Below are 57671 nucleotides of genomic sequence, written 5' to 3' on the forward strand. Positions count from 1 at the left end.
CTAATTCTCGTCTTGCTTTGACTGTTTCGCAAGTAAATAAGGAAATGGAAAACTTCCAGCTGACAAATGCTGCAAGGCATATCGGCAATTTGCTTGAGGATGTCAGCAACTGGTATATCCGTCGAAACAGAGAACGGTTTTGGAGTGAAGGAATGACCGCAGACAAAATCTGCGCTTACCATACCCTTTATAATTTGCTTGTACAAATAACAAAGCTGCTTGCACCATTTACGCCTTTTACAGCTGAAGATATACATTTTAAACTGACAGGAAGAAGTGTTCATTTGGAGGATTTTCCAAAAAGCGCTGAATCGGCCATTGATTTAGAGCTTGAGCAGGAAATGAACGCAGTCAGAGAAATTGTAGAGCTTGGCAGAAGTATTCGCCATCAGACTCAAGTCAAAACAAAACAGCCTTTGGCCATGATGGCAATCATTTCAAACGATCTAGCCTCTGATGTACTGCGAAGCTTTAGTGAAATCATCAAGAGTGAACTGAATGTGAAACAGATAGATTGGGCCGAATCGAGCAAAGGATATATACAGCATAGCCTTAAGCTTCACTTTAAAAATGCCGGCAAGCGCCTCGGCAAGCTGGCAAATCCCGCTAATCATGCCCTCTCCAATCTCACACAGAAAGAGATTGAGTATTTTCTTAACAATGGGCACTTGAGTTTAAATGTGGATGGACAGCAAGTAGAGCTTCAAAAAGAAGATGTGCTTGTTTATAAGTCTGCTTCTATGTCAGGCTATAGTGAGGCATCAAATAGGAACTTTACTGTTATAATAGATACGAGCATCACCGCTGAGTTGGCACAGGAAGGTCTCATAAGAGATTTTATTCGCTCTGTTCAAGACTTACGAAAGCAGAAAAACCTACCTGTGGAAAAGCGTATTGATCTTAAGCTTGGCGGGTCTGAGGAATTTCTTTCACTAGTAAGAGAACACGAGAGCCTTATCAGCAGTGGAATTCTTATGAATAACATCTATTATCAGATGTCAGATTATATGGTTGAAATGCAAGTAGGCGACTATCAGGTTTTTGTTTCTTTTGATTAATTAATGAAAAGACCTAAGTATCATCCTTAGGTCTTCTCTTTTTTATGTTCTAATAAGAAGAATTATTCGCGATAGTTGTTCTATTTTTTCCATATTAGATTATACTATTGGGCAGAGGTGAAAAAAATGTATAAATTATTATCGCATAACGACTTGGATGGCGTTGGCTGTGGAATCATCGCAAAGCTTGCCTTTGGAGAAAGCGTCGAGGTCCGCTATAATTCCGTTTCCAGCCTAAATCTAGAAGTGGAAAGATTCCTTGATCACAAACCTGAGGATACCTTCCTAATTGTGACAGACCTGTCTGTAAGTGAGGAAAATGCTATCAGGCTTGATGATTATTATAAGAAGGGTGGCAAGGTTCAACTTATTGATCATCATAAAACAGCCTTGCACCTTAATGATTTTGAATGGGGACATGTTTTAGTAGAAGATGCAGACGGTGTATCTACCTGTGCAACTTCTTTATTGTATGAATACCTTGTAAAAAACGGGCATCTAACAGCTTCTGACAGCATGGCAGAGTTTGTTGAGCTTGTCAGACAATACGATACTTGGGATTGGGAGAAGAATGAAAACTTTGACGCCCAAAGGCTTAATGCACTATTTTATTTAATTTCTTTTGACGAATTTGTAGAAAAAATGGTGGATAGACTGGCAAACAGTGATCACTTCTACTTTGATGAAGTGGAAAAACAGATTCTCGATTTAGAAGAAAAGAAAATTGAACGCTATATCCGCCGAAAAAGGCGCGAGCTAGTTCAAGCACAGATTGACGGTTATTTTGCTGGAGTTGTTTATGCTGAATCCTATCATTCAGAGCTAGGCAATGAGTTAGGCAAGGATTATCCTCATCTGGATTATATCGCAATACTTAACATTGGCGGAAAAAGGGTCGGCTTCCGCACCATTCATGATCATGTCGATGTTTCCAAGATTGCTGGTACATATGGTGGAGGCGGACATGTTAAGGCTTCCGGCTGCACAATGACAAATGAAGCATATAAAAGCTTTGTGACAGATACATTCCCACTGGAACCATTAAGGGAAGATCCAAGAAAGAACGATTATAACAAGAAAAATTCTCCATTAGGTACACTCTATGAAAACAAACACGATGAGTTGTTTTATTTGTATCCAGCCGGCAAGCAGCAATGGGTCATCAACAAAAAGAAGACCAAGCTGCCTGAAACGTTTTCCTCCTTCCAAGAAGGCGAAAACTTCTTAAAGAGAAATCACGGTGCATGGATGTGCAAGGATGACAAATATGTCCGTTATGTAATGGAATTTGTAAAATCTAAATAATAAAGTAAAGCCTGCCGCTAGCATATCGGCAGGCTTTAATCGTAAGAAAAGCAAAAAACCTCTAACATCCTCGCTTGTTAGAAGTTTTGGAAAAGCCTATGAAAGTCCTTTCTTAACAAAGAGGACTGTCTATATTTATTATCCGTAATTTCCTCTAGCAATCCTTTTTTATCTGCAGGAGTAAGATTGGCCTTTTTAATCATTTCCCGGGCATTAAACAGAAAATCCAAATATTCCTCCATGTCCTCATCATACTCTTGTGCCCAGCTCTCTTTAATTTTTTTTGCCAATATCGGGCTTGCCCCCATTGTGGAGACACTTAATGTTAGCTTGCCCCTTTGAAGGCTAGCTGGTATATGGCAATTTCCACTTGCTGTTGCTGAAGCATCATTTACCAACATTGTGTCACTCAGCTTACTTGCAATAGTATGATTTGTTTGCGGATTATTTGTTGCTGCGACAACAAAAAAGGCTCCTTCAAAATCAACATCTGCCACTTTTCTTTTTACTGCTGCAATTATTCCCTTTCGCTCAAGCTCCTCAAGCTCTGGGCAGATTTCAGGGCTGATGACTGTAATTCTTGCATCTGCTTTCAGGAGTGCGCGCACCTTCCTTAGCGCAATACTGCCTCCTCCGGCAACGACACATTTTTTATCCTTCATATCAACCATTAAGGGGAACATACTTATCAGCCTCTGTCGCTTCTTTAATTCTGTCTTTCAAAATGCTTGAGATAGATGGGTGATAGCCTAAATAGCTGCAAAGCTCATACTGTTTTTCTGCATTCGAAAGTGAATTTATTGTTTTTTTCATCGTATTCATCAAGATTCCAGTGAACAATAAATAGGGAATTACGATGATATTTTCGTAAGAAGATTGGTTTGCAGCCAAAAGCGCATCCTCAAAGCTTGGAGAAGCTGCTGTTAAATAGCAATCCTCGACTTTTATTCCAGCAAGTGAACTCTCCACCATATCTCCTATTTCTCTTAAATCACGTTTCACATCTGGATCACTGCTCCCCCTGCCAACTAAAAGAACAAGAGCATCCTTTGCTTTATATGATTGTGACTGCTTAATTTTATGGGCCACAATCTCTGCCATTTTCTCATGCACACCTATCGGACGCCCATAATGCAATTTAACATCTGGAAATTCCTTCACAAGCTCGTCAAGAACTTCAGGAATATCAGCCTTCGCATGAGCAGCTGTCAGTAAAAGGACGGGCACAGCATAAATAGACGACGCACCTTTAGCTACACATGCCTTGAAGCCTTCCTCAATACTAGGTTCAGACAACTCAAGAAAAGAATATTCCTGAATAGGGTAATTGCTTTCCTTCATACATTCCTTTATGAAGGCTATTGCCTGATCGCTTGCTTCCTTTACCCTGCTGCCATGGCATATATATAAAACAGCTTCCATTATAAAACCACTTCTTTCGCTAATGAATCTTCAAATGAATTTTCAAACCACTGGATTTTTTCTCGCATCCGAACAACCTCACCAATAATAATCATACACGGGTTCTCAATCTTTCCTTTTTCCGCATCCTCTACAGCCTTGTCTAAAGTTGTAACAATTGTTTTTTGGCTGCTTGTTGTACCCCAATTAATTAATGCAACAGGTGTATCTCCGCTTTTTTGGAAGGAAAGCAGCTTTTCTCTTATATTAGGCAGGTTTCTCACACCCATATAAATAGCAAGTGTATCAATATGACATAGCGCTTCCCATTTAATGCTGTCCTCTTCCCCGTTTTTCATATGTCCTGTAACAAACGCAAAGGAAGAACCATAGTTTCTATGTGTGACAGGTATGCCTGCATAGCTCGGTGCAGCAATACCTGCAGTAATGCCTGGCACAATTTCAAATGGTATTTGGTTTTTAGCTAATTCTTCCGCTTCTTCTCCGCCTCTGCCAAAAACAAATGGGTCTCCCCCTTTGAGCCTTGTTACGATTTTCCCTCTTTTTGCATGCTTCACAAGTGTCTGATTGATTAATTCCTGTTTCATGACATGATGATGCGGCAGCTTCCCGCAGTAAATTAGCTCAGCTTTCGGTTTTGCATAGTGCAGTAGCTCCTCATTGACAAGACGGTCATAAACAATGACATCAGCATTCTTAATGCAATTCAGCCCTTTAACTGTAATTAAATCTGGATCTCCAGGTCCAGCTCCTACTAAATATACTTTCCCCACTATTTCACCTTCCCTCTGTTACTGCAGCAAAGCCCTTAAAACAGGCGATATTAACAGAAAGGAATTATAGGATTCTCACAAACGAGATACTATAATTCCTTTTTTCTATCATCTATATGTTTCTATAATAGCCTTTTTCTTGCAAAAATTGAACAATTTGTTCTACACAATCTTCAATGGAAGATTTTTCTGTATCAATCACGATCTCCGGATTTGCTGGTTCCTCATATGGAGAACTGATTCCAGTGAAATCTTTAATTATTCCTTGTCTCGCCTTTTCATAAAGACCTTTAGGATCTCTTGCCTCACAAGCCTCAAGCGAGCACTTTACATATACTTCAACGAACTCATCATCTTCAAGCAATGCTCTTACTTCTTCGCGATCATTTCGGAAAGGAGAAATAAATGCTGTCAGCACCACTTGGCCGCTGTCTACAAACAGCTTGCTGACCTCACCGATTCTGCGAATGTTTTCCTTTCTGTCCTCTTCCGAGAAACCAAGGTCCTTATTGATTCCGAACCGGATATTATCACCATCCAGCACATATGTGTTTGTTTCATCCTGAAACAATCGCTCTGCAACTGCATTTGCTACAGATGATTTTCCTGAACCAGATAGCCCAGTGAACCATAATACATAGCTGTGATGCTTGCTTTTCTCTCTTCTGCGTCCTTTTGTTACTGTCTGGTCATGCCAAGTAATATTTGTACTTTTGCCGCTCATTTCCATATCCCCCTGTATTATGAATGGATCTCTTGGTTCTTTAAGCCTTTTATCAGCACTTCCACTACCTCTTTGCGGCTGAATGTGCTTGGCGGAATTTCACCATTTCTTAGAAGCTCGCGCACCTTTGTTCCAGATAAAATTTCGTGATGCTCCTTGTCATGAGGGCATGTTTTCGTTGATGCCATATTTTCACACTTTCTGCAATAGAAGCTATGTTCAAAGAACAGCAGGTTAATGCCTAATTCTTCTGATGTAAATTGGTCGAAGATTCTTTGGGCATCATATGTGCCATAATAATTGCCAACACCAGCATGATCACGTCCAACGATAAAATGAGTGCAGCCGTAGTTTTTTCTTACAAGCGCATGGAATACCGCTTCTCTTGGCCCAGCATAACGCATTGCAGCAGGGAATACAGCAAGGAATACACGATCCTCAGGATAGTAGTTTTTCAATAAAACCTGATAGCTTTCCATACGTACATCTGCTGGAATATCGTCTGATTTTGTTTCGCCTACTAGCGGGTTCAAGAATAAACCATCAACTGTTTCCAGAGCAGTTTTTTGAATGTATTCGTGTGCACGGTGCACAGGATTTCTTGTTTGGAAGCCGACAACTGTGCTCCAGCCTTTATTTTGAAACACTTCTCGCGTATCCTTTGGCTCTAAATAAAAGCTTTCAAATTTAGTGCGTTTTAGTTTTTTCAACAATTTGATAGCTCCACCAATATACACATCGCCTCTATCAAATACTTTCTTCACACCAGGATGAGCCAAATCTGCAGTGCGGTAGACAGCCTCTGCCTCTTGTGTTTTGTTTGGTGTATATTTGTCTTCCACTGTAAGTACACCGTATACCTCTCCATTATGAACAAGCTTAACTGTTTCGTTTAGTTCAAGATTACTTGCTTGCTCCTCTGAAACAGGAAGTGTAATCGGAATACTCCAAATTTTTCCTGAAGCAAGCCTCATATTTTGGACAACAGATTCATAGTCCTTTTGAGACAAAAATCCAGTCAATGGACTGAAAGCACCATTGCCGATCAATTCAAGATCACTTAATGCAACCCCGTCGATTTCAAGCTCCTTTGTTAATCCACTGATATCATAATTAGGTTCCCATAAATTGATTAGTGTTCCTCCATGAGGTTTGCTTAATGACATAATGTTTGCACCTATCCTTCCAATTACTAGTTAGTTATATTAGTATTATATTTTAATAGAAACGGCTTTGACCCTATCAAATGCCGCCACCATCCTCATATACAGAGCGACTGTCTTCCTTTATCGATTTAACAAGACTTAATGTCCCTAATGTAGCGATACATACACTTGTCAAAACAAGTACATTGTAAAAATCATTTTTGATGAAAAGCTGTACAAGGCAATAGGATATGACGAGCGACAAAACAGGTGAAACAATCCATACTTTTATAATGCGATGAATCATTTGCTTTTTGAATAGCCCCATGCCATTCTTCGCAACGCCAATGCCAATTATTGCTGTGCTCGTAACTTGAGTCAAAGGCACAGGCAATCCAAAAACAGATGCGATTGTTACTAAGCTCGCTCCTATGCTGGAAATAACTCCACCCTCAAGCTTGCTGAATTGGACAATTTTTTTTCCATTTGTCTGCAGTACTCTGCCACCAAGCAGCATAGCACCAACACTAATTGCCAAGCCTCCTAATAAAATCCCGCTGTTCATCGAGATAAGGTTGGCTCCTACCATTGGTCCAACAGCATTAGCGACATTATTCATCCCTGCCGAAAATGCTTCAAAAAAGCCAACAATAATAACAAAAACAGATAAGTACCGCTGCGATTTGCTCGCTTTCAGCCACGTGTATTTCCTTTCAGCTCTTATAATCAATTTCCCTGCTGTAAGTGCAATTCCAAAAGAAATGAAGGGAATAAGAACCCAAAAGAAAACAATCCATAAAATATGTCCTATAAAAATACTTTTATAGGCAACTCCGACACCAACAACACTGCCGACAGTGATTTCACTTGTTGATAAGGGTATTCCCATTAGATTTGCGATAAACAGGGAAAGGGCAGCAGAGGACAAAATAATCAAAACAATATTTGCATTTAATAAGCTGCTTGGGATAAGGCCCTCCCCGATTGTCTTGACTACTTCACTTCCTCCTAATACTGCTCCTAGAAAAATTGCCACACCACATACAAGAAGGGCATGCCTTTTTTTCGGGATAGCACCTGAACCATATGCAACCCCAAGGCTTGCTGCTGCTCCACTTGCTCCGATGTTCATTGCAAAAAATAGCGACATTAAACCGGCAAGAATAATCATCATAATATTTGTTTCCTTCTAGTTATTGTAAATGCAGCCCACATTCGGTTTTCCCTTTTCCTGTCCATCTTCCTGAGCGTAAATCATCCATAGAGAACGCAGGCTGTGTGCATGTTCTGCAGCCGATGCTCGGATAGCCATTATCATGAAGAACATTATAATCAAGCTGATTTTTATGAGCGTATCTCCATACATCCTTCCAAGTCCAGTGAATTAGCGGACATACTTTAATACTTTTAAATTTTTTGTCTGTATTAATATACTCTGTGTTAGCCCTCGCACCGCCCTGTTCTCTTCTCAAGCCTGAAATCCAAGCTGTAGAACCCGAGAGAACAGAATTCAACGGAATAATTTTTCTAATTTCACAGCATTTATTTGGATTCGTTGTCCAAAGCTCATCACCGTACTGCTCTGCTTGCTCGTCCAAGGTCAATTCTGGTTTTTTCATTTCAATTTGCAATTGCGGATATTTCTGTTTCACTTTTGCGATTAATTCATATGTTTCCTTAAAGTGCACGTCAGTATCTAAAAACACAATCTTAGCATTTTCTTTTACCTTCGATATTAAATCAATCAGAACAATTCCTTCTATTCCAAAACTGCAGGCATAAACAATTTCTTCTTCATACGTATCATAGGCCCATTCCAAAACTTCCAAAGCACCTTTTGTTTCCGTGTCGCTTGGAAAGGCCGGCAGTCTATAACTATCGATATTTTCATAAGTTAATAGTCCACTCAAGTCGCATACTCCCTTTCGCTTTGTGTGCATTGCACCGTTTTACGCGCGCAAAAAAGACAGCTTTAACACGATACATATGTGCCAAAACTGCCTCTAGTTTCTCTAGTCAGCATTTTATTTACCAAGTCGGATTTTTTCACTTTTTTCAATTTGAATGACTTTTCCATCCTGAACAATTAAAGTAATGGAGCCGAACTTCATATTCTTTAACATTTCCTCCAACTGATCTTTAATTTTATCCAGTTGATTTGTTTCCCCCATTAACAAATCCCTCCTACAAACAAAAAACTATACTGTTATTCATGGAATAAAAAAATCTTTCCATCTCCGGAAAGAAACAAGGTAATATAACTACCTTATCTTTCAAAATGGAGACCATTTTGTTGGACTTAGCACCTTGCTCTTCTTTCAATTGCAGGTTGCTGGACATCATCGGGCCAATTCCCTCTGTCACTCTTGATAAGCATTGTTTTTTCTAAATTTTATCACAATTGATTATATTGTCAACAAGTTTTACTAGTTGTTTAGTCGGAATTAAATCATTAAACATTTATAATTTTCCAATAACCATATACTAGCATATGCTTAAATAAAAAATAAGCAGCATGTCTTAAAAACCTTATGCCAAAAAAACCCACCTTTTATGGTGGGTCGTTTTTTAAAGCAATCAATGAAGTGGGTCAGATCTGCCGCTTAAGGCTTGTCCTGCTTCATCAATGTGTATATTAACTCTTGCAAGGCCCAATTGCACAAATACCGACAAGCTCACCATTCAATGCTAATTATTAACAGCACAAAAAAAAGCAGCCAAGGCGGCTACTTTCTTAATCTTAATAACGGTTTTGAAATAATGGGCGCAAGTATACCGGAAAGGATTGCTTCTGTTACACCATTAGTACCTACAATCGTTAAAAGTGCAGGCAAAAGCTTATCCATGTCCATCTCTAAAAAGTTCGCATATGGCTCACGATAAAATAAATAAATGAGTCCAAGTACTAATACAGTGTTTGTTAAAGAACCGAGCACACCAGCAATACTCATTCTTACTGTATCACTGAGCTTTTCACTAAGGATTCGATGAAACACATATGCAGCAACAACACCAATTAAAACCCGAGGCAGCACAGATATGAGCGGATTTGTGAAAACAATTGGCGCAATTGGGCTGGTCGGGGCGACAAATGCTCTGATAAATGTAATCAGTCCCCAAATACCGCCAACAATGGCCCCTTCCTTTGGTCCAAGGACAATAGCTGCGATAATGACCGTCACCTGAATAATCGTCAAACTAAGCGGTCCAATCGGGATATATCCTAAAAACGGGATTGTCGTTTGAATAATAATAATGGCAGAAAGCATCCCTAATAGGACAATTCGGAATGTCTTATTTTTCTTGTTCATAACTTAACTCCTTTTAACGAAAAAAATCTTCTTCGTTATCATACTACAAAATACAAAAGAGACAATAGGTGACAGACTAAAAAAAGCCTTATTTCTAGCTATTTGCGGTTTATCGTTTCTTATGCATTTTTTTATATAAAAGCATGTCTATTTATCCTGCTCTTCATGAAACGGATATTTCTTATTCAATGCTTGAATGAATGTTTTTACATTTTGCTTTTCCTTCATAATTGGCGAGTACACATAGGAGAGTGTCCTTTTGAATACTTCCTTCTCAAGAGTGATTGCAGAAAGATTTCCTGCCTGAATATCCCTTTCGATCACACATTTCGATAAAAGCGTTAAACCCATACCATTAATGACCGTTTCTTTAATCGCCTGGTTGCTGCTTATAGAAAGAAGTGCCCCTACCTTCAATGCGTTGGAACGAATCACATGGTCCAAATATTCCCTTGTGCCTGAACCTATCTCACGAGTTATCCATGCTTGGTTTTGCAGATCCTTCATAGGTACCTTTTCCTTATTAGCAAGGGGATGCTTAGCAGAAGAAACAACAAACAGCTCGTCCTCCATAAAGGGATGGACAGAAATTTCCTTGTCATTTGTTTGACCCTCAATCAAACCAATATCAACCTGGTAGCGTCTCACCGATTCTACTACCTCTTCTGTGTTACCAATTGTTACTTGCAAGGCCAAATCTGGATGAGTTGTTTGAAGCTCAAGCAAAAGTGGCGGTAATATATACTCACCAATCGTAAAGCTCGCACCTATCTTTAAATCTCCTTTAATGGCATGATGGTGCTCTAATATATGCTGCCTTGTTTGTTCATATAAAGTGATCATCTGAACTGCACAGTCATAAAGAATTTCTCCAGTAGGAGTCACCTTTAAATATTTTGGCGACCTTTCAAATAATTTTGTTTGAAATTCCTTTTCCAAATTTTTAATATGAAGACTGACACTTGGCTGAGACATTAAGAGGATTTCAGCTGTTTTAGTAAAATTCTTTACTTCTACGAGTGTGACAAATGTTTTTAACGCATCATATTGCAACAAAAACACTCCCTTTCATCAGATGAATCCATTTTTTTGTTTATAAAAATTATGAAAGCTATTATTAAGATTCTTAATAGCTCCTATAAGTTAAATGTATTTTACTAATTCTTTAACATCCAGTAAAGTACAATTATATATGCATTAAGAATATACCTTTTTTTAATTAACAAATGATTCTACCTAAAATCCGATTTGTCTTATTGGATTAATAAATTTAGAATCTATATCTTAGTTACAAATGAAAAATATGACTAAATAACAATGTTGAACAAATGGAATCGATTTTTTTAAAGAGGTGAATATGTTGCAATTACTAGTAACGAACAGTCCTTTTAACCAGGAACAAACAGAGCTGTTGAACCGTCTTTTACCAACCTTATCCGAAAGTCAAAAAATATGGCTGAATGGCTATCTTTCTGCATCATTATCTGTCAGCGCAAATGCGGCCGTTTCAACTGCTGCAGCAGTTGCACCAGTTGCTGCTGAACCAGCTTCTAAGGAGGTTACGATCCTTTTCGGATCACAAACAGGAAATGCGCAAAACCTTGCCAAAAAAAGTGCGAAAATACTGACAGATAAAGGTTTTCAAGTCATTACATTATCAATGAGCGACTTTAAGCCAAATAATATTAAGAAACTCCATAATTTACTTATTATTGTCAGCACACATGGAGAAGGAGACCCGCCAGATACAGCCTTAACATTCCATGAATTCCTGCATGGCAAAAGAGCGCCAAAATTAGAGAACTTAAACTTCTCCGTTTTGTCTCTCGGCGATAGTTCTTATGAATTCTTCTGTCAAACTGGTAAGGAATTTGATGAACGCTTAGAGGAAATCGGCGGCAAGCGCCTGTTACCACGCGTTGACTGTGATTTGGATTTTGAAGAACCGGCAAATGAATGGCTTGAAGGTGTTTTAAACGAGCTTGGTAACACAAGCACAGCCGCTCCAAGCGCAGAAACACAAGAATTAGCAACGCTCTCAGAAACAGAATATTCAAGATCACACCCTTTCCTTGCAGAAGTACTGGACATCCAGAACCTTAATGGCAGAGGCTCAATTAAAGAAACACTTCATATTGAGCTTTCGCTTGAAAACTCTGGTCTAACATACAAACCTGGAGACAGTCTTGGAATTTATCCAAAAAATGAGCCAGAGCTTGTTGACCTGCTGCTTTCGGAGCTTTCCCTTCATGCAGAGGAGACTGTGTCTATAAATAAAAAAGGCGAGATACGCTCTATTAAGGAAGCTCTTCTTTCCGAATTTGAAATAACTGTTCTTACAAAGCCTTTAATAGAAAAATTCACAGCGTACTCGACAAACGAATCGTTGCAGAATCTTCTTAAAAAGGAAAACCAGGATAAATTGAAAGCGTATATTGATGGACGAGACTTGCTCGATTTAATTAAGGACTTCGGACCTTGGAACTTTACCGCGCAAACCTTTGTTGCACAATTACGTAAATTACCTGCCCGCCTGTACTCCATTGCGAGCAGCTATACTGCAAATCCTGAAGAAGTTCACCTGACGATCGGAGCTGTCCGCTACAATGCACATGACCGTGACCGGAAAGGTGTTTGCTCCATTCTTTGTGCGGAGCGTCTAAGCCCAGGTGATAAAATTCCTGTATTTATTCAGCAAAACGAAAACTTTAAGCTGCCTGAAAATCCCGAAACTCCTATCATTATGGTAGGACCAGGCACAGGAATTGCTCCATTCCGCTCCTTCCTGCAAGAGCGTGAGGAAGCAGGAGTTGAAGGAAAATCATGGCTGTTCTTTGGAGATCAGCATTTTGTCACAGACTTCCTTTACCAAACAGAATGGCAAAACTATATTAAAGATGGGGTATTAACAAAAATGAACGTCGCATTCTCCCGCGACACTGCCGAAAAAGTTTATGTTCAGCATCGTATGCTTGAGCACAGCAAGGAATTATTCGAGTGGTTGCAGGAAGGTGCCGCAGTTTATATTTGTGGCGATGAAAAGCATATGGCCCATGATGTGCACCAGACATTAATTAGTATCATTGAAAAAGAAGGCAATCTCAACCGTGAAGATGCCGAAAAATATCTTGCAGCGATGCAGCAGGACAAACGCTACCAGCGTGATGTTTATTAAGAATAATTGAAAGGAGTTTTTCTAATGGCTAGACCAATACTAACAGCACCAGAAGGACCGCCTTCACCAAATGAACAATTAAAAATAGACAGTAATTATTTGCGCGGAAGCTTGAAGGATACGATGCAGGAGCAGCTCACATCAGGCATCCCACACGATGATAATGTGTTAATGAAATTTCACGGAAGCTATCTGCAGGATGACCGTGACCTTCGTAACGAACGTCAAAAGCAAAAATTAGAGCCTGCCTATCAATTCATGCTTCGTGTTCGAACTCCCGGAGGTGTCGCAACACCTGAGCAATGGCTGAAAATGGATGACCTTGCCCAACGTTTTGGAAACGAAACGTTAAAGCTTACAACACGCCAAGCATTTCAAATGCACGGTATTTTAAAATGGAATATGAAAAGTACTATTCAGGAAATTCATCAATCTATGCTTGATACCATTGCAGCTTGCGGTGACGTTAACCGGAATGTGATGTGTAATCCTAATCCATATCAGTCTGAAGTACACGGCGAGGTATTCAGCTGGTCTAAAAGATTAAGTGATTACCTGCTTCCGCGTACACGCGCATATCATGAAATTTGGCTGGATGAGGAAAAGGTAGCTTCTTCTCCAACAGTAGAGGAAGAAATAGAGCCAATGTACGGCCCTGTTTACTTGCCGAGAAAGTTTAAAATTGGAGTAGCTGTTCCACCTTCCAATGATGTGGACGTTTACTCACAAGATCTTGGTTTTATCGCGATCGTTGAAAGTGGAAAATTGGTTGGTTTCAACATTTCCATCGGTGGTGGTATGGGTATGACTCATGGTGATACAGAAACATACCCGCAGCTTGGGAAAGTTATTGGCTTCTGTGAACCTGAGCAAGTGTTAGAGGTAGCAGAAAAAGTAATTACAATCCAGCGCGACTACGGAAACCGCTCTGTGCGTAAAAATGCCCGTTTCAAATACACAGTCGATCGCCTCGGCGTAGAAAATGTCAAAGCAGAGTTAGAATACCGACTTGGCTGGGATTTGCAGGAAACAAGAGAATTCCACTTTGATCATAATGGCGACAGGTATGGCTGGGAAAAAGGCGTCAAAGGAAAATGGCATTTCACATTATTTGTCGAAGGCGGCCGTATTAAAGACTTTGATGACTACAAGCTGATGACAGGCTTACGTGAAATCGCCAAAATCCATACAGGCGATTTCCGCCTAACTGCTAATCAGAATTTAATTATTGCTAATATATCAACGAAAAATAAGAAAAAAATCACAGAGCTGATTGAACAATACGGTTTATTAGATGGCAAGCGCTTCTCTGCGCTGCGCAGAAGCTCTCTTGCTTGTGTTTCATTGCCGACATGTGGTCTTGCAATGGCAGAGGCTGAGCGCTACCTGCCTCGTTTAATCGATAAATTGGAAGAAATCGTTGATGCAAACGGCTTGCGTGATAAAGAAATCACTATTCGCATGACAGGCTGCCCTAACGGGTGTGCTCGACACACAATAGCTGAAATCGCCTTTATCGGAAAAGGCCCTGGCAAATACAATATGTATCTTGGCGCAGCCTTTAACGGCAGCAGATTGAGCAAGCTGTATCGTGAAAACGTTGGTGAAGAGGAAATCCTGAGCGAGCTTGGTGTCCTTCTGCCCCGCTACGCAAAAGAAAGATTGGAAGGCGAACACTTTGGTGACTTCGTCATTCGTGCTGGCGTTGTTAAAGCAGTGACAGACGGAACTAACTTCCACGCTGTATAACAAACAAAACGAGATAGGAAAAATCCTATCTCGTTTTGTTATGTCAATTCATTAAAAGCTTCTGGTAGTAGTTCTTCCCCTGAAACTAAATCAAAGGAACGCTTATACGTTCTTGAATCATCAAGAGATGTGACTATCACTTTTGCTACATCTGCTCTCGGAACAAATCCCCTTGTGAGGTTTTCTCCAACTTGTACCAGCCCTGTACCTGGTTCATCAGTAAGTCCGCCTGGTCTGATAATTGTATAATTAAGCTTGCTAGCGAGCAACATGCGGTCAGCATAATGTTTAGCAACATAGTAAGGTAAAATATGCTCATTCCAGTTTTCTCTTGTTTGTGCCTGTAAAGCACTAACCATAACAAAGCGTTCGATTCCCGCCTTTTCAGCTGCCTCCATCGTTTTCACAGCACCGTCTAAATCAATTAATAACGTCTTATCAGCACCAGTGCTTCCACCAGAACCAGCAGTAAACACAATCGCATCACAACCTGACATTGCTTTGCTCAACTCATCAACACTTCCTTCTAAGTCTGCAAGCACAGCTTCCACCCCTTGGCTTGTGTAAGCTTCCTTTTGCTCTGCTGAACGAACCATTGCCCTGACAGTATGCTTATTCTCTTCCTTAAGCAAATCTACAAGGATTTTTCCTATCTTCCCGTTTGCACCTACGACTAAAGTTTTCATTCATATAACCTCCTTCTCTTCTATTTAGATTGTCTCATTCGACCTATAATAACTTCAAATAGTTTGATTCTATAAAAAAAAAGGCCATCTGCAATAGATGGCTCAAATATTAAACAGTTTCTGTTTTCCTTGTAACTTCTAAAATATGGTAAAGCTCATCCAAGCTCTTCACTTCATAGGTAGGTTGCCATTCTGTTGTGTTTTCAATACCATTAGGGTTCACCCAACAAGTATCAATACCTGCTAAAATGCCTCCTTTAATATCTGCAGTTAGTGAGTCTCCGATAATCAGTGTTTCACTTAATTCGCAATTAGGAATTCTCGCAAAAACAAAGTCAAAAAAACCCTTCATTGGTTTCTGGAAACCTGTATCCTCTGAAACAAAAACAGCTTTAAAGGAAGGAAACAGTCCTGATAGCTTTAAACGTCTATCCTGTGTTTGTGAAATACCATTTGTCACTATATACAAATTAAATTGATCCTTCAGTTCTGTAATAACTTCCAACGCACCACTCATGAGATAATGTCCCTCTCCAAGTCCCCTGCGATAATGCCTTTCTAATTCCTGGCCATCAACCGACTTTCCAAGCTCCTTAAACAGCAGGGCAAAACGCGTGTTGAACAATTCATCACTTGAAATCAGCCCTTCTTCAAAGGACTTCCAAAGTCGTTTGTTAATTTGCGAATAAGTTTTATGGTTATCAGCATTATAAAGAACACCTTGGCTTTCCAGCAGCATACTCAGTGACGCTCGCTCAGCTGCAGCAAAATCCAATAAAGTATCATCTACATCAAACAGCAATGTTTTGTATTTTCTCATGAAGTATTCCCCCTTAGCGCTAGAAAATTGCCTCTTTTACCTGTGCGCAATTCTACCTTCTAACTATATCGAAAGGGAAAACAAAAATAAAGTCCACAGCCCTTAAAAGATATTTTCTGCATTTATAGGCATGCTTCTGAGCCGCTGTAAATATTTCGTCATTTTCGAATCATCATTAGCTGGATAATTTAGATTGTGCTGCTTTGCTACCTCTTCCCCCAGAAGCCTGAATAAGTCATTCATCATGAATAAGGACTGCCACATATTTTCTTCGCTGCTGTCCCCATAGGTGTGTTCATACATATACCAATATTCCTCTGGTAAATATTCGCGGAAATATTTACCCATTTTACCTGAGCTCACTTGGAAATTATGATTCATGCCAATCCACCATGAAACCATTTCATCAAGCATAGGTCTGACAATTGTTTCTGCCATATTTTTGGCATACGGAATCTCCTTGCGCCATATTCCTTTTGCGACATTTTGCTGACACCACCAAAACTCATTGCAAACATGGGAATACCGTATGGCAGTTGGTTCTTTCACATGATAGCTGCAATCAGAGGCAAACGGTATTTCTGGAAGAATTCCGTCCTTATCAAGCAAAGGTACTGTCAGTGAATCCTTACCATACTGCTCAAGCATTTCTTCCTTTGTCTCAATATGAAGGTCAATCCGGTTGCCGTCTGAAAACAGCATTAAATAACTATATGAACGGCTGACGTCCACCTCACGACCTGCAGCCAAATCCATTCTATCAGGCTCCTGTAGCATGATAAGCTCGCCGAACACCTTAATCCAAGCTTCATCCTTTATAAAGAGTCCTGTTTCTGTGACAACATAAACGATATCATAGTCCTGCAGAATATCTCTTTTAACCTGCGGGTTTGCTCTTGATCCATTCATATACACCGCTCTAATTCTGTCATCGCTTTTAGCTATCATGTAGATAAGCTCAAGCATTTCTTGTTCTGATCTAATGACGCACACCCCTTTACTTTACGGTTAAATAACTGCATTCCTCCACAGGCTTAATAGCATGTCCATTTTCATCTGTGCACCATGATTGTGATTGGAACGCAAGGAAAATACCTACCCAGCGATTTTCCTCCTCAAAGTGAATAAGAATGCCGCCATCCTGCCAAACACCATTATCCTTTTTCCATCTGCCCACATTACCTTGATTCATATGAATATCATGAATGCCATTACCAGGCTTAAAGTGGAAATAACGATCAGCCAAATTATTCTCTGGCCCCCATCTTTCCCCAAAGGCGTAAACAACAGCATCCCTTTCAAGCGCCTCTTTCACATAAAACTGCAGCTTCTCATTCAGGTCATTGTCCTCCCCATCGATATCTGCTGGAAGAGGAACCATTTTTTGAGGATTAAAGAGATTGCCTCTAACATAATCAAGTCCAATGTCAGGGTTATTATCTTTTATTAGCGTAAATCCTTGTTTTAACGCAGGCAGCTTAGAAATGTCCTCTGAATTAAAATCCTCTCCCACATAGAAAAGAACCTCAGACGGATACGACTGTGACTCAATATTGACTGCAATTCGGTAATCGACGCCTTCATCGTCCCGGATATGGATTTGATAATGAGGATTTTCTCCGCTTCCCATCATCACATCAACTGCTTTACCCTTTAGCACACCGTATTTGTTTAAAGACATTCTAACTCCTCCTCTTTTTTAACTTACACTTACTACCAAACCTTTTCGAGAGGCATTACGAATATCCTTTTTAAAAGTTACAATATAGCTAAAATAAGCATCAAGACCTAAACCAGCTAAAAAAAACCTCCAGTCTTTTAAACTGGAGGGATTACTATTAGGGCTTAACATGATATCTGCCTTTAGGCACAACTAAAGGTGTAGCTGAAACAGGGTCATTGATAACCGTACAATTCAGTCCAAATATCTCTTTTACTAATGTACTTGTAATTAGCTCGGATGGCTTTCCTTCTCCTACAAGCTTTCCTTTTTCAAGGGCAAAAATATAATCAGCATAACGAGCTGACAAATTGATATCATGGAGAACCATTACAATTGTCGTGCCGTATTTTCGATTAAGATCTGTTAACAAATCTAATATCTCCACTTGATAAGTAATATCTAAAAAGGTTGTCGGCTCATCGAGAAATAAAATATCTGTTTGCTGTGCGAGTGCCATAGCAATCCAAACACGTTGTCTTTGACCACCTGACAGTTCATCAATGTCATGATTAGCAAACTCTGTAATCTTCATGATTTCCATTGCCTCTGCAACTGCATCATAATCCTTTTTCGACCAGCCACTTAACAATGATTGATGCGGAAATCTTCCACGACCAATTAAATCGGCTACTGTTATACCTTCTGGAACAACAGGCGATTGCGGTAAAATACCTAAAACCCGTGCCAATTGCTTTGGTGGAATTTTGCTGATTGCTTTACCATCAAGGGTAACCTCACCAGATGATGGCTTAATTAATTTAGCCAAGGTTTTTAGCAGCGTCGATTTCCCGCAGCCGTTTGCTCCGATAATAACACTGATTTTATTGCTGGGAATTTTCAGTTCGATATCATTTAATATCATTTTATTATCGTAGCCTGCTATTAATTTATTCGCTCGAAAATCATGTATCGTCGTTTCCATTATAATTCTCCCTTCCGATTCATCCGAATTAATAGCAAGATTAAGTATGGTGCACCAAGCAAGCCTGTTATGACACCGACTGGAAATCTGTATACAAATGCAAATTGTCCAACTAAATCTGCTACTAAAACTAAGCTGGCACCTACAAGACCTGCCGGCAAAATATTAGAGAACCCAGTTCCTACTAATCTATTAGCAATCGGACCTGCAAGGAAGGAAACAAACGCAATGGGACCAGTTGTTGCTGTTGCAATAGCAATCATAAAGACAGAACTGACAATAAGTAACACTCTTGTTTTATCTGTAGAAACACCAAGGGAAGATGCCATTTGCTCACCAAGCTCCAAAATATTCAATTGTTTTCCTAACAAGAGAACAACTGGAGTAAATATAATAACTGTAATAATAAGTGGCGGCAATTCTTCTATTTTTGAGCCATTAAGACTGCCATTAAGCCATCTAAGTGCTGCTGGAATATCCTGCTGTGAACCAATTAGCAAAAGGTAGGATATGACTGCGTCAAGTATGGCCTGTATCCCTATGCCAATAAGAATTAATCGACCAATTGAAAAGGATTTTCCCCGAGAAAGCAAATACATAAAAACAACCGTAATAAGACCTGCTATAACAGAAGCAAAAGAAACAACCGCATTGCTTGTATGGAACATTGTAATACATAAAACAGCCGCAGCACTTGAGCCAGATGTTATACCTAATACGTTGGGGTTTGCAAGGGGATTACGCAGCATTGTTTGAAAGATGTAGCCTGCAACGCCGAAGGCAAACCCAGCAAAAAGACCAGCTAGCATTCTTGGTAAACGTATCGTATTTACAGCAAAAGTAACACCTGCAATCTGCTCTCCTGAAAGTGAACGAATCACTTCCTGTATTGGATAAATAGTGTTTCCAAGCAATAGCATCGCACAGCAAAGGATACAAGTTAGCACAAACAGAAAGCTAGTAACTTGTATCCAGCGCCGCCGTCTTTTCCTGATGCCTGTCATAATAAAGTTTATTTCACCAAATTGATTTTTCATAATGACCGCACTTTCGATTTCTTTGCTAATATTATCAGGATCGGTGCACCTATAAATGCCGTAACTACACCAACCTCAAGTTCTCCAGGACTGGCAATAAGCCTTCCAATAACATCAGAAAACGTTAAAATAATGGCCCCTGTAATAGCTGACATAGGTATTACAAAACGTACATCCGGGCCTAGAATCAGTCTCATCACATGTGTACTCATCAGACCAATAAAGCCAATAGGACCTGCTAACGCTGTTGCTGCCCCGCACAGCACAACTCCGCCTATTGCCCCGCAAAGACGCAAAAATCCAGGCCTCACACCGAGTCCTGTTGCAACATCATCCCCTAACGCAAGAGCGTTCAATGCAGGGGCTGAAATAAAGGCAATAAGAATGCCAATAGCCAAAAAAGGAAGGAAGGTTGTAATGGAATTCCACGTACCAGAGCCTACACTGCCTACCTGCCAAAACCTAAATTGATCCATAGCATATGAATTTGGAATTAAAATAGCGGTAACAAGGGAAGAGAGAGCTGCAGTTGTTGCAGCTCCCGCCAATACAAGCTTTATTGGTGTTGCTCCGCCCCGGCCCATTGAACCAATTCCAAAAACAAATGCTGCCGTTAATGCTGCTCCCAGTAAAGCGAACCAGATATATTGATTTGCTGTACTAATATTAAAGAATGCTAGTCCACAAACTACAAATAATGATGCCCCAGTATTCACACCAAGTATGCTGGGATCTGCCAGTGGATTTCGCGTGATAGCTTGCATCAGTGCGCCAGACACGCCAAGTGCTGCTCCGCATAACAAACTGAAAACCGTTCTGGACAAACGTTTACGTACTATGTTTGCCCCAAACGAATCTTCATTTTTGCCAGTCAAACCGTCTAATATGTCTTGAAAACTGACTACACGAGCACCGAAGGCTAGTGAAGCTACAATACAAGCAAGCAACAATATAATGGAGAGAATTATTGTCAGCTTAAAGTTTTTTGGAACATGCAGGTCCATCTGTTTACCTTTTGGAACTAAGAAACTATTCATTTATTTTATCAATAGCTCCGCCAATTAGCTCAAGATAATCATCAATAGTATATTCGATTGAAAGCGGAGTTGGTGTTCCCGCAGCAACCAATGGTGTGTCACTTGCAATAAATGCTACTGAACCTCTTTTAATTGCAGGAATATTTCCTAGCAACGGATCAGCTTTAATTGTGTTATATAATTCATCATTACCATAACCAACAATGACGTCAGCATCATTAAGAGCCTCTACGTTTTCAGCACTCAATTCTAGAGAATAACTGTTAGGGTCTGTAATTAAATCCTTAACACTGTCTGGATAGTCTAGACCAAGTTCTTTTAAGAATGCAACACGTGAATCAACTGGTGTGTAAAGATGCAATTTAGACAAATCATCTGCTGAGAAGTTAACCCAAACAACTTTTTTACCTTCAATTTGAGGGTATTTAGCTGCTTTCTCTTTTAGCATATCTTCAATATCTGTGATAAGCTGTTCGCCCTCTTTTTTCATTCCCATACCAGTTGCATTTAATTCAACCTGTTCACGCCAAGTTGTTGCCCAAGCTGCAGTTGGATAAGCAACTACTGGAGCAATTTCAGAAAGAGTATCGTAATCTTCCTGTGTAATACCAGAGTATGCAGCAAGAATTACATCAGGCTTTGCATCTGAAATAGCCTCAAAATCAAGTCCGTCTGTGTCTTGGAATACGTTAGGGTCTTTCACACCAAGCTCGTCCAGCTTTTCTGCTGTCCAAGGCAATAAACCACTGTCATCCTGCACTCCAAAGTTTGCTGCTGAGAATCCTACAGGAGTCACTCCAAGAGCTAAAGCTACATCTTGATTTCCCCATTGAATTGTAACAACACGTTCTGGTTTCTTATCAATAACCGCTTCGCCTAAAGCGTGTTTAATTGTAATTGGATATTCAAAATCTGAATTGGAAGAAGCAGATTCCTTTTTATCTGAATCATTTGATGAAGAATTTGAGCAACCTGCTAAAACCAGGATTGCCACAATTGAAAATAACAATAGCTGAAGAAATGGCTTTCTACGTTTTGTATGCATGTCTTAGTCCCCTCTTATATCTATTTATAGTTTTATTAGTGCAAAAGTGATAAAGATACTTGCCTTTTATAATTTTATGTTAAGCACAGCTCGATTCACCACATTTTACAATGATTATCATTCTCAACTATAATAATTGTTTTTTACTTTTCTGTCAATTGTTTGTTTAAAAGGCAAGTACCTGCTTTTTTTGGTTAACACTTACTTTTCATGCAAAGAACCCCTGCAGTCCGGAGACTGAGGGGCTCTTAAATACATTATTATTCAACAGTAACAGATTTAGCCAAATTACGCGGCTTATCAACGTCACAGTCTCTATGAAGTGCAGCATAATAAGAGATAAGCTGCAACGGTAATACAGAGATAAGGGGTGTCAGTAACTCATGCACAGCTGGAACGATAAAGCGGTCACCGTCCATTTCTAAGCCTTTCATAGAAATGATACACGGATTTGCACCACGCGCAACTACCTCTTTAACGTTTCCACGAATGCTCAAGTTGACACTTTCCTGTGTTGCTAGGGCAATGATTGGTGTTCCATCTTCGATTAAAGCGATTGTGCCGTGCTTTAATTCACCGCCTGCAAAACCTTCTGCCTGGATGTAAGAGATTTCTTTTAGCTTAAGTGCACCTTCTAGACCAACATAATAATCAATTCCGCGGCCAATGAAAAATGCATTTCTTGTTGTAGATAGATATTCTCTGGCAATCGTTTCAAGTTCTTCTTTTTGTTCAAAAACAACTTCCATTGCGTTAGCGATAATGCCTAGCTCATGCACTAGGTCAAAGCTGAATGCATAGCCTTTGCTTCTGCCTGTCACTTCTGCAAGGATGGACAATACTGCCATCTGTGCAGTGTAAGCCTTCGTAGAAGCAACAGCAATTTCAGGGCCTGCATGCAGAAGCAATGTATAATCTGCTTCACGAGAAAGTGTAGAACCAGGAACATTTGTTATCGTGATCGCAGGATATCCAAGCTCCTTCACTTGCACAAGCACAGCTCTGCTGTCAGCAGTTTCTCCACTTTGAGTGATAAAGATAAACAATGGCTTTTCAGAAAGTAACGGCATGTTATAGCTAAATTCACTCGCAACATGAACCTCTACTGGAATCTTCGCTAAGCTTTCGATGAATTGTTTACCAAGCAATCCTGCATGATAGGAAGTACCTGCAGCAATAATATACAAACGATCTGCTGCTTTAACAGCATCAATGATAGCCGGATCAATTGTCAGCGTCCCATCTTCAGCTCTATATTGTTGAATAATTTTGCGAATAGCAAGCGGCTGCTCGTCAATTTCCTTCAACATATAGTGTGGGTAAGTTCCTTTTTCAATATCACTAGCATCCAATTCTGCCGTATAAGCTTCCCGGGAAATAACTTCTCCATCTAAAGTCTCAATAACTACTTTGTCTTTTGATACAAGTACAATTTCTTTATCAACAAGCTCAACATATTGGTCTGTCACTTGCAGCATAGCCATCGCATCGCTCGCCACTACATTGAAGTCTTCACCAAGGCCGACAAGAAGCGGGCTTTTGTTTTTGGCAACATATATTACATCTTTGTTTTGTTCATCTAATAATGCAAAAGCATAAGAGCCCTTTAGCATTTTTAATGTTTGCACAAACGCTGCTTTAACATCTTTGCCGCTTTCAACTAAATGTTCAATCAACTGAATGACAACTTCTGTATCCGTATCGCTTTTCATTTCAACATCTGCCAAGTATTCCTTTTTTAACAGATCATAGTTTTCAATGACACCGTTGTGAACAATTGTGAAACGATTAGAAGCACTTTTATGCGGATGTGCATTTAATCTGCTTGGTACACCATGTGTAGCCCAACGAGTATGGCCAATTCCTATTTCAGCAGTGACTGTTTCATCCACAATGCTGCGCAAATCTGCAATTCTGCCTTTTTCCTTAAAGACCGTCACTCCAGCCTCATTGCTAAGAGCAATACCTGCAGAATCATATCCTCTATATTCAAGCTTTTCTAGTCCCTTTAATAAAATCTCTTTCGCATCCGGGTTTCCGATAATACCAACAATACCACACATACTTCTTTTCCTCCGTTCTAAGGGAGCAAGAAGCCTAACTAGGGGACAACTTGCTCCCCTATCTCTGTAATTTTTTATAAACATTTATATTAGCATGCCCTATTCTTTGTGCATTAAGTTGCCTTAATGTTTTAAAATAAAGCTCTCGATCTGCTACATAACCGGGAGGCATCCGCCGAAATATCGATAAACCTCCTCCTCGTCAACTAGCACACGCTTCGTCCACTGCTAGTTCAGGCGCTTTTAAATAGCTATTCTTCTTAATTCTCCCCCTTTTTCTTTCATTTGCTTTTTTCACAAAAGCAGATTAATCATACCTTACTTACAAATAATTCGTCAAATACTAATACATAAGACAAGTTACTTTTATGAAAAAAAGAGGATAAAGAAGATTCAATCAGCGAACTTCCTTACCCTCTATCCTATTCATTCTATATATTAATGTGACTGACTTTACTTACTATTCCTTCAATCCCATTTCCTTTTCTACTACTTCAGCAATAATATTGACATATGCATCACATAATTCACTAGTAGGAGCCTCTGCCATTACACGAACAAGCGGTTCTGTTCCTGATGGTCTGACTAAAATTCTGCCATTTCCATTCATGTCCTCTTCCACTTTACTGATGACTTCTTTTACTTGTTCATTATCTGTAACATGATACTTGTCCGTTACCCTTATGTTCACAAGTTTTTGCGGGAATTTTTTCATTTCTCCAGCAAGCTCAGATAAAGGCTTCTTCGTTGCTTTCATAATATTTACAAGTTGTAGACCTGTCAATAGTCCGTCACCAGTAGTATTGAAATCAAGGAAAATAATATGACCTGATTGCTCTCCGCCAAGATTAAAACCATTCTTGCGCATTTCCTCCACTACATAACGATCTCCTACTGCAGTTGGAATGCTTTTAATACTATGCTGTTCCAAAGCCTTATAAAAGCCTAAATTACTCATTACAGTGGAAACAACGGTATCTTGCTTCAGTCGGCCAGTCTCTTTCATGTACTTAGCACATATATACATGATTTGGTCACCATCAACAATATCACCTTTTTCATCGACAGCAATTAAACGGTCACCGTCGCCGTCAAATGCTAATCCAACGTCTGCTTGCTTATCCTTCACAAATTCGGCTAATGTTTCCGGATGTGTAGAACCTACGCCATCATTGATATTTAACCCATTTGGAGATGCTCCCATTGTTGAAATATCCGCATCTAAATCCGCAAATAAGTGCATGGCAAGAGCGGATGTTGCACCATGTGCACAGTCAAGCGCCACATGAATTCCTTCAAACTCTTCATCCACAGTCTGCTTTAAGAACTGAAGATACTTCTGACCACCTTCGAAATAATCATTAACTTGTCCAAGGTCAGCTCCAGTTGGTCTTGGCAGTGAGTCAACATCCTGATCAATTAATGCTTCAATTTCTAATTCCTGTTCATCTGAAAGCTTAAAGCCATCTGGACCGAAGAACTTAATGCCATTATCGGCAACAGGGTTATGGGATGCAGAAATCATTACTCCAGCCTGTGCTCCCAAAACTTTTGTTAAATAGGATACACCTGGTGTAGATATGACACCTAAACGCATTACCTCTGCACCAATGGAAAGCAATCCTGCTACGAGGGCTCCCTCCAGCATATGGCCTGAAATACGAGTGTCACGTCCAATTAACACTTTAGGTCGATCTTGATCTTTTGTTAGGACGAAGCCACCGAACCTTCCAAGCTTAAATGCTATTTCAGGTGTCAGTTCGCTATTTGCTACTCCTCGTACTCCATCCGTACCGAAATATTTACCCATTCCTAAATCGCTCCTTCTAACTAATATGAATCTTTATCAATTTTTAAGCATCTTTTTCCGTTATCGAAACACTTGCTGTCTCTTTTGCCAGTTCCCAGCTAATATCATCTGGACCTTCGACCATAATCTGGACCTCATGCTCCCCAGCAGACATTCCTGTCAGATCTAGAAACAGAGAAAAATCTGATGCAGCTAAGCCTTTTACAATGTCGTTTGCTCCTGTTACATCAAGGCTTGCGCTTTTATCAACCGGGTCTGTTATCTCAGCCTCAAACTCATTTCCCAAACCTTGTATACTTATTGGTATTCCACTTATTGTTCTCGTGCTCGTTTTTTCTATAGATGCTGTCTCATCTGAATCCTCTTCCTCACTTGCAGATTCATTTGAACTTGTATCTTCCTTCCCTACCGTCACCTTAACAGTAGCAGTTACCAACTCTGGTTCTACAGCTGTTACTCCGTTTGAGATGATTACAGGAAGCTCTATATTTTGATCTTTGTCTATATCACTCAGGTCAACTTCAACTCTTGTACTGTCCACTTCTTTTAGTATATCTTCTGGACCTGAAATTGTCGCTTCTGTTTTGTTCAATGTTATAGAATCAATTGTAACATTAGCTGGCGGATCGCCCTTTTCCACAATATTAATTGGAACTGTTTTACTTGTTCTTGTTACAGGGATATTCACTTCCACCGTTTCTGGTTCCACTTCTACATCTAATTTATTTAAACTGCTGTCTAGCGCAGATATTTTAGCCCTTTTGCTTATATCCTTGCTAGTCCCTTCTTCAAGCTCAACGTTTGCTTTCACATAAGCTATTTTGTCTATTTCATCTTTTGCACCTGTCACTGTAACAGTGGAAGGACTGATTGTTGCCGTTCCAGTCGAATAACCTTTTGCAATTAAGCTGCTATTATACTCAGCTTCCACACTCACTTCTTTTGACACTTTTTCTTTCAATGTAACCTCGATAGTGGCCGGATCAATGACTGCTTCCAGTTTATCAGACAAATCCTTGACTTGAAGAGCAACTTCTTTCGTGCCAATTTCCGCATCAGTCAAATCAACATACACTTCAAAATTCTTTTGGAGTCTTGCTGATTGAACATGGACAGTCGGACCTGTAAGTTTCACATCCACTGTTTCCGGAACTCCAGAAACAATAAGGTTATCTGTATCGTAATACACTTTTACAGGCATATCCTCTACCAGTCCAGAGTCTTCTGAACTAGGAACATTCACATCATTAGATTTGTCACTGCCGTCATATACATACAAAAACAGCAACAACGCCAAGGCAAAGGCAATTACCTTCATAAACCAATTACTTTCTCCGATTCTGTCAAATAACTTATTCATTTATTCTTCCCCTTCCAGCCCCACTTAACAGAAGAAGCATGCCTGGCAGAAGGTGCAATTAATGCACTGGACAGTAGTTCTTTAAATGCTTCCAATTTAAGCTCCCGATGGAGATCACCATTTTTAGTAATAGATATGGACCCTGTTTCTTCAGAAACAACAATCGTTATGCTATCTGTTACCTCACTGATGCCTAAGGCTGCTCTGTGCCTTGTTCCCAGTTCCTTTGATATAAACGGACTTTCTGATAATGGAAGATAACAGGCAGCTGCAGCAATATTGTTTTTCTGCAATATAACGGCACCATCATGCAAAGGAGTATTTGGAATAAAGATATTTATTAGTAATTCAGAAGATATTTTTGAGTCTAAGGATATTCCGGTTTCAATATAATCATTCATGCCCGTCTCCCTTTCAATGGAGATAAGCGCACCAATCCTTCTTTTTGCCATATAATCAACTGCTTTTACAATGGAATCAACCACATGCTGTTGTGCCTGGTCTTCTGGTATTCCGCTTCGTGAAAAGAACTTTCCTCTGCCGAGCTGTTCAAGCGCCCTTCTAAGTTCCCCCTGGAAAATGATGATTAGCCCAAGAGCACCCCACTGAATCACTTGCTCCATCATCGTGCCCATTGTCTGCAAGTTAAAATAATCACTTAGCAGCTTTACAATCAGAATCACAAAGATACCTTTTAATAACTGGACTGCTTTTGTGCCCTTTACTATCATAAGGATTTTATAGATGACATACCACACAAGGAGAATGTCCACTGTATTCGCTAAATATTTTAAAAAAGGGAAATCTGCTAACGACATTTTCCTTCCTCCAAAGCATATATATTTCATAAGCAATCGCTGCTTGTTTTTGTTTACCTACAATTATCATATTATATCACATTTGCGTTTAATACCAATCTGGACAAACTAAATTTAAAAAACAGAAGAATGAATTAGGTATATGTGCATACAGAAAGGAAAAATCTTGATTTTATTATATGAATCATCGATTATTTTTAACCCACCTATAATAGAAAAAACCCTGCAATCAATATGCAGGGAGACTTCCGCTACTTCCTTCTTCACTTCTAAATACATTAGTTATATCTTCAAAAGTACTCTTCATGTAGTACCAAAGCCAATCAAAGACCTCATTTACTTCATCTATTTCACCTGTGACCTGATTGGACGAGGCCATATATTTCTGTCCATTTATAACGGTGACATTTCCGTTTACTTGTCCTTCTATTTTTATATTACCGTTTCTTACTACAATGTCCCCTTCAACAACTTCCCCCTTAGGAACAATAACCGTATCATTTTCAACTACAAGATTAGGTTGCTTCGACACCGAAAATTCATGATTTTCGTTCCATGCCGAAAGGAGACTTGAAACCATCAGCACAATGAATAAAGATGCTGCTGCAAAAATTGGATGGTTACGCACCCATCTTTTGAAAACGGCCTGTTTCTTTTCCTTTGGTAAAAGTCCAAGCACATTCTCCGTAAAATTTACTGGTGCCTGTATATGGGAGGTACTTTGAACTAATGCAATCGTCTTTTTCAATTCATGAAAATGAATAGCACAGTCCTCACACTCATCCAAATGTTTTTTTAACTTTAATTTATCTTGTTCTAAGATTTCTTCATCAAGATATTGATGCATATACTCTATAACTTCTGATGAACAAGTCATATTCTTTCACCTTCTTATTAGACATGCCGTAATTGCTTTCTTAAAGCTTCTCTTCCCCTGTGAATGCGTGTTTTCACTGTGCCAAGAGGCAGCTCAAGAATTTCACTAATCTCGTTTAGAGACAGCTCTTCAATATATTTAAGTACAATCACAGATCGATATTTCTCTGGTAGCTTTGATATTTCACGCTGTATCAACGCTTGCAGTTCCAAGCTTTCCACATCTTCTTCAGGCAGCCTTGTATCTGAGGAGATTTGAGAGTACATATTAAGACCATCAGTACCAGGTACTTCAGCATCCAAATAATAGTCTGGCTTTTTCTTTCTAATCCTGTCGATACATAAATTCGTCGCAATTCGATAAAGCCATGTAGAAAACTTCAAGTCCATGTTAAAACGATTTATATTAACATATGCTCGAAGAAAGGCTTCTTGTGAAATATCCTCCGCTTCATGTCTATTCCCTAGCATCCGGTAACAAATTTGGAACACTTTGTCCTTATAGATGTCAATAATATCACCGAAGGCATTTTGATCCCCTTTTATCACTTGCTTAATTCTCTTTTTTACTAATGCTTCCATCTATTTACCCCCGCTCTAAATGCGGCTAATCGATTTATACGTATCGATAGCGAATAAGGTTTCACTTTTTATAAATTTTTTTCTATATTAGCTTAATAAATTTAATTATCATGCTCTGAACAAAAAAAAAGAGTTAACAAAAATTATTCAATTGGATGTCTACCCTTCCAAAAGAAACCAAAGTAAAGAATAATGTTTTTTTGTAAAATCTGATATATCCATCTTCCCTCTAAAATATTGAAGGAAGCAAGTAACTTTCAACATTTTTTCAATATGTATATTTACTACTTTTGAATGACTTTACTACTATTTTAACAAATTATGACAACATATGGTTTAATTTTTTTCAGAATGGTTATAAAAAAAGGGAATAATATGTTAAAATCATGACAATATAATTTTTTTTAAAATAAAATGAAATTGAAAATTAACTAATGGATGAGGGTGAAGCCAATGTGTGAGCAAAAGTTGTTAAAAGATATTGAGGAGCATCGAGAAAAGATGATCTATTTAGCAAATCTCACTTCTTTTTCGCACCCAAAAGTGATTGATATAAGCGCAAAATTAGACGAATTGCTGAATAAGTATGACAGTTTTATTAAAGCAAACTGATAAAATTTATTAACTGCGAAATATGCCTCCTATATACTATTACAGTAAATTGGAATTAATGTCTCGCATTATAATGTATCATAAATACATAATAAAAAACCAAGCAATATTTGCTTGGTTTTCGATATAAGTATGAGCCATGCAGGATTCGAACCTGCGACCCTCTGATTAAAAGTCAGATGCTCTACCAACTGAGCTAATGGCTCTTGGCTGGGCTAGCTGGATTCGAACCAACGAGTGACGGAGTCAAAGTCCGTTGCCTTACCGCTTGGCTATAGCCCAAAAATAAAAGGACATTCTCTGTCCGATTTGTAAGTAATGGTGGAGGGGGACGGATTCGAACCGCCGAACCCGAAGGAGCGGATTTACAGTCCGCCGCGTTTAGCCACTTCGCTACCCCTCCGAATATTGGATTACATTAATTCTTATTCCATAAATGGTGCCGACGAGAGGACTTGAACCCCCAACCTACTGATTACAAGTCAGTTGCTCTACCAATTGAGCTACATCGGCGTATATCTAAAGTCTTTAATTATAGTAAAATGGTGGAGGATGACGGGATCGAACCGCCGACCCTCTGCTTGTAAGGCAGATGCTCTCCCAGCTGAGCTAATCCTCCATTTATATTGGTGACCCATACGGGATTCGAACCCGTGTTACCGCCGTGAAAGGGCGGTGTCTTAACCGCTTGACCAATGGGCCTTTATTGTTTTGTTTTAAGCTTCCAACCGGGCTCGAACCGGTGACCTCTTCCTTACCATGGAAGTGCTCTACCTGCTGAGCTATGGAAGCAAGCTGCTAACATATTACTCAAAGTTTTTATGGCTCCGCAGGTAGGATTCGAACCTACGACCGCTCGGTTAACAGCCGAGTGCTCTACCACTGAGCTACTGCGGAATAATGGTATGCCTGGCGACGTCCTACTCTCACAGGAGGAGAACCTCCAACTACCATCGGCGCTGAGAAGCTTAACTTCCGTGTTCGGTATGGGAACGGGTGTGACCTTCTCGCTATCGCCACCAGACTTTTTTAAGAACAGATTATATAATATCATATTCTTAATTATTTTGTCAAGGTTTTATTCCCTGAAAACTAGATTATGTTGTAAGAAGAAAAAGTGAGTAATCTTTTTTCAGCTTCCAAAGCCATAGGGCTTTTTCTGCTTTTCATTTTAGTTAAGTCCTCGATCTATTAGTATTTGTCAGCTCCACATGTCACCATGCTTCCACCTCAAACCTATCAACCTGATCATCTTTCAGGGATCTTACTAGCTTACGCTATGGGAAATCTCATCTCGAGGGGGGCTTCATGCTTAGATGCTTTCAGCACTTATCCCTTCCGCACATAGCTACCCAGCTATGCCTTTGGCAAGACAACTGGTACACCAGCGGTGCGTCCATCCCGGTCCTCTCGTACTAAGGACAGCTCCTCTCAAATTTCCTACGCCCACGACGGATAGGGACCGAACTGTCTCACGACGTTCTGAACCCAGCTCGCGTACCGCTTTAATGGGCGAACAGCCCAACCCTTGGGACCGACTACAGCCCCAGGATGCGATGAGCCGACATCGAGGTGCCAAACCTCCCCGTCGATGTGGACTCTTGGGGGAGATAAGCCTGTTATCCCCGGGGTAGCTTTTATCCGTTGAGCGATGGCCCTTCCATGCGGAACCACCGGATCACTAAGCCCGACTTTCGTCCCTGCTCGACTTGTAGGTCTCGCAGTCAAGCTCCCTTGTGCCTTTACACTCTACGAATGATTTCCAACCATTCTGAGGGAACCTTTGGGCGCCTCCGTTACTTTTTAGGAGGCGACCGCCCCAGTCAAACTGCCCACCTGACACTGTCTCCCACCCCGATAAGGGGTGCGGGTTAGAATGTCAATACAGCCAGGGTAGTATCCCACCAATGCCTCCACCGAAGCTGGCGCTCCGGCTTCCAAGGCTCCTACCTATCCTGTACAAGCTGTACCAAAATTCAATATCAGGCTACAGTAAAGCTCCACGGGGTCTTTCCGTCCTGTCGCGGGTAACCTGCATCTTCACAGGTACTATAATTTCACCGAGTCTCTCGTTGAGACAGTGCCCAGATCGTTACACCTTTCGTGCGGGTCGGAACTTACCCGACAAGGAATTTCGCTACCTTAGGACCGTTATAGTTACGGCCGCCGTTTACTGGGGCTTCAATTCAGAGCTTCGCGCGAACGCTAACCCCTCCTCTTAACCTTCCAGCACCGGGCAGGTGTCAGCCCCTATACTTCGCCTTACGGCTTCGCAGAGACCTGTGTTTTTGCTAAACAGTCGCCTGGGCCTATTCACTGCGGCTCTCTCGGGCTTGCACCCAAAAGAGCACCCCTTCTCCCGAAGTTACGGGGTCATTTTGCCGAGTTCCTTAACGAGAGTTCTCTCGCTCACCTTAGGATTCTCTCCTCGCCTACCTGTGTCGGTTTGCGGTACGGGCACCTTGAATCTCGCTAGAGGCTTTTCTTGGCAGTGTGGAATCAGGAACTTCGGTACTATATTTCCCTCGCCGTCACAGCTCCGCCTTCACGGTAATGGGATTTGCCTCATTACCAGCCTAACTGCTTGGACGTGCTAATCCAACAGCACGCTTACCCTATCCTCCTGCGTCCCCCCATCGCTCAAACGATTCATAAGGTGGTACAGGAATATCAACCTGTTGTCCATCGCCTACGCTCTTCAGCCTCGGCTTAGGTCCCGACTAACCCTGAGTGGACGAGCCTTCCTCAGGAAACCTTAGGCATTCGGTGGATGAGATTCTCACTCATCTTTCGCTACTCATACCGGCATTCTCACTTCTAAGCGCTCCACCAGTCCTTACGGTCTAGCTTCAACGCCCTTAGAACGCTCTCCTACCACTGACATCATAGATGTCAATCCACAGCTTCGGTGATACGTTTAGCCCCGGTACATTTTCGGCGCAGAGTCACTCGACCAGTGAGCTATTACGCACTCTTTAAATGGTGGCTGCTTCTAAGCCAACATCCTGGTTGTCTAAGCAACTCCACATCCTTTTCCACTTAACGTATACTTTGGGACCTTAGCTGGTGGTCTGGGCTGTTTCCCTCTTGACTACGGATCTTATCACTCGCAGTCTGACTCCCAAGGATAAGTATTTGGCATTCGGAGTTTGTCTGAATTCGGTAACCCGATGGGGGCCCCTAGTCCAAACAGTGCTCTACCTCCAATACTCTTACCTTGAGGCTAGCCCTAAAGCTATTTCGGAGAGAACCAGCTATCTCCAAGTTCGATTGGAATTTCTCCGCTACCCACACCTCATCCCCGCACTTTTCAACGTGCGTGGGTTCGGGCCTCCATCCAGTGTTACCTGGACTTCACCCTGGACATGGGTAGATCACCTGGTTTCGGGTCTACGACCACATACTCTATCGCCCTATTCAGACTCGCTTTCGCTGCGGCTCCGTCTCTTCAACTTAACCTTGCATGTAATCGTAACTCGCCGGTTCATTCTACAAAAGGCACGCTATCACCCATTAATGGGCTCTAACTACTTGTAGGCACACGGTTTCAGGATCTATTTCACTCCCCTTCCGGGGTGCTTTTCACCTTTCCCTCACGGTACTGGTTCACTATCGGTCACTAGGGAGTATTTAGCCTTGGGAGATGGTCCTCCCTGCTTCCGACGGGATTTCTCGTGTCCCGCCGTACTCAGGATCCACTCAGGAGGGAACGAAGTTTCGACTACAGGGTTTTTACCTTCTATGACTGGCCTTTCCAGACCTATTCATCTACCCCGTTCCTTTGTAACTCCATGTAGAGTGTCCTACAACCCCAAGAGGCAAGCCTCTTGGTTTGGGCTAATCCCGTTTCGCTCGCCGCTACTAAGGGAATCGCGTTTGCTTTCTCTTCCTCCGGGTACTTAGATGTTTCAGTTCCCCGGGTCTGCCTTCTGTTACTCTATGTATTCAAGTAACGATGCTATCCCATTACGGATAGCGGGTTTCCCCATTCGGAAATCTCCGGATCAAAGCTTACTTACAGCTCCCCGAAGCATATCGGTGTTAGTCCCGTCCTTCATCGGCTCCTAGTGCCAAGGCATCCACCGTGCGCCCTTTCTAACTTAACTTGTTTCGGCTAAAGATGTTACTCTTTACCCTAATTCTTCTATTTACATAGAGAATCTAAGATGGCGATTACTCGGTTTTTTTCTTGGTTCTTACTATACATAATCTAGTTTTCAAGGAACAAATCGGCTATTGATTAATTTACTTATCAATACCCTCATGTTTTGAGGAATTGCTCCCTCAAAACTGAACAACAAACTGTCAACAATCTATGAATGGAATAAATCCATTTTCCTTAGAAAGGAGGTGATCCAGCCGCACCTTCCGATACGGCTACCTTGTTACGACTTCACCCCAATCATCTATCCCACCTTAGGCGGCTGGCTCCCAAAAGGGTTACCCCACCGACTTCGGGTGTTACAAACTCTCGTGGTGTGACGGGCGGTGTGTACAAGGCCCGGGAACGTATTCACCGCGGCATGCTGATCCGCGATTACTAGCGATTCCAGCTTCATGTAGGCGAGTTGCAGCCTACAATCCGAACTGAGAATGGTTTTATGGGATTGGCTCGACCTCGCGGTTTTGCTGCCCTTTGTACCATCCATTGTAGCACGTGTGTAGCCCAGGTCATAAGGGGCATGATGATTTGACGTCATCCCCACCTTCCTCCGGTTTGTCACCGGCAGTCACCTTAGAGTGCCCAACTGAATGCTGGCAACTAAGATCAAGGGTTGCGCTCGTTGCGGGACTTAACCCAACATCTCACGACACGAGCTGACGACAACCATGCACCACCTGTCATCCTGTCCCCCGAAGGGGAACGTCCTATCTCTAGGATTGTCAGGAGATGTCAAGACCTGGTAAGGTTCTTCGCGTTGCTTCGAATTAAACCACATGCTCCACCGCTTGTGCGGGCCCCCGTCAATTCCTTTGAGTTTCAGCCTTGCGGCCGTACTCCCCAGGCGGAGTGCTTAATGCGTTTGCTGCAGCACTAAAGGGCGGAAACCCTCTAACACTTAGCACTCATCGTTTACGGCGTGGACTACCAGGGTATCTAATCCTGTTTGCTCCCCACGCTTTCGCGCCTCAGCGTCAGTTACAGACCAAAGAGTCGCCTTCGCCACTGGTGTTCCTCCACATCTCTACGCATTTCACCGCTACACGTGGAATTCCACTCTTCTCTTCTGCACTCAAGTCCCCCAGTTTCCAATGACCCTCCACGGTTGAGCCGTGGGCTTTCACATCAGACTTAAAGGACCGCCTGCGCGCGCTTTACGCCCAATAATTCCGGACAACGCTTGCCACCTACGTATTACCGCGGCTGCTGGCACGTAGTTAGCCGTGGCTTTCTGGTTAGGTACCGTCAAGGTACGAGCAGTTACTCTCGTACTTGTTCTTCCCTAACAACAGAGTTTTACGATCCGAAAACCTTCATCACTCACGCGGCGTTGCTCCGTCAGACTTTCGTCCATTGCGGAAGATTCCCTACTGCTGCCTCCCGTAGGAGTCTGGGCCGTGTCTCAGTCCCAGTGTGGCCGATCACCCTCTCAGGTCGGCTACGCATCGTCGCCTTGGTGAGCCGTTACCTCACCAACTAGCTAATGCGCCGCGGGCCCATCTGTAAGTGACAGCGTAAACCGTCTTTCAGCTTTCCTACATGAGTAGAAAAGGATTATCCGGTATTAGCTCCGGTTTCCCGAAGTTATCCCAGTCTTACAGGCAGGTTGCCCACGTGTTACTCACCCGTCCGCCGCTAACTTAAAAAGCAAGCTTTTTAAGTCCGCTCGACTTGCATGTATTAGGCACGCCGCCAGCGTTCGTCCTGAGCCAGGATCAAACTCTCCGATAAAGAGTAAGATTAGCTCAAATGCTAAACTCTAGCTATTTGTTACTTGTTTTTGTTTCTATAACAAAGTTATAAAAACGATTATTGTTGACGTTTGTTTGTTCAGTTTTCAAAGAGCAATTAATGTCACTCTCTCAAGCGACTTTATCAATTTAACATAATCAAAATTTAATGTCAAATGTTTTTTTAACTTTTTATTTTTGATGTTTATGTCGAAGTGACGTTTATTAATATAGCAAGTTATCCCATCTTCGTCAATAACATTTTTACTATTTTTTAAATTTTTTCATCCAAGTATTTATCGTCCTTGAGAATATAGTTCAAGCATTCTTTAGGAGAAGCAATTCTTTTAAATAAGGAGAACAGTTCTTTATATCTTTCCACCATTGTTTTTTTGACAAGTATATCTATTCTCTCATCCCCTAAATCCATTAATATTTCTTCTAACTCTCTTTTGATCATATATTCTATTTCTTTAACTTCTCTTTGGCTCAATAATAGTCCTACCATATGTCTCCTCCTTGATGTACAAATATAAAAATGCCCGCATTTTGTAAACCTCCTATCCAAAATTATTCAGGAACTCTACTTAAGACGTCACTTTGTCTCAGTATTATTGCCATCTTATATTTTTTTATGAATAAACTTTTTTGTTATTTTCATTTCTATCTCTGCATAGGATGAACCAAGCAGTAAATTGGACGAGGTGAGATTAGTATGAACAGTTTTTATGTACTCAATGGAAAAAGATTAAAGCAACTGACATTAATTCTTGTTGTTTCTTTTTTTACCGCTTGGTTTTTGTATATGGAAAATATAGTACAAGTACCAGTGTTTTCAACCAAGGATGGACCCAAAGCAGTTTACAAAGGAGAAAAAGGAATTGCATTAACATTCAACATCGGGTGGGGTGATGAAAAGGCTGAACCAATATTGGATATATTAAAAAAAGAGAAGGTGACTGCAACCTTTTTCTTAGCAGGATCTTGGGCAGAGCGACATCCTGATTTAATTACAAGGATTTCGAAGGAAGGCCATGAAATCGGTATACTTGGCTATGATTATGTGGATTATTCAGAAGTAAAGGAAGAAAAGATAAACCAAGATGTTTCCAAGGCAAAAATAGCTTTCGAAAAACTGAAGGTCGACAATATTTCGTTATTCAGAGCCCCGACAGGACATTTTGATCAAAATGCGCTAACTATTACAAACCGGTACAAATATACACTTGTACATTGGAGTATTGATTCTAAAGATTGGACAAATCCGGGAACAGACCAAATTATTAAAAATGTCTCACCCGCCAAAAAGGGAGATATTGTATTACTCCATGCGTCCGATTCTGCAAAACAAACAGCTAACGCATTGCCTGAAGTAATTGACAATCTGAAAGGAAAAAACCTTAAGTTTGTCACCGTTACAGAAATGCTGTCAAATGCTGACTCGAGCTCCAAAGAAATAAATTAATCCCTTTACAGTAAAGGCCCTTTCTTTAAGAATAAGGGTCTTTTTTCTTCTACCCCCGTCTTTTTACTTCAAAACTAACGCTTCAAACAATTTCGAGGAATATTTTTTAAAAATAAAAGCATGCTAATGAACAGGGATATTTCCTTTTGAAAGGAGCAGCTGCAATGTTCAAAAAATACAGCATCGTTCTGCTTTTATCGCTTTCCATTTTGAGCGGCTGTTCAGCTGGAGAAACTGCACAACAGATGGATTATGATCAGACCAAAAAAATGGTAGTCGATATTTTAAAAACTGATGACGGAAAAAAAGCGATTCGTGATGTTATTGGGGATGAAGAAATTAAGGAAAATCTCGTAATGAATGAAGATGCGGTTACAAAAACCATTGAAAAGACTTTGGTTTCTGATAAGGCATCAAAATTTTGGACAGAGAAATTTAAAGATCCAGATTTTGCAGAAACAATGGCAAAAAGCATGAAAACAGAGAACCAAAAGCTACTTAAAGACTTGATGAAGGACCCGGATTACCGAAAAATGATGGTGGAATTATTGCAAGATCCTGCCATAGAATCCGACTTGAAAAATGTGTTGAAAAGCACAGAATACCGGGAACATTTACTTGAGGTCATGCAGGAATCAATGGATACACCAGAATTCAAGAAGAAATTTCAAGATATGCTTGATAAAGCCGCTAAAGAGGCAGCTTCTGGAGTGGGAGTACAGACAATTCAACTCTAGTCCAAATGTAAAAGCAGGGGAACCCCCCTGCTTTTTTTTATACATTTTCTGCTTTTTCAATAACTTTTTTCGCTATATCCATATAAATACTGCCAATTCTATCTTGCTGTGAGTAAACTGAAGGAGCAAAATCATCCTGATCCCAATCAGGCTGGCCAAGCGGCAGCTGACCTAAAACAGAGGTTTGGAGATCCTCTGCCAACTTCTTCCCTCCGCCTTTACCAAAAACATATTCCTTTTCACCAGTCAACTTACTCTCAAAATAAGACATATTTTCAATGACTCCAAGGATTTCATGTTCCGTTTTTATTGCCATTGCCCCAGCTCTGGCAGCTACAAATGCGGCTGTCGGATGCGGAGTAGTAACGATAACTTCTTTACTGGAAGGGAGCATAGTATGTACATCTAAAGCTATATCACCAGTTCCAGGAGGCAAATCTAAAATGAGGTAATCTAATTCTCCCCACTCTACTTCCTGCAGGAAGCTTGTCAGCATTTTCCCAAGCATCGGGCCTCTCCAGATAATAGGAGCATTATCCTCAACAAAGAACCCCATAGAAATTACTTGAACGCCAAATCGTTCTACAGGAATAATTCTGTCATTTACCACTTCAGGTCTTTTTGTTATTCCCATCATATCAGGTACACTAAAACCGTATATATCAGCATCAAGAAGACCTACCTTTTTGCCAAGTCTCGCCATGGAAACTGCCAAATTAACAGAAACAGTCGATTTGCCGACCCCGCCTTTACCACTAGCTACAGCTATATATGTGGGAAGATTCTGGCTATTGATATCAGTCTGTTCCGCTTGTATTTCTTGAACAAGCTGACTTGGAAGCTGCGCAAACCGCATACCAACACTTTGCACTCCATTTTGCTTCAACATACCGACTATCTGCTGCTGCAATTCCATTTGTGCGGGAGACCCAATCTCTGCAACTGCCAGCTTAATGCTGACATGAGATTTTTCTTCGTCCCACCTTAAATCTTTAATTGAATTTAGTTCTAATAACGACTTATGTAAAAAAGGATCTGTTATCTGTTCTATCATGCGTTCAATAGCTTCTGCGTTTAAAATGACAATCCCCTCCCCTTTAATATTAGTATAACATAGAGAATGATAACCTTTGCATTTTTAAAATCCAGGTATATATTTCCCGGGAATATAAGATATTCACCTAAAAAAGAACAAGGAGAATTAGCCTATGCTATTCCCCTTTAATTGCATCCTCATTTGAAAAGTATCGATTGACACCTTTATAAACAGATGCAGCTATTTTATTTTGATAATCTACATTCATTAAATTCTGCTTTTCTGCAGGATTAGAAAGAAAACCTATCTCAACAAGTGCGCCCGGTTTCTCTGCATACTTCAAAATATAGACACTGCTTAGCGGCTTTGCTTTTCTTGTTGTGTTTTCCAAGTTGTCTGTTAGTTCAGCTTGAATAAATTTTGCCGCAACCTCGTTATCCTCTAGCTGTGGAGAAAAGAATGTTTGTGCACCGCTCCACTTAGAGGAAGGAATCGCATTCAAATGAATGCTTAAAAATAAATCAGCATCAGATGAGTTAATAATATTTAATCTTTCCTTAAGGTCAGCTACCTTTCGGTTACGATATCCCTTTACATCCTCTCCTGCTAAATCCTTATCTTCTTCTCTTGTCATGATGACCAATGCACCTTGTTCTTGAAGATAATCCCGAATCTTAAGGGATACATTCAGAGCTATATCTTTCTCTAACACTTCCTCATCACCCGCTCCGCCATCTGGCCCCCCATGACCAGGATCAATGATAATTATTTTCCCAGTTAAAGGAAGATTCCAAGCGTCCCATGAATCATCATCCGAGAAATCAAATTGCAAAATGAAAAATAGAAGGATAAGCCCCGCTGTAAATATACTTATTTTTAATTTCTTATTCACTGTCCTAGTCAATCCCTCCTGCCTGTCCTTATCCTAAATGTATGGGACAAGAAGAAGGTTTAGAACAAGCCCGAAAAAAAAATCAAGCGGTGCACGACCGCCTGATTTCAATGAAGCCTGAGCTTTCTTCTTTTATTCGCTTTTTGAAATCCTTCTAACCACCATGCATTAACGAATTGTTCACATAGATAGTACAAAGATTCATTTTTACTGCTTTCTTCACTGCCCCAGTACAAAAGAAAATGAAATAGAGTATCCTTTAAATGTTTATCTTCTTCGAAACATCTATTTTTAATCGTGGGGATATCCTCTCCCCATTCATTGAATTTACTAAAGTTCGCACCTAATAAAAAGGCTTCTATTGCCACATCAAAGCACGCTTCCTCCATACCTTCGTTAATGATGACACTTTTCGTCAACTGAGAAGATCCAAAGTAATGCGCCACCTTCGCCTTTAAATCTTTTATAGAAAGCTCCTTAAGAACAGACCTTTCGTATTTAATTTGTTTTTCTCTTTTTTTCAAATCGAAGTCCATAATAACTGTCACTGCTTTCACCTCTTAAAAATAGTTTCAACTAAATCCAAAGGGAAATTCAAAGAGAGATGTGATTTCCATATCCAATTAATATGGATGTTTCTATAAATGGAAAATGTATGTTGCTATTAATAAAACTAATAAAAACAAACCATAATAAAACTGAAAAAAATCCAAAGTAAGAGGTGCAGCATGATTCAATCTATAGCATATGTAAGAGAAGTTCTATCACTATACACAGACCGTTCAAATACAGGAAAAAGCATTTATGGGAAAATGAACAAGGGCCATTATAAATCAGAAGAAGCTTTTGTTCGTGATTTAACAGAGGAAGAGATTAACTTCCTAAATCAAGTGCTGGCAGAAGAAATACAGCACGCAGAAAATGAACAAGATTCCGAAAGAGTGCACCATTTAAACGACGTTTACGAATTATTATTTTAAAACAAAAAAAGGTCAGGCAGCGCACTAGATCTGAAGTCTAGTTATGCAGCCTGACCTTCCTTTAAAACCGTTCTTTATCATCTGCATCTTCCACATAAGGTTCATGCTCATATGCAGGTAGATCCCCAAAGCTCGTCATAATGCCTTCTTCATCTAAACTGTGCTCATATCTTTTATGCTGTGGATTCGGATAAACAGTGATGTTTTTCCCCTCTATATCGACCCCAACAAAGTTCTCATACTCCTCGACATACCCAACATTTTCGTAAGAATCAATGGAAAGGTCATTATAGTGATCAACAGGCTCGACAAAATCAGATGGTGTTTCTGAGGTCCCAAAGCTCTCCACATCCTGCCAGGAATCCTCCGCATCATAAGCTACATTTTCATCTTGTTCATCCATATCAAACTTTCCAAATGGCGGCATGAGCACACCCTCTTCTACTGGGCGCTCATGTGAGACAACTTTATCTGGAGTATGTTCTATACAGTATAAAGCCGTAGGGAGAGCCTCCAGACGTTCAAGAGGAATGTCCTTGCCGCATTCCACGCATTTTCCGTATGTCCCATTCTGGATGGCCTTTAATGCATGAACCACACCTTCATACTCGAATCTATAATGTTCATTTAGTGCAATATCTTTTTCTCTTTCATATAATTCCGTTCCTTCATCACCTGGATGATTATCATAGCTCGAAAGCTCACCAACAGAATCATGCGCGTGGCTTCTTATTAAATTCAGGTGATCATTTATGTCATATCTCTCTTCTATGTCTTGCTTATGCTCTTCTAACAGTGATTGAAAATCATTAAGTTGTTGTTTTGTCAGCATGAGATTTGTCCTTTCATTAAATCTTTTGCCTTATTAGTATGAACGAAAAAACCAAGAACATTGAAGGAAATATGTACTTGTATACACTTTATTTAATGGGGAACGATATGAAAAGATATCTATCGTTTATCAATACGAATGTCTTTTCCTCTCATCTTATACCAATAATAAAAGTCAATAGCAGCTTCGTAAGGAATATCCTTTATGGCAGTATGAACGATTGGCTTAGAGCGGTTAACAATTCCCATTTCCGCTAAACCAAACCGGCTTTGCCATCTGGACTGTGCCACTTCAACCTCGATTACTTTGCTTCTCCTTGTAAGGAATAGCGAAGTTTGAAGGCTGCCTGTTTTCATCTGAATATATTCATCTTTGACAATATAGCGGCTGTTTACAAAATCCAGTAAACGCAAAATATAAACAATCAGCAAAACTGCAAAAGAGGCATACCATAAATTCGGCTTAAAGATAAGAAGTCCAACCAATGCTGCAAGCCATAAAATACTTGGTCTTAACATTTTTGCCACAAGCGCAGTTTTCGGTAAGCTTGTCATGTTAGGAAGGATTTTATATTCTGGTAACAGCTCATGAACAATTTCATATGCCCTATCTACCGGTAGAAATGGATATAAAGAATTTGTTTTCAAATCCTCTTCTCCTGTTTCACCTGCACTGACCAGTTTTACCTCAGCAAGCCGTAGAATTCTTTTCAGTGGTGATTGGATTACCTCGATAGCCTGAACCTTCTCTTTTAAGATTGAAAATGCAACCTCGTCCACTAATCCCTTTCTAATATAAATCCTTTTGCTGTCAGATAAAATCTGGTACTTACCATACCTCCAATAAGTAGTAATTACACCAAATGCAATTGCAATGAATGTAAAAATAACCAGCGCAATAGCAATCATCCACCAGTATCTCATGATGGCTTTAAGCCAATCCCCCATAATGCTTGTGACTGGCAACAGGTCTTCAATATTGGAATATATCGTAAATATAACAGGGATAAGTGCAAAAAAGCTTAAAGATGTGAAGGATGCCTTCAATACATCTTTTTTAGATGCGATAAAATGAATCTCTCTTTCATTCTGTGTTTCCACTATATATTCAGAATCCCTTTCCTCCTCGAACGCTTCTGGAATTCCCTCAGAATAAACACTTGACGCAATTGTCTCCAGCCAATCTGCCTCTTTTTTAGAAACAGCAGCTAATGCAATTGACCCATTATCACCTGACTCTCCGGTCTCCATCGTAATGGAAGAAATATTGAATAGTTTATGGATAACAGTAGTACGCTTTTGAATATTTTGAATCTTACTTAAAGAGATTACCCGTTCAGATTTCTTCATGACACCAGATGAAATATGAATAGCCTCGTCTTTTACTGTATACCGGTAGAAACACCAATTGAAGAAGTTATAAACAATTGCCATAAGAATAAACACCGCAAATAAATACTGCCCAGCTAACCAAAACTTGCTGTCTGTACCAAAATGAATGACGTAAAGAAAGAAAAGTATGATGAAATTGGTTTTAATTAATGAAACGAAATCCAGCAGCATTTTTACCGGATGCAGCCGTGCTGTTCTTCCTTCCATTATTCCACTTCCTTAATCTTTGCATAATGAGCTATTTGGTTCCTTAGCTCTAGTGCTTCTACTTCTGGGATAGCCGGAATTTGATGACTGCTTCCCATCGTACCGACAGAGATAGAATACAGCTTGTATTTTCTTAATAGTGGCCCTTGCACAAGTTCAACCGACTGTACCTTTGTCATCGGGATGAGTTGATGCTTTTTTTTCCATATTCCTGATTTCAACTGGATGAATTCTTCGTCCACATCATAACGCCAATATTTTTGCTTTAACGACGGTTCCATAATAATTTCCCAGATTGCTGATAGTACTGTTAAACCTATAAGGCCAAGAATAATCCAGCCAATCCAGTACTTCCACTCAAAATAACCATCTAAATAATATAAAACACAAAGCACTATTAGTATTCCCACATTTATGATGGTCTCTGATATGCGCCAAACTTTCATTGCTTTTTCTGATATGCTTTTCTTCGGTTCCTCTATTTTAGAGTACATTACTCTAGCACCTCCTACTTATAATGTTAATACGTGTTATGCACTGATTAGTTCCTAATTTTATTAGAAATATGTATTTTCTGTAAAAAAATAGGCCAATCGATTCTTTCCCGCTAATATTGTTATCGTATGATAGATTATGAAAGCGTTTTTAATAAAAGGCGAAAGGAGGTTGAACCGGTACAATCTTACTTTGGAGCCGCTCCCCATACATAATACAACGCCCCTAAGAATTGGAGCTGTCCATCTCCATTTTAAGCAAATGGCTTCCATTTTAAAAAAGAAGGAGTTATGTCAATGAGAAAAAGTAATTTGCGGCTTTTGCTGTCCGCCACTTTAGCTTTAGTACTAACTATTCCAAGCGCTGCATTTGCAGAAAAAACAAATCAAACAAACCTCGCCAGCACAAATGCAATTCCTGATTATCAAGACGTATCTGTTCATGATCCATCCATAGTAAAGGACGGTGATACTTACTATGTTTTCGGCTCACATATTGAAGCAGCGAAATCAGATGATTTGATTAACTGGGAGACCTTTACAAATGGCTATACAACTCCAAATAACGAGTTATATGATGACTTATCAAAAAACTTAGCAGGTTCCTTTAAATGGGCTGGAGAAAATGATTCGGACAGCAAGGGCGGTTTCGCTGTATGGGCTCCTGATGTTTTCTGGAATAAAAACTATGTCAATAAGGATGGCAGCAAAGGTGCCTACATGATTTATTATAGTGCATCATCTACTTATATACGATCCGCAATCGGCTATGCTGTTTCTCAAGATATTGAAGGTCCTTATGAGTATGTTGATACAATTGTCTATTCTGGTTTTACGAAAGATAGTGCCAAAGACGCTAATAGCAATGTCGACAAAAAGTGGGTCAACACAAATATTCAAGGTTTGATTCATTCTGGAAACTTGCAAAGCGAAAATGACAACTGGTTCAATTCTGACGGCTCCTACAACAATAATCTTTATCCTAATGCTATTGATGCTAATGTGTTCACAGCTGCTGACGGCAAACTTTGGATGACATATGGCTCTTGGTCTGGCGGTATCTTCCTGCTGGAGATAGATAAGAAAACTGGAAAACCAATCTATCCTGAGAAAGATGGCAAAACAAAGGATGGCAGAATGATTGACCGCTACTTCGGCACAAAAATTGCCGGCGGTTATTACAAATCTGGAGAGGGTCCATATATAGTCTATGATAAAAATACAAAATATTATTATCTATATGTGACATATGGCTGGTTAGGTGCTGATGGCGGTTATAATATGAGGCTGTTTCGCTCCAAATCACCAGATGGTCCATATGTAGATGCAAGCGGCCAATCTGCGGTGCTACCTGGAAATGTAGACAATTCACTCTATGGAAATAAGGTTATGGGAAATTTCCTGTTTGAACGAAGAATTGGAGATCCTGGCACTGGTATCGGAGTCGGCTACGTATCACCTGGACATAACTCTGCTTTCATTGATTCTAAAACAGGTCAGCATTTCTTAGTGTTCCATTCCCGCTTCCCTGAAACAGGGGAAATGCATGAAGTACGCGTTCATGAGATGTTCATGAATAGTGACGGATGGCCAATTGCAGCACCATACCGTTATAGTGGAGAAAAGCTTAAAAAAGTAAATAAACAGGATTTGATTGGCCAGTATCAGTTCATTAATCATGGCAAAACATATTCAGGCGATATCACAGCATCTGTTTATATCGAACTGACTAAAAACGGAAAGATAACAGGAGATATGACTGGTACTTGGAAAAAGACAAGTCATAATGAAGCGGAAATAAAAATCGACGGCAATACCTACAATGGTGTGTTTGTCCGCCAATGGGATGAAGTATCCAAAAGCTATGTAATGGCATTTACAGCCATGTCAATCGAAGGAGTTACAATCTGGGGCAGCAAAATGGAAGATAAGACCGACAAGGAAATCGTACAGGATGTTAAAACTGACCTAGACCTTGGCGATACAGCTAACGTAGTTTCTAATATATCCTTACCGACTGAGGGGACCCGTCATGCAACAATCACTTGGAAAACCTCTGATTCAAATGTCATTTCAGAAACAGGTAACATAACACGTCCTGAGTCTGGCACTGCAAGCAAAGATGCTACATTGACCGCAACCATTACGAAGGGCAAGTACACAACAACTAAAACCTTTGTCATTACTGTTTTGCCATATAAGGAAAATGGTTTGGCTGCAAAATATTCATTCGAAGGTAATTTAAATGACAGTAACGCACAATTTGGCAGCGGCACAATAACAGGAAATAAAATTGATAATACCGGTGGGTCCATTTCCTTTGCTGATGGAGTAAACGGCGGAAAGGCAGCTAAGTTCGATGGAGCTTCAGGCATTCGCTTGCCAAACGGATTAATATCAAGCGACATCTACAGTGTTTCCCTCTGGATTAAACCAGAACAGTTGACACAATACACTACTACTTTCTTTGGTGCAAGAGATAGTAACAACTGGATAAGTCTCCTTCCATACGGAACAGGAAATGGCAGTACAGAAGTATGGTCTGGCAGTTCAACTTGGTATGATGCCTCAGTCGGCAGCCAAATAAAAACTGGTGAGTGGACTCACTTAGCTTTTACAGTAGATAAGGATGCTATTTCCGTGTACGTTAACGGAAATGAAAAGTATAAAGGCACAGGTTTCCCAAATATATTCACGACAGCAAATGCAAGCTTCAGTCTTGGGGTGAACTGGTGGGACCCACCATTTAAGGGTTATATGGATGAATTGAGGATTTATGATGGTTTACTTACAGCCGAAGAAGTAAGCAATCTTGCCCAGGGAAATAAGTAAGTTTTAGAAGCCCCATATGTAAGACATATGGGGCTTTATATTAACATGTAAAATAGAAAGAAAAAAAAGACTCTCAAGCAATAAGCTTGAGAGTCTTTTGAAACGTAAAATTAACGTTTTGAGAACTGAGGTGCACGACGAGCGCCTTTAAGACCGTATTTTTTACGTTCTTTCATACGAGCGTCACGAGTTAACAATCCAGCACGCTTAAGTGTTGGACGGTACTCAGGATCTGCTTGAAGTAAAGCACGAGCGATACCATGACGGATAGCTCCAGCTTGACCAGTGTATCCTCCACCGCTAACGTTAACTAGGATATTGTAGCTTCCAGTAGTTTCAGTAGCTACTAATGGTTGTTTTACAACTTCACGTAAAGCTGCAAATGGAATATAGTTTTCAATTTCACGACCATTGATGATGATTTGACCGTCGCCTGGTACTAAACGTACACGTGCAACGGAACTTTTACGACGACCAGTACCGATATATTGAACCTGTGCCATTTTTTTTACCTCCCTTATTAATTATCCGCGAAGTTCGTAAACTTCTGGTTGTTGTGCTTGGTGCGGATGCTCGCTACCAGCGTATACATGTAATTTTTTGAACATTTGACGACCAAGAGAATTCTTTGGAAGCATGCCTTTGATAGCAAGCTCAAGCATTTTCTCAGCGTAGTTTGTACGCATTTCTAAAGCAGTTCTTTGCTTTAGTCCACCTGGATGCATAGTGTGACGGTAGTAAATTTTATCAGTCAATTTTTTACCAGTCAATTCGATTTTTGAAGCATTTAAAAGAATAACATGATCACCAGTATCCACATGTGGTGTGAAAGTTGGTTTATGTTTTCCACGTAGGATTGATGCTACTTCACTAGCAAGACGACCTAAAGTTTTGCCTTCAGCATCAATCACGTACCATTTACGGTCAACAGTGTTTGAATTAGCCATGAACGTTGTACGCATGAGTTTCCCTCCTGAATGTTAAGTTTTTAGTTTTTTTGTTGTTTTAATGATTTACGTCTATATGTTCACACAATTAAGTTTCCGGGGCTTAATGTGGGTTTATAATACATACCATATTATGATATATGCTAGAGTGCCATATGTCAAGAAAATGTTACACCAGGTTTAGTTGTTATGAAAAATTCTTTTCGACTTTATATTTTCTACTTAATAGTAAACCTTCCATAAATACAAACCGTTTGCAGAAGCAGTCTTTCCTGCGGCTTTACGGTCTTTTTTCACTAGAATTTCTTTAATAGACTCTGGCTTTCGTTTGCCTCTGCCAACGTCAAGCAGTGTTCCGATTATGATACGCACCATATTATAAAGGAAGCCATTTCCTTTAAAGCTAAAAATAAGCATATCATCTTCTTCTACCAATTCCATTGACGTAATCGTCCTTACCTTATCTTCCTTATCCGTCTTCATCGAGCAAAAGCTGGTGAAGTCATGTTCACCAATAAAATATTCAAGTGCTTTGCGAATTGCCTCAATATCCAATTTATATGGATAATAATAGGCATGGTTACGCTTGAACGGATCTCTTCTTTCAGAGAGATGGATAAAATAACGGTATTCCTTGCCAGTTACATTGTATCTTGCATGAAAGTCCAGATTAACTGGTTCTATTGTAGAAAATACAATATCATGAGGCAGCATTGCGTTTATTGCGAGCTCCCACTTTCCAGCAGGTATATCCAAATCTGAATCAAAATGGATGACCTGTCCTTTTGCATGGACGCCTGCATCTGTACGGCCTGATGCTTGAATCTTTATCTCACTGCCTTTATGAAGCTTTTTTAAAGCTTTTTCTATTTCTCCTTGAACAGTGCGGTCCCTCGGCTGAAGCTGAAATCCACAATATTCGGAGCCATCATAGCTGACTATCCCTTTATATCTTTGCATCACTTTTCTCCATTATGATTTAAATACAAGCAGCAAAACTGCTACAAGCACTAATAATACTATCATGACACTATCCGATTGCTTCCAAACTAGCTGACGATATTTCGTTCTGCCCTCTCCACCTTGGTAGCCTCTCGCTTCCATAGCAGTTGCAAGCTCCTCGGCTCTCTTAAAGGCATTGACAAAAAGCGGAATTAATAATGGTACAATTGCTTTTATTCTGCTTTGAATTGGACCGCTCGAGAATTCCACCCCTCTTGCCATCTGCGCCTTCATTATCTTCTCTGTTTCATCCATCAGTGTTGGGATGAAGCGTAAAGAGATAGACATCATTAAGGCAAGTTCATGAACTGGAAAGCGGATCTTTTTCAGAGGTCCCAGCAATGTCTCCAATGCATCTGTAAGCTCAATTGGTGTTGTTGTCAATGTGAGCAAGGAAGTCATGATTATAAGCAGAAAGAAGCGTAATGAAATGAGTATCCCCATCCTTAGTCCTTCTGAATATATTTTAATCCATCCGTATTCGAATAATAAGCTGCCATCTTTAGTAAAAAACAAATGAAGACAGAAAGTAAATAATATAAGCCAAAGTATTGGTCTTAATCCTAGATAAATATATTTAAAAGGAACCTTTGACAAAAGGATCATCAAACCAACATACGCAGCAAGAATAAAATAGGTAGCAGCATTATTGGCTAGGAATACAATACAAATAAATAAAAATACAATTATAAGCTTTGAACGAGGATCCATTCTATGCAGAAGTGAGTCAATCGGAACAAAACGACCTATTATCATTTTCCCCATCATTGATGATCCTCATTTTTCTTTAAGTAATCCGCTAGTTCCATAATAAATGTCTCCGTATTTAAATGCACTTTATCAAGTTTAAAGCCAAGCTGAGCTTCTAATTTCCTCTGGAATCTAACAATATCAGGAACATTTAATCCAATTCGCACTAAATCTTCGCTTTCTGAAAATATTTCCTCAGCAGTTCCTTCTCTATAAACATTCCCTTTATTCATAATGACGATTTTGTCTGCATACAATGCTGCGTCCTCCATACTGTGTGTAACCAGTATAGTCGTCAAGTTTCGTTCTTTATGCAGTCTATAGAACATTTCCATGATTTCTTTTCGGCCTCTTGGATCTAGTCCTGCAGTTGGCTCATCAAGAACAAGCACTTCAGGCTCCATAGCCAAAACACCGGCGATAGCTACTCGTCTCATCTGCCCACCTGATAAATCAAATGGGGATTTGTTCAAGTAATCTTCCGAAAGCCCTACCTCTGCCAAAGCCCTTTTTGCTCTGATTTTTGCCTCTTCCTCTTTTACTCCAAAGTTCATTGGTCCAAAACAGATATCTTTTTCTACTGTTTCTTCGAATAGCTGGCTTTCTGGAAACTGGAAAACGATTCCTACCTTTTGGCGAATTGGAGCAAGGTTCTTATTCTTACGGCCAGATTCAATTAACCTGTCACCTATTGCAACACTTCCACTAGTAGGTGTTAATAAGGCATTCAAATGCTGAAGAATTGTGGATTTACCAGAGCCTGTATGACCAATGATAGCCATATAAGAACCTGAGGATATATTTATGTCCACATTCTCAATTGCCAATCTTTCAAACGGTGTATTCTCTTGATAACGATATGCTACTTTTTGAAGTGAGATGTCCATAGCTCAGTCACCAACTCTTCTTCTGTCAATGTTATTTTGTCTACCTGTACCCCCTGCGCTTCAAGACCGCTTCTTAGTCTTATCGCAAATGGGATATCAAGTCCAATTTCAATTAATTCCTTCTCTAACTGGAAAATTTTAGAGGGCTTACCCTCCTGATAAACCTTCCCTTTATTCATGATGATAATTCGGTCTGCTCTTGCTGCTTCATCAAGATCATGGGTGATAGAGATTACCGTCATATTTTCCTGCTTCAGCTCTTTCATTAATTCGAGTACTTCCTGTCTCCCCTGTGGATCAAGCATAGACGTCGCTTCATCAAGGACGATAATGCTTGGTTTCAATGCAATAACACCGGCAATTGCTACACGTTGTTTTTGTCCACCTGAAAGATGGTGCGGCTCTTGATCAAGAAAAGATAGCATATTTACTTTTTCTAAAGCAGCTTCCACCCGTTTATGCATTTCCTCCCTAGGAATAGCATTGTTTTCTAAGCCAAAAGCCACATCATCTTTAACTGTTGTCCCTACAAACTGATTATCAGGTTTTTGAAAAACCATACCTACTCTTTTTCTAGCATCCCAAACTGTTTCTTCTGATATGACTATGTCTCCAATGCGGATAGATCCTTCTTTTGAAAAATACAACCCGTTTAATAGCTTAGCAAGTGTTGATTTACCTGAACCATTATGACCGACGATAGCTACCCATTCACCCTCTTTTATTTGGAAAGAAACGTTATCTAGTGCTTTTGTCTGCTGATCTTCATACATAAAGGATAAGGAGTCGACTGTTACCAAAACTTTATGGTCCATATAATACCTCACTCATTCTTCTTTTGCCAAAAAGAAAACTCGCCTTACGGGCGAGCTTTGAATTGGTTCTACATAAGATATAAATTTGAAGTAAATACCTATGTCCCTGAATCCAGGAAATTCATATGTTGTAAATGAATCTTATGATATTCCTATTCTCGCACCCTGAATGCTTCTTTTAAAAACGAAAAAAGCCCGCACCTCCAATTCAACTTGAATTGCAGAGGTGCTAGAGCTAGACGAGACATTTGTTCTTTATTCTTTCCTAATGCTCATCGTAACACTCTGTTTTGGCTTGATAGCATATAGAATGAGACTACTAAAGAAAAAGGGTACTTGAACAAGTTTCATAGCAATATAAACTGTCCGGCACCCTATGTTCCTTAAATCTCTATTATACTAACTCGATAATTACCATTGGTGCACCGTCTCCGCGACGAGGTCCCATTTTCATGATACGTGTGTATCCACCTTGACGTTCAGTGTAACGAGCAGCGATGTCGCTGAACAATTTTTGAACAGCATCTTGGTTTTCTTCAACGTTAGCAACTTCATTACGTACGTAAGCAGCAGCTTGACGGCGTGCATGAAGATCTCCACGTTTACCAAGTGTAATCATTTTTTCTACAACAGAACGAAGTTCTTTTGCACGAGCTTCAGTTGTTTCAATGCGCTCGTTGATGATTAAGTCTGTTGTTAAGTCACGTAACATAGCTTTACGCTGTGCGCTAGTGCGTCCTAACTTTCTGTAACCCATGTGTGATTCCCTCCTTTTGTTGTTATTCAAGCAGCTGGGCAATCAAAAACGGCTGTTTATCAGTCGTCTTTTCTTAGGCCTAAACCTAGCTCTTCCAGTTTATGCTTAACTTCTTCAAGAGATTTTCTACCAAGATTTCGAACTTTCATCATATCTTCTTCTGTCTTATTAGCCAATTCTTGTACTGTATTAATCCCAGCACGTTTTAGGCAGTTATAAGAACGAACAGATAAATCAAGCTCTTCAATCGTCATCTCAAGAACTTTTTCTTTTTGATCTTCTTCTTTTTCTACCATTATCTCAGCATTTTGAGCTTCATCAGTTAAACCAACGAAGATGTTTAAATGCTCTGTCAAAATCTTTGCACCAAGTGCAATAGCATCTTGAGGACCTGTACTACCGTCAGTCCAAACGTCAAATGTTAGTTTATCATAATTAGTCAATTGACCAACACGAGTATTCTCAACTTGATAATTCACTCTAGAAACTGGAGTGTAGATTGAATCAATTGGAATTACACCAATAGGTTGATCCTCACGCTTGTTTTGTTCAGCAGGTGTGTAACCACGACCACGCTTTGCAGTTAAACGCATGCGAAGATTTCCGTTGCTGCCCAATGTAGCGATATGAAGATCTGGATTCAAGATCTCTACATCACTATCATGAGTGATGTCCGCTGCAGTGACAACTCCTTCACCTTGCATATCAATCTCTAAAGTTTTTTCATCATCAGAGTAGATTTTAAGTGCTAGTTTCTTGATGTTCAATATGATAGATGTTACATCTTCCACGACGCCTTCAATTGTTGAGAACTCATGAAGTACCCCATCAATTTGAATGGATGTGATAGCGGCACCAGGAAGTGAGGATAATAGAATACGACGTAAGGAGTTACCCAAAGTAGTACCATATCCACGCTCAAGTGGCTCTACGACGAATTTGCCGTATTTGGCATCATCGTTGATCTCAACCGTTTCGATTTTTGGTTTTTCTATTTCGATCATCAAAATATACCCTCCTTCAAAACGTCGAAACCCCGGCTATTTTAGTAACCGAAATTCCCCATGTTTACGTTCCCGCTTTGTGCACAACAACTGGGTTAATAATTCTGTACGGGCTTTTAAAAAGTTTTAATCAAATCCCAGTATAGACAAGGATAAATGATTTTATACAGAAAAATTAAACGCGGCGACGTTTAGGTGGTCGGCAGCCATTATGAGGAACTGGAGTTACATCTCTGATAGCAGTAACTTCAAGACCTGCAGCTTGAAGAGCACGGATTGCAGCTTCACGACCAGCACCTGGTCCTTTTACAGTTACTTCAAGAGTTTTCATACCATGTTCCATTGATGTTTTAGCAGCAGTTTCAGCAGCCATTTGAGCAGCGAAAGGAGTAGATTTACGAGAACCTCTAAATCCTAGAGCTCCTGCACTTGACCAAGAAAGAGCATTACCATGTACATCAGTGATTGTTACGATTGTGTTATTGAATGTTGAACGAATGTGTGCAATACCAGATTCGATATTCTTTTTCACACGACGTTTACGAGTATTCGTTTTACGTGCCATTTAAAGTACCTCCTTTACGGATTATTTTTTCTTGTTAGCTACAGTCTTACGAGGACCTTTGCGTGTACGAGCGTTGTTTTTCGTGTTTTGTCCGCGAACTGGAAGACCACGGCGGTGACGAAGACCACGGTAGCAACCGATCTCCATTAGACGTTTAATGTTAAGTGAAACTTCACGACGAAGGTCACCTTCAACTTTTAGTTTGTCAATGATATCACGGATTTTGTTAAGTTCATCTTCCGTTAAGTCACGAACACGAGTATCTTCAGAAACACCAGCTTCTGCCAATACTTTTTGTGCAGTAATTTTTCCGATACCAAAAATGTATGTTAAAGATATTACTACGCGTTTTTCACGTGGAATATCCACACCAGCAATACGTGCCATCTATATGCGCACCTCCTTATAATTAACCTTGTTTTTGTTTATGTTTAGGGTTTTCACAGATAACCATAACTTTCCCACGTCTGCGGATAACTTTGCATTTTTCGCAGATAGGTTTAACAGATGGTCTAACTTTCATTATCCTAACCTCCTTGATAGTACGGAGTGCAATCAGATTATTTAAAGCGGTAAGTAATTCTTCCGCGAGTCAAGTCATATGGAGATAACTCAACCGTTACTTTATCACCAGGTAAAATACGAATAAAATGCATGCGGATTTTACCAGAAACGTGAGCCAATACAGTATGACCATTTTCTAATTCTACCTTAAACATGGCGTTCGGCAAAGTTTCAGTGATTGTGCCTTCAATTTCGATTACATCGTCTTTAGCCATCGAATAAATTCTCCCTTCATTTTAAAATGCGAAATACTTAAAACTAACTATAGTAAAGTGTAGTTCTTTTCTTTTGTAACACGATTGGTGTACATCAACTACTCTGAACTGCTCTATAATATACTAACTTGTCATATAACTGCAACTAATTGATTATAACATAATGTTACACACACGTCCGCTATTAATAACAAATTAATAATAAAAATTATAAACTTCCATCAGAATCGATCAATGTGACCACCAACACAGCTAAAACTCGTTTATATGAACTGCTGTAAAGCTATATTATAGGAAATATTTCTCGCAAACAGTACGATAGAAACAAATAGCCTGTGCTAACTGCGGCTGTTTCATCGCTTATCGTAATTTCCGCAAAAAAAGAAAGTCAAAGCTTCTTCAAGAGTCTAACCTTATTCTTTGCATCGCATACACAATTGCTTGATGAAATGCCGTTAAGATCTTCGCATTCCGATATTAATTAAAGAGGAATTACCGATAGCGCACACCTGGTCCAATACCTTATGTCCATAATAGAAAGAATAATAGTTACCTTCTTCACTACTAGATAAAAAAGCAATTCAAGCGGAGCTACCATGAAATCCAAAATACTCTGCACCAATTATCTTAAATTGATTATTCTTCTAACTCGCATAAAGATGACAAAGTTCATTTTTATGCTTTACTTGTTACAGATATAACCATAGGAATTATTATACCTTTTGAAAAAAGGAAATGCATCATGTTTAGGAATAAACTCCTTAGCCATTTCATCCCAATTCTTCTATTTGATTCTCTGATTTTAGTCCATGCTAGGACAGATTAGTCTAAGCAAAAGTGTTTTATGAATTAAGGATTACTTTAAAGTAATTAGTAATTCATCCAAATCTGAAAATACTTTCGAAATATCTTGTTGGCCATTGATGTTCTTCAGATAGCCTTTTGACTCATAAAAATCAAGTAATGGCTGAGATTGTTTGATATTAACATCCAAACGGTTTTTAACAGTAGCTTCGTTATCATCTGCACGTTGATATAACTCTCCGCCACAGCGATCACATGTTTCTGGGTTAGCTGGCGGGTTAAATACTAAATGATAAGTAGCCCCACAGCTTTTACAGATACGGCGTCCTGTTAGTCTTTCCATTAATATTTCTTGATCAACTTGAACATTGATCACATAATCAAGTTTTTTTACTAAATCAGACAAAATGGATTCTAAAGCTTCAGCTTGTGGAACAGTACGAGGGAATCCGTCTAGAAGAAAACCCTTTTCACAGTCATCCTTACTAAGTCTTTCGCGAACTATACCAATTGTAACTTCATCAGGTACTAATTCACCTTTATCCATAAATGATTTTGCTTTTAGTCCAAGCTCTGTCTCATCTTTCATTGCAGCACGAAACATATCACCAGTTGAGATATGAGGGATGCCATATTTCTCGACAATCTTCTCGGCTTGTGTACCTTTGCCTGCGCCAGGGAGCCCCATTAAGACTAAATTCATGCGTATTCCCCCCTAAATAAAGTCTTGCACATATAATTCAAGGGACATCAGTCCCCTAAATTAAATTATTTAATAAATCCTTTATAGTGACGTTTAACTAGCTGTGATTCAAGCTGTTTCATTGTTTCCAGTGCAACACCGACAACGATGAGTAAACTAGTTCCACCAATTTGCGCAGATTGCGGCAAGCCAGCAATATTGATAAAGAAAACTGGAAGAATAGCTATGACAGCTAAGAATAATGCTCCAACTAATGTTAAACGGTAAAGAACACGAGTCAAGTATTCTTGCGTACTTTTTCCTGGTCTAATACCTGGAATGTATCCACCTTGCTTCTTCAAGTTCTCAGAAACTTGTTCTGGATTCACTTGAATGAAAGCATAAAAATAAGTGAAAGCAAGAATTAATACTGTATAGATAACCATTCCAATAGGATGCGTATAGTCGAATACTTTTTGTATCCATGTTGTAACAGCATTTTGTTCAAAGAATGATGCGATCGTTCTTGGTGTTACCAGGAATGAAACCGCAAAGATAACTGGGATAACCCCAGCGGAATTCACTTTAAGTGGAAGATGTGTAGATTGTCCTCCAACAGAGCTATTTCCATTCGTCATTCTTTTCGCATATTGGATTGGAATCTTTCTAAGTGCTTGCTGGATGAAGATTACTCCTACAACAAGTGCTATCACTGCAACTACAATAAGAAGCACTGTAGCGATGCGCAAGAATAACTGATCACCAGGATTTTCAAACTGTTGTGCGTAAATTTGGTTTGCTATTGATGGAATACCAGCAGCAATCCCAGCAAAGATGATAATGGATATACCATTACCTACACCTTTTGATGTAATTAGTTCACCTAACCACATTAAGAAGGCAGTTCCAGCTGTTAACACAACAGAGATTACTAAGTAGGAACCAATTCCAGGATTAGTAATCAGAGCACCACCAGCTAGGTTATTAAATCCATATGACATTCCAAAGCCCTGAATGAAGCCTAACACGATAGTGAAGTATCTCGTAAATTGAGTCAATTTACGTCGACCAGCATCACCTTGTTTAGACCATTCAGTGAACTTAGGCACAACATCCATCTGCAGCAAGCTGACAATGATAGATGCAGTAATATATGGCATAATCCCCATAGCGAGTATTGAAAAGTTTTTCAGTGCCCCACCACCGAAAGTATTTAATATTCCGAAGGCACTAAAAGTATCCTGTGCTTGTAAATAATCTGCATTAACATAAGGTACCGGTATGAAAGTACCGATACGGAATATAATCAACATTAATAGGGTGAATATGATTTTACGTCTTATTTCACCCACACGCATAAAATTGGAGATTGTCTGAAACATTAGATCACCTCTGTTTGACCGCCGGCAGCTTCAATAGCTTCCTTTGCAGCAGAGGAGAATTTATGTGCTTTAACAGTAAGCTTTTTCTCTACTTTGCCTTTTGCAAGAATTTTAATTCCTGCTCTTTCGTTGCTCACAACACCAGTTTCGATAAGAAGTTCTGGAGTTACTTCCGTTCCGTCTTCGAAGCGGTTTAGAGCGTCAAGGTTAACAATTGCATATTCTTTACGGTTGATGTTTGTAAAACCACGTTTTGGTAAACGACGGAATAAAGGAGTTTGACCACCTTCAAATCCAGGTCTTACACCCCCACCGGAACGTGCATTTTGACCTTTATGACCTTTACCAGCAGTCTTACCAGTACCAGAACCGATACCACGACCTAAACGCTTGCGTTCTTTACGAGAACCTTCTGCAGGTTTTAATTCATGAAGTTTCATATTGGCACCTCCTTATTGAAGAAGAATGATTTTTAGTTTTCTTTAA

Annotated in this window: 56 protein-coding genes, 8 tRNA genes, 3 rRNA genes and 1 riboswitch (2 of these 68 cut by a window edge); of the genes, 9 read left to right on the forward strand and 58 right to left on the reverse strand. The window is 39.9% G+C overall.

What is annotated here, in order from left to right; all coding sequences use genetic code 11:
• Positions 1-1058 carry the end of an isoleucine--tRNA ligase gene (ileS, locus tag CEQ21_RS12055; protein ID WP_185764796.1) on the forward strand. It extends 2032 nt beyond the left edge of the window, so the window shows 1058 of its 3090 coding nt (coding positions 2033-3090); the start codon falls outside the window, past its left edge; it ends in the stop codon at positions 1056-1058.
• 126 nt (positions 1059-1184) lie between these two features.
• Positions 1185-2363 carry a DHH family phosphoesterase gene (locus tag CEQ21_RS12060; RefSeq protein WP_185764797.1) on the forward strand — a complete coding sequence of 393 codons (1179 nt, stop codon included), beginning with the start codon at positions 1185-1187 and terminating at the stop codon, positions 2361-2363.
• Between the two features lie 77 nt (positions 2364-2440).
• Here CEQ21_RS12060 and CEQ21_RS12065 read toward each other — a convergent pair whose 3' ends face one another.
• The 10 genes from CEQ21_RS12065 to CEQ21_RS12110 all read right to left on the reverse strand — a co-directional run bounded on the left by CEQ21_RS12065 (position 2441) and on the right by CEQ21_RS12110 (position 10791).
• Entirely contained in the window at positions 2441-3046 is a 606-nt protein-coding gene (locus CEQ21_RS12065) for an NAD(P)-dependent oxidoreductase (RefSeq protein WP_185764798.1), read from the reverse strand.
• Positions 3027-3785, reverse strand: coding sequence for a sirohydrochlorin chelatase (locus CEQ21_RS12070; RefSeq protein ID WP_185764799.1), 759 nt, complete (start codon positions 3783-3785; stop codon positions 3027-3029). The genes CEQ21_RS12065 and CEQ21_RS12070 overlap by 20 nt, the downstream gene beginning before the upstream one ends.
• The gene (cobA, locus tag CEQ21_RS12075) at positions 3785-4558 is read right to left on the reverse strand and encodes a uroporphyrinogen-III C-methyltransferase (RefSeq protein ID WP_185764800.1); all 774 of its coding nucleotides are present in this window, start codon (positions 4556-4558) and stop codon (positions 3785-3787) included. The genes CEQ21_RS12070 and cobA overlap by 1 nt, the downstream gene beginning before the upstream one ends.
• A 112-nt stretch (positions 4559-4670) precedes the next feature.
• A complete protein-coding gene (cysC, locus tag CEQ21_RS12080; protein ID WP_185764801.1) occupies positions 4671-5282 on the reverse strand; it encodes an adenylyl-sulfate kinase in 612 nt (203 codons plus the stop codon).
• A gap of 17 nt (positions 5283-5299) precedes the next feature.
• Entirely contained in the window at positions 5300-6448 is a 1149-nt protein-coding gene (sat, locus tag CEQ21_RS12085) for a sulfate adenylyltransferase (protein ID WP_185764802.1), read from the reverse strand.
• A 76-nt stretch (positions 6449-6524) separates the two neighbouring features.
• A complete protein-coding gene (locus CEQ21_RS12090; RefSeq protein ID WP_185767252.1) occupies positions 6525-7598 on the reverse strand; it encodes an inorganic phosphate transporter in 1074 nt (357 codons plus the stop codon).
• A gap of 22 nt (positions 7599-7620) precedes the next feature.
• Positions 7621-8367 carry a phosphoadenylyl-sulfate reductase gene (locus CEQ21_RS12095; protein WP_185764803.1) on the reverse strand — a complete coding sequence of 249 codons (747 nt, stop codon included), beginning with the start codon at positions 8365-8367 and terminating at the stop codon, positions 7621-7623.
• An 84-nt stretch (positions 8368-8451) separates the two neighbouring features.
• Complete coding sequence (locus CEQ21_RS12100) at positions 8452-8598, reverse strand: YezD family protein (RefSeq protein ID WP_185764804.1); 147 nt, start codon at positions 8596-8598, stop codon at positions 8452-8454.
• Between the two features lie 92 nt (positions 8599-8690).
• Positions 8691-8803, reverse strand: a riboswitch (SAM riboswitch).
• A gap of 350 nt (positions 8804-9153) precedes the next feature.
• Entirely contained in the window at positions 9154-9738 is a 585-nt protein-coding gene (locus CEQ21_RS12105) for an ECF transporter S component (RefSeq protein WP_185764805.1), read from the reverse strand.
• A gap of 147 nt (positions 9739-9885) precedes the next feature.
• Positions 9886-10791: a LysR family transcriptional regulator gene (locus tag CEQ21_RS12110; RefSeq protein ID WP_185764806.1), complete on the reverse strand. Its 906-nt coding sequence runs from the start codon at positions 10789-10791 to the stop codon at positions 9886-9888.
• A 307-nt stretch (positions 10792-11098) separates the two neighbouring features.
• Between CEQ21_RS12110 and CEQ21_RS12115 the strand changes: the two genes are divergently transcribed.
• The gene (locus CEQ21_RS12115; protein WP_185767253.1) at positions 11099-12913 is read left to right on the forward strand and encodes an assimilatory sulfite reductase (NADPH) flavoprotein subunit; all 1815 of its coding nucleotides are present in this window, start codon (positions 11099-11101) and stop codon (positions 12911-12913) included.
• A 24-nt stretch (positions 12914-12937) separates the two neighbouring features.
• Complete coding sequence (gene cysI / locus CEQ21_RS12120) at positions 12938-14662, forward strand: assimilatory sulfite reductase (NADPH) hemoprotein subunit (RefSeq protein WP_185764807.1); 1725 nt, start codon at positions 12938-12940, stop codon at positions 14660-14662.
• Between the two features lie 38 nt (positions 14663-14700).
• On the opposite strand, the gene CEQ21_RS12125 is transcribed toward cysI, so the two are convergent.
• The 14 genes from CEQ21_RS12125 to sigW all read right to left on the reverse strand — a co-directional run bounded on the left by CEQ21_RS12125 (position 14701) and on the right by sigW (position 29441).
• Complete coding sequence (locus CEQ21_RS12125) at positions 14701-15348, reverse strand: SDR family oxidoreductase (protein ID WP_185764808.1); 648 nt, start codon at positions 15346-15348, stop codon at positions 14701-14703.
• Positions 15349-15457: 109 nt separating this feature from the next.
• The gene (locus CEQ21_RS12130) at positions 15458-16168 is read right to left on the reverse strand and encodes a YjjG family noncanonical pyrimidine nucleotidase (protein WP_185764809.1); all 711 of its coding nucleotides are present in this window, start codon (positions 16166-16168) and stop codon (positions 15458-15460) included.
• Between the two features lie 102 nt (positions 16169-16270).
• Entirely contained in the window at positions 16271-17161 is an 891-nt protein-coding gene (locus CEQ21_RS12135) for an aminoglycoside 6-adenylyltransferase (protein WP_328593479.1), read from the reverse strand.
• Between the two features lie 4 nt (positions 17162-17165).
• On the reverse strand, positions 17166-17849 hold the full coding sequence (locus CEQ21_RS12140; protein WP_185764810.1) for a DUF2278 family protein: 684 nt from the start codon (positions 17847-17849) through the stop codon (positions 17166-17168).
• A gap of 157 nt (positions 17850-18006) precedes the next feature.
• Entirely contained in the window at positions 18007-18813 is an 807-nt protein-coding gene (locus CEQ21_RS12145) for an ABC transporter ATP-binding protein (RefSeq protein ID WP_185764811.1), read from the reverse strand.
• Positions 18813-19850 carry a FecCD family ABC transporter permease gene (locus CEQ21_RS12150; RefSeq protein WP_185764812.1) on the reverse strand — a complete coding sequence of 346 codons (1038 nt, stop codon included), beginning with the start codon at positions 19848-19850 and terminating at the stop codon, positions 18813-18815. The genes CEQ21_RS12145 and CEQ21_RS12150 overlap by 1 nt, the downstream gene beginning before the upstream one ends.
• Positions 19847-20887: a FecCD family ABC transporter permease gene (locus CEQ21_RS12155; protein WP_185764813.1), complete on the reverse strand. Its 1041-nt coding sequence runs from the start codon at positions 20885-20887 to the stop codon at positions 19847-19849. Before CEQ21_RS12155 ends, CEQ21_RS12150 begins: the two co-directional genes overlap by 4 nt.
• Positions 20880-21932: an iron-siderophore ABC transporter substrate-binding protein gene (locus tag CEQ21_RS12160; RefSeq protein ID WP_185764814.1), complete on the reverse strand. Its 1053-nt coding sequence runs from the start codon at positions 21930-21932 to the stop codon at positions 20880-20882. Before CEQ21_RS12160 ends, CEQ21_RS12155 begins: the two co-directional genes overlap by 8 nt.
• Positions 21933-22192: 260 nt before the next feature.
• Positions 22193-23995: a glutamine--fructose-6-phosphate transaminase (isomerizing) gene (gene glmS, locus CEQ21_RS12165; RefSeq protein WP_185764815.1), complete on the reverse strand. Its 1803-nt coding sequence runs from the start codon at positions 23993-23995 to the stop codon at positions 22193-22195.
• Positions 23996-24455: 460 nt separating this feature from the next.
• Positions 24456-25805, reverse strand: coding sequence for a phosphoglucosamine mutase (glmM, locus tag CEQ21_RS12170; protein WP_185764816.1), 1350 nt, complete (start codon positions 25803-25805; stop codon positions 24456-24458).
• 43 nt (positions 25806-25848) lie between these two features.
• Positions 25849-27165 (reverse strand): CdaR family protein, encoded by a 1317-nt coding sequence (locus tag CEQ21_RS12175; RefSeq protein WP_185764817.1) that lies wholly within the window; start codon positions 27163-27165, stop codon positions 25849-25851.
• Positions 27162-27983: a diadenylate cyclase CdaA gene (gene cdaA, locus CEQ21_RS12180; protein ID WP_127740618.1), complete on the reverse strand. Its 822-nt coding sequence runs from the start codon at positions 27981-27983 to the stop codon at positions 27162-27164. Before cdaA ends, CEQ21_RS12175 begins: the two co-directional genes overlap by 4 nt.
• A gap of 229 nt (positions 27984-28212) precedes the next feature.
• Positions 28213-28860, reverse strand: coding sequence for an anti-sigma factor family protein (locus CEQ21_RS12185; RefSeq protein WP_185764818.1), 648 nt, complete (start codon positions 28858-28860; stop codon positions 28213-28215).
• Between the two features lie 17 nt (positions 28861-28877).
• Entirely contained in the window at positions 28878-29441 is a 564-nt protein-coding gene (sigW, locus tag CEQ21_RS12190) for an RNA polymerase sigma factor SigW (RefSeq protein ID WP_185764819.1), read from the reverse strand.
• Positions 29442-29894: 453 nt separating this feature from the next.
• On the opposite strand from sigW, the gene CEQ21_RS12195 reads away from it, so the two are divergent.
• On the forward strand, positions 29895-30053 hold the full coding sequence (locus CEQ21_RS12195; protein WP_127740612.1) for an aspartyl-phosphate phosphatase Spo0E family protein: 159 nt from the start codon (positions 29895-29897) through the stop codon (positions 30051-30053).
• Positions 30054-30186: 133 nt separating this feature from the next.
• Here CEQ21_RS12195 and CEQ21_RS12200 read toward each other — a convergent pair.
• From CEQ21_RS12200 to CEQ21_RS12255, 12 genes are all read right to left on the reverse strand, one after another.
• A tRNA-Lys gene (locus tag CEQ21_RS12200) sits at positions 30187-30259 on the reverse strand.
• A 1-nt stretch (position 30260) separates the two neighbouring features.
• A tRNA-Gln gene (locus CEQ21_RS12205) sits at positions 30261-30335 on the reverse strand.
• Positions 30336-30372: 37 nt separating this feature from the next.
• Positions 30373-30456, reverse strand: a tRNA-Tyr gene (locus tag CEQ21_RS12210).
• A gap of 34 nt (positions 30457-30490) precedes the next feature.
• Positions 30491-30566 (reverse strand) — tRNA-Thr (locus CEQ21_RS12215).
• Between the two features lie 30 nt (positions 30567-30596).
• Positions 30597-30672, reverse strand: a tRNA-Val gene (locus CEQ21_RS12220).
• 8 nt (positions 30673-30680) lie between these two features.
• Positions 30681-30755: transfer RNA gene (locus CEQ21_RS12225), tRNA-Glu, on the reverse strand.
• 17 nt (positions 30756-30772) lie between these two features.
• Positions 30773-30845: transfer RNA gene (locus tag CEQ21_RS12230), tRNA-Thr, on the reverse strand.
• Positions 30846-30875: 30 nt separating this feature from the next.
• A tRNA-Asn gene (locus tag CEQ21_RS12235) sits at positions 30876-30950 on the reverse strand.
• A 10-nt stretch (positions 30951-30960) separates the two neighbouring features.
• Positions 30961-31077, reverse strand: a 5S ribosomal RNA gene (gene rrf, locus CEQ21_RS12240).
• 147 nt (positions 31078-31224) lie between these two features.
• Positions 31225-34159, reverse strand: a 23S ribosomal RNA gene (locus tag CEQ21_RS12245).
• 237 nt (positions 34160-34396) lie between these two features.
• Positions 34397-35946 (reverse strand): 16S ribosomal RNA (locus CEQ21_RS12250).
• Together the 16S, 23S and 5S rRNA genes with 8 tRNA genes alongside form the textbook arrangement of a ribosomal RNA operon.
• A gap of 273 nt (positions 35947-36219) precedes the next feature.
• On the reverse strand, positions 36220-36453 hold the full coding sequence (locus tag CEQ21_RS12255; protein WP_185764820.1) for a hypothetical protein: 234 nt from the start codon (positions 36451-36453) through the stop codon (positions 36220-36222).
• A gap of 207 nt (positions 36454-36660) precedes the next feature.
• On the opposite strand from CEQ21_RS12255, the gene pdaB reads away from it, so the two are divergent.
• Together pdaB and gerD are read left to right on the forward strand one after the other, a co-directional pair.
• Positions 36661-37410 carry a polysaccharide deacetylase family sporulation protein PdaB gene (pdaB, locus tag CEQ21_RS12260; protein ID WP_185764821.1) on the forward strand — a complete coding sequence of 250 codons (750 nt, stop codon included), beginning with the start codon at positions 36661-36663 and terminating at the stop codon, positions 37408-37410.
• A gap of 164 nt (positions 37411-37574) precedes the next feature.
• Positions 37575-38147: a spore germination lipoprotein GerD gene (gerD, locus tag CEQ21_RS12265; RefSeq protein ID WP_185764822.1), complete on the forward strand. Its 573-nt coding sequence runs from the start codon at positions 37575-37577 to the stop codon at positions 38145-38147.
• A 37-nt stretch (positions 38148-38184) separates the two neighbouring features.
• Here gerD and CEQ21_RS12270 read toward each other — a convergent pair whose 3' ends face one another.
• From CEQ21_RS12270 to CEQ21_RS12280, 3 genes are all read right to left on the reverse strand, one after another.
• Entirely contained in the window at positions 38185-39228 is a 1044-nt protein-coding gene (locus CEQ21_RS12270; protein WP_185767255.1) for an Mrp/NBP35 family ATP-binding protein, read from the reverse strand.
• A 130-nt stretch (positions 39229-39358) separates the two neighbouring features.
• Positions 39359-40075 carry an N-acetylmuramoyl-L-alanine amidase CwlD gene (gene cwlD, locus CEQ21_RS12275; RefSeq protein WP_185764823.1) on the reverse strand — a complete coding sequence of 239 codons (717 nt, stop codon included), beginning with the start codon at positions 40073-40075 and terminating at the stop codon, positions 39359-39361.
• Positions 40076-40182: 107 nt separating this feature from the next.
• Entirely contained in the window at positions 40183-40623 is a 441-nt protein-coding gene (locus CEQ21_RS12280; RefSeq protein ID WP_185764824.1) for a DUF2521 family protein, read from the reverse strand.
• A 180-nt stretch (positions 40624-40803) separates the two neighbouring features.
• Here CEQ21_RS12280 and CEQ21_RS12285 point away from each other — a divergent pair, with 180 nt between their 5' ends.
• Complete coding sequence (locus CEQ21_RS12285) at positions 40804-41055, forward strand: sigma-G-dependent sporulation-specific acid-soluble spore protein CsgA (protein ID WP_185764825.1); 252 nt, start codon at positions 40804-40806, stop codon at positions 41053-41055.
• A gap of 61 nt (positions 41056-41116) precedes the next feature.
• Here CEQ21_RS12285 and CEQ21_RS12290 read toward each other — a convergent pair whose 3' ends face one another.
• From CEQ21_RS12290 to CEQ21_RS12300, 3 genes are all read right to left on the reverse strand, one after another.
• Positions 41117-41887, reverse strand: a complete 771-nt coding sequence (locus CEQ21_RS12290) for a TraR/DksA C4-type zinc finger protein (protein ID WP_185764826.1) — start codon at positions 41885-41887, stop codon at positions 41117-41119.
• A 119-nt stretch (positions 41888-42006) separates the two neighbouring features.
• Positions 42007-43485 carry a PH domain-containing protein gene (locus CEQ21_RS12295; protein ID WP_185764827.1) on the reverse strand — a complete coding sequence of 493 codons (1479 nt, stop codon included), beginning with the start codon at positions 43483-43485 and terminating at the stop codon, positions 42007-42009.
• Positions 43485-43979: a PH domain-containing protein gene (locus CEQ21_RS12300; RefSeq protein ID WP_185764828.1), complete on the reverse strand. Its 495-nt coding sequence runs from the start codon at positions 43977-43979 to the stop codon at positions 43485-43487. The genes CEQ21_RS12295 and CEQ21_RS12300 overlap by 1 nt, the downstream gene beginning before the upstream one ends.
• A 297-nt stretch (positions 43980-44276) precedes the next feature.
• On the opposite strand from CEQ21_RS12300, the gene CEQ21_RS12305 reads away from it, so the two are divergent.
• Positions 44277-46811 (forward strand): LamG-like jellyroll fold domain-containing protein, encoded by a 2535-nt coding sequence (locus tag CEQ21_RS12305; protein WP_185764829.1) that lies wholly within the window; start codon positions 44277-44279, stop codon positions 46809-46811.
• Between the two features lie 110 nt (positions 46812-46921).
• Here the strand turns inward: CEQ21_RS12305 and rpsI are convergent, their stop codons facing one another.
• The 16 genes from rpsI to rpmD form a co-directional block, all read right to left on the reverse strand.
• Positions 46922-47314 carry a 30S ribosomal protein S9 gene (gene rpsI, locus CEQ21_RS12310; protein ID WP_150911003.1) on the reverse strand — a complete coding sequence of 131 codons (393 nt, stop codon included), beginning with the start codon at positions 47312-47314 and terminating at the stop codon, positions 46922-46924.
• Between the two features lie 21 nt (positions 47315-47335).
• A complete protein-coding gene (gene rplM, locus CEQ21_RS12315) occupies positions 47336-47773 on the reverse strand; it encodes a 50S ribosomal protein L13 (protein WP_127742459.1) in 438 nt (145 codons plus the stop codon).
• A 207-nt stretch (positions 47774-47980) separates the two neighbouring features.
• Entirely contained in the window at positions 47981-48718 is a 738-nt protein-coding gene (gene truA, locus CEQ21_RS12320; RefSeq protein ID WP_185764830.1) for a tRNA pseudouridine(38-40) synthase TruA, read from the reverse strand.
• Positions 48719-48730: 12 nt separating this feature from the next.
• Positions 48731-49528 carry an energy-coupling factor transporter transmembrane component T family protein gene (locus CEQ21_RS12325; protein WP_185764831.1) on the reverse strand — a complete coding sequence of 266 codons (798 nt, stop codon included), beginning with the start codon at positions 49526-49528 and terminating at the stop codon, positions 48731-48733.
• Positions 49525-50397: an energy-coupling factor ABC transporter ATP-binding protein gene (locus CEQ21_RS12330; protein ID WP_185764832.1), complete on the reverse strand. Its 873-nt coding sequence runs from the start codon at positions 50395-50397 to the stop codon at positions 49525-49527. Before CEQ21_RS12330 ends, CEQ21_RS12325 begins: the two co-directional genes overlap by 4 nt.
• On the reverse strand, positions 50373-51212 hold the full coding sequence (locus CEQ21_RS12335; protein ID WP_185764833.1) for an energy-coupling factor ABC transporter ATP-binding protein: 840 nt from the start codon (positions 51210-51212) through the stop codon (positions 50373-50375). The genes CEQ21_RS12330 and CEQ21_RS12335 overlap by 25 nt, the downstream gene beginning before the upstream one ends.
• Before the next feature lie 394 nt (positions 51213-51606).
• Positions 51607-51969 carry a 50S ribosomal protein L17 gene (gene rplQ, locus CEQ21_RS12340; RefSeq protein WP_127742449.1) on the reverse strand — a complete coding sequence of 121 codons (363 nt, stop codon included), beginning with the start codon at positions 51967-51969 and terminating at the stop codon, positions 51607-51609.
• Positions 51970-52028: 59 nt separating this feature from the next.
• Positions 52029-52973 (reverse strand): DNA-directed RNA polymerase subunit alpha, encoded by a 945-nt coding sequence (locus tag CEQ21_RS12345; RefSeq protein ID WP_185767256.1) that lies wholly within the window; start codon positions 52971-52973, stop codon positions 52029-52031.
• A 175-nt stretch (positions 52974-53148) separates the two neighbouring features.
• Positions 53149-53538 carry a 30S ribosomal protein S11 gene (gene rpsK / locus CEQ21_RS12350; RefSeq protein WP_009791303.1) on the reverse strand — a complete coding sequence of 130 codons (390 nt, stop codon included), beginning with the start codon at positions 53536-53538 and terminating at the stop codon, positions 53149-53151.
• A 21-nt stretch (positions 53539-53559) separates the two neighbouring features.
• Complete coding sequence (gene rpsM / locus CEQ21_RS12355; RefSeq protein WP_127742447.1) at positions 53560-53925, reverse strand: 30S ribosomal protein S13; 366 nt, start codon at positions 53923-53925, stop codon at positions 53560-53562.
• 22 nt (positions 53926-53947) lie between these two features.
• On the reverse strand, positions 53948-54061 hold the full coding sequence (gene rpmJ / locus CEQ21_RS12360) for a 50S ribosomal protein L36 (RefSeq protein WP_000868344.1): 114 nt from the start codon (positions 54059-54061) through the stop codon (positions 53948-53950).
• Positions 54062-54098: 37 nt separating this feature from the next.
• Positions 54099-54317 carry a translation initiation factor IF-1 gene (gene infA / locus CEQ21_RS12365; RefSeq protein ID WP_016204578.1) on the reverse strand — a complete coding sequence of 73 codons (219 nt, stop codon included), beginning with the start codon at positions 54315-54317 and terminating at the stop codon, positions 54099-54101.
• An 856-nt stretch (positions 54318-55173) separates the two neighbouring features.
• A complete protein-coding gene (locus CEQ21_RS12370) occupies positions 55174-55824 on the reverse strand; it encodes an adenylate kinase (protein ID WP_185764834.1) in 651 nt (216 codons plus the stop codon).
• A 65-nt stretch (positions 55825-55889) separates the two neighbouring features.
• On the reverse strand, positions 55890-57185 hold the full coding sequence (secY, locus tag CEQ21_RS12375) for a preprotein translocase subunit SecY (RefSeq protein WP_185764835.1): 1296 nt from the start codon (positions 57183-57185) through the stop codon (positions 55890-55892).
• Positions 57185-57625: a 50S ribosomal protein L15 gene (rplO, locus tag CEQ21_RS12380; RefSeq protein ID WP_127742435.1), complete on the reverse strand. Its 441-nt coding sequence runs from the start codon at positions 57623-57625 to the stop codon at positions 57185-57187. The genes secY and rplO overlap by 1 nt, the downstream gene beginning before the upstream one ends.
• A gap of 32 nt (positions 57626-57657) precedes the next feature.
• A protein-coding gene (gene rpmD, locus CEQ21_RS12385; protein WP_127742433.1) for a 50S ribosomal protein L30 crosses the window boundary here: on the reverse strand, positions 57658-57671 show its end. The gene runs 169 nt beyond the window's last position; only the last 14 of its 183 coding nucleotides appear in the window; its start codon lies beyond the right edge, outside the window; its stop codon occupies positions 57658-57660.

This window comes from Niallia circulans, assembly GCF_007273535.1.
Lineage (GTDB): Bacteria > Bacillota > Bacilli > Bacillales > Cytobacillaceae > Niallia > Niallia circulans_B.

Excerpts from the sequence above, each read along its gene's own strand:
- CEQ21_RS12195 (WP_127740612.1), top strand. The coding sequence starts at position 29,895 with ATGTGTGAGCAAAAGTTGTTAAAAGATATTGAGGAGCATCGAGAAAAG.
- rplM (WP_127742459.1), bottom strand. The coding sequence starts at position 47,773 with ATGCGTACAACGTTCATGGCTAATTCAAACACTGTTGACCGTAAATGG.
- rplQ (WP_127742449.1), bottom strand. The coding sequence starts at position 51,969 with ATGGGTTACAGAAAGTTAGGACGCACTAGCGCACAGCGTAAAGCTATG.
- CEQ21_RS12185 (WP_185764818.1), bottom strand. The coding sequence starts at position 28,860 with ATGACTTGTTCATCAGAAGTTATAGAGTATATGCATCAATATCTTGAT.
- CEQ21_RS12255 (WP_185764820.1), bottom strand. The coding sequence starts at position 36,453 with ATGGTAGGACTATTATTGAGCCAAAGAGAAGTTAAAGAAATAGAATAT.
- truA (WP_185764830.1), bottom strand. The coding sequence starts at position 48,718 with ATGCAAAGATATAAAGGGATAGTCAGCTATGATGGCTCCGAATATTGT.
- CEQ21_RS12060 (WP_185764797.1), top strand. The coding sequence starts at position 1,185 with ATGTATAAATTATTATCGCATAACGACTTGGATGGCGTTGGCTGTGGA.
- CEQ21_RS12105 (WP_185764805.1), bottom strand. The coding sequence starts at position 9,738 with ATGAACAAGAAAAATAAGACATTCCGAATTGTCCTATTAGGGATGCTT.
- cysI (WP_185764807.1), top strand. The coding sequence starts at position 12,938 with ATGGCTAGACCAATACTAACAGCACCAGAAGGACCGCCTTCACCAAAT.
- infA (WP_016204578.1), bottom strand. The coding sequence starts at position 54,317 with ATGGCTAAAGACGATGTAATCGAAATTGAAGGCACAATCACTGAAACT.
- CEQ21_RS12145 (WP_185764811.1), bottom strand. The coding sequence starts at position 18,813 with ATGGAAACGACGATACATGATTTTCGAGCGAATAAATTAATAGCAGGC.
- CEQ21_RS12285 (WP_185764825.1), top strand. The coding sequence starts at position 40,804 with ATGATTCAATCTATAGCATATGTAAGAGAAGTTCTATCACTATACACA.
- CEQ21_RS12130 (WP_185764809.1), bottom strand. The coding sequence starts at position 16,168 with ATGAGAAAATACAAAACATTGCTGTTTGATGTAGATGATACTTTATTG.
- CEQ21_RS12330 (WP_185764832.1), bottom strand. The coding sequence starts at position 50,397 with ATGGACATCTCACTTCAAAAAGTAGCATATCGTTATCAAGAGAATACA.
- sigW (WP_185764819.1), bottom strand. The coding sequence starts at position 29,441 with ATGGAAGCATTAGTAAAAAAGAGAATTAAGCAAGTGATAAAAGGGGAT.
- CEQ21_RS12345 (WP_185767256.1), bottom strand. The coding sequence starts at position 52,973 with ATGATCGAAATAGAAAAACCAAAAATCGAAACGGTTGAGATCAACGAT.
- CEQ21_RS12095 (WP_185764803.1), bottom strand. The coding sequence starts at position 8,367 with ATGCACACAAAGCGAAAGGGAGTATGCGACTTGAGTGGACTATTAACT.
- CEQ21_RS12090 (WP_185767252.1), bottom strand. The coding sequence starts at position 7,598 with ATGATTATTCTTGCCGGTTTAATGTCGCTATTTTTTGCAATGAACATC.
- CEQ21_RS12175 (WP_185764817.1), bottom strand. The coding sequence starts at position 27,165 with ATGAATAAGTTATTTGACAGAATCGGAGAAAGTAATTGGTTTATGAAG.
- glmM (WP_185764816.1), bottom strand. The coding sequence starts at position 25,805 with ATGGGTAAATATTTCGGTACGGATGGAGTACGAGGAGTAGCAAATAGC.
- CEQ21_RS12070 (WP_185764799.1), bottom strand. The coding sequence starts at position 3,785 with ATGGAAGCTGTTTTATATATATGCCATGGCAGCAGGGTAAAGGAAGCA.
- CEQ21_RS12150 (WP_185764812.1), bottom strand. The coding sequence starts at position 19,850 with ATGAAAAATCAATTTGGTGAAATAAACTTTATTATGACAGGCATCAGG.
- sat (WP_185764802.1), bottom strand. The coding sequence starts at position 6,448 with ATGTCATTAAGCAAACCTCATGGAGGAACACTAATCAATTTATGGGAA.
- CEQ21_RS12300 (WP_185764828.1), bottom strand. The coding sequence starts at position 43,979 with ATGTACTCTAAAATAGAGGAACCGAAGAAAAGCATATCAGAAAAAGCA.
- rpsI (WP_150911003.1), bottom strand. The coding sequence starts at position 47,314 with ATGGCACAGGTTCAATATATCGGTACTGGTCGTCGTAAAAGTTCCGTT.
- gerD (WP_185764822.1), top strand. The coding sequence starts at position 37,575 with ATGTTCAAAAAATACAGCATCGTTCTGCTTTTATCGCTTTCCATTTTG.
- CEQ21_RS12305 (WP_185764829.1), top strand. The coding sequence starts at position 44,277 with ATGAGAAAAAGTAATTTGCGGCTTTTGCTGTCCGCCACTTTAGCTTTA.
- rpsK (WP_009791303.1), bottom strand. The coding sequence starts at position 53,538 with ATGGCACGTAAAACGAATACTCGTAAACGTCGTGTGAAAAAGAATATC.
- rpmJ (WP_000868344.1), bottom strand. The coding sequence starts at position 54,061 with ATGAAAGTTAGACCATCTGTTAAACCTATCTGCGAAAAATGCAAAGTT.
- CEQ21_RS12100 (WP_185764804.1), bottom strand. The coding sequence starts at position 8,598 with ATGGGGGAAACAAATCAACTGGATAAAATTAAAGATCAGTTGGAGGAA.
- cysC (WP_185764801.1), bottom strand. The coding sequence starts at position 5,282 with ATGAGCGGCAAAAGTACAAATATTACTTGGCATGACCAGACAGTAACA.
- CEQ21_RS12160 (WP_185764814.1), bottom strand. The coding sequence starts at position 21,932 with ATGCATACAAAACGTAGAAAGCCATTTCTTCAGCTATTGTTATTTTCA.
- rplO (WP_127742435.1), bottom strand. The coding sequence starts at position 57,625 with ATGAAACTTCATGAATTAAAACCTGCAGAAGGTTCTCGTAAAGAACGC.
- CEQ21_RS12370 (WP_185764834.1), bottom strand. The coding sequence starts at position 55,824 with ATGAATTTAGTCTTAATGGGGCTCCCTGGCGCAGGCAAAGGTACACAA.
- CEQ21_RS12155 (WP_185764813.1), bottom strand. The coding sequence starts at position 20,887 with ATGAATAGTTTCTTAGTTCCAAAAGGTAAACAGATGGACCTGCATGTT.
- pdaB (WP_185764821.1), top strand. The coding sequence starts at position 36,661 with ATGAACAGTTTTTATGTACTCAATGGAAAAAGATTAAAGCAACTGACA.
- CEQ21_RS12295 (WP_185764827.1), bottom strand. The coding sequence starts at position 43,485 with ATGGAAGGAAGAACAGCACGGCTGCATCCGGTAAAAATGCTGCTGGAT.
- secY (WP_185764835.1), bottom strand. The coding sequence starts at position 57,185 with ATGTTTCAGACAATCTCCAATTTTATGCGTGTGGGTGAAATAAGACGT.
- CEQ21_RS12325 (WP_185764831.1), bottom strand. The coding sequence starts at position 49,528 with ATGATGGGGAAAATGATAATAGGTCGTTTTGTTCCGATTGACTCACTT.
- CEQ21_RS12065 (WP_185764798.1), bottom strand. The coding sequence starts at position 3,046 with ATGTTCCCCTTAATGGTTGATATGAAGGATAAAAAATGTGTCGTTGCC.
- glmS (WP_185764815.1), bottom strand. The coding sequence starts at position 23,995 with ATGTGTGGTATTGTTGGTATTATCGGAAACCCGGATGCGAAAGAGATT.
- CEQ21_RS12140 (WP_185764810.1), bottom strand. The coding sequence starts at position 17,849 with ATGTCTTTAAACAAATACGGTGTGCTAAAGGGTAAAGCAGTTGATGTG.
- cdaA (WP_127740618.1), bottom strand. The coding sequence starts at position 27,983 with ATGTCGTTAGCAGATTTCCCTTTTTTAAAATATTTAGCGAATACAGTG.
- CEQ21_RS12290 (WP_185764826.1), bottom strand. The coding sequence starts at position 41,887 with ATGCTGACAAAACAACAACTTAATGATTTTCAATCACTGTTAGAAGAG.
- rpsM (WP_127742447.1), bottom strand. The coding sequence starts at position 53,925 with ATGGCACGTATTGCTGGTGTGGATATTCCACGTGAAAAACGCGTAGTA.
- CEQ21_RS12125 (WP_185764808.1), bottom strand. The coding sequence starts at position 15,348 with ATGAAAACTTTAGTCGTAGGTGCAAACGGGAAGATAGGAAAAATCCTT.
- CEQ21_RS12335 (WP_185764833.1), bottom strand. The coding sequence starts at position 51,212 with ATGGACCATAAAGTTTTGGTAACAGTCGACTCCTTATCCTTTATGTAT.